Origin of the sequence: Rothia sp. HMSC071B01 (assembly GCF_001808945.1) — a bacterium.
GTDB lineage: Bacteria > Actinomycetota > Actinomycetes > Actinomycetales > Micrococcaceae > Rothia.
The window spans coordinates 45182-102852 of record NZ_KV795073.1; the positions used below are offsets into that span (position 1 = coordinate 45182).

General features: G+C 59.1%; 56 protein-coding genes. 11 read left to right on the top strand and 45 right to left on the bottom strand.

Annotated elements, in window-relative coordinates; genetic code table 11:
• Together HMPREF2527_RS05130 and HMPREF2527_RS05135 are read left to right on the top strand one after the other, a co-directional pair.
• On the top strand, positions 1–1463 hold a 1463-nt coding region (locus HMPREF2527_RS05130; RefSeq protein ID WP_070506882.1), incomplete at its 5' end, for a glycoside hydrolase family 13 protein.
• A 125-nt stretch (positions 1464–1588) separates the two neighbouring features.
• Entirely contained in the window at positions 1589–3394 is a 1806-nt protein-coding gene (locus HMPREF2527_RS05135; RefSeq protein WP_070506883.1) for a glycoside hydrolase family 13 protein, read from the top strand.
• A 146-nt stretch (positions 3395–3540) separates the two neighbouring features.
• Here the strand turns inward: HMPREF2527_RS05135 and HMPREF2527_RS05140 are convergent, their stop codons facing one another.
• Complete coding sequence (locus HMPREF2527_RS05140) at positions 3541–4515, bottom strand: AEC family transporter (protein WP_070506885.1); 975 nt, start codon at positions 4513–4515, stop codon at positions 3541–3543.
• 285 nt (positions 4516–4800) lie between these two features.
• Here HMPREF2527_RS05140 and HMPREF2527_RS09685 point away from each other — a divergent pair, with 285 nt between their 5' ends.
• Positions 4801–5289 (top strand): hypothetical protein, encoded by a 489-nt coding sequence (locus HMPREF2527_RS09685; protein ID WP_141744451.1) that lies wholly within the window; start codon positions 4801–4803, stop codon positions 5287–5289.
• 240 nt (positions 5290–5529) lie between these two features.
• Here the strand turns inward: HMPREF2527_RS09685 and guaA are convergent, their stop codons facing one another.
• From guaA to groES, 5 genes are all read right to left on the bottom strand, one after another.
• Positions 5530–7122 carry a glutamine-hydrolyzing GMP synthase gene (gene guaA, locus HMPREF2527_RS05145; protein ID WP_012903093.1) on the bottom strand — a complete coding sequence of 531 codons (1593 nt, stop codon included), beginning with the start codon at positions 7120–7122 and terminating at the stop codon, positions 5530–5532.
• A gap of 219 nt (positions 7123–7341) precedes the next feature.
• Positions 7342–8472, bottom strand: coding sequence for a GuaB3 family IMP dehydrogenase-related protein (locus HMPREF2527_RS05150; RefSeq protein WP_049363234.1), 1131 nt, complete (start codon positions 8470–8472; stop codon positions 7342–7344).
• Between the two features lie 146 nt (positions 8473–8618).
• Positions 8619–10136 (bottom strand): IMP dehydrogenase, encoded by a 1518-nt coding sequence (guaB, locus tag HMPREF2527_RS05155; protein WP_049363231.1) that lies wholly within the window; start codon positions 10134–10136, stop codon positions 8619–8621.
• Between the two features lie 310 nt (positions 10137–10446).
• Positions 10447–12033: a chaperonin GroEL gene (gene groL / locus HMPREF2527_RS05160; protein WP_049363229.1), complete on the bottom strand. Its 1587-nt coding sequence runs from the start codon at positions 12031–12033 to the stop codon at positions 10447–10449.
• A 105-nt stretch (positions 12034–12138) separates the two neighbouring features.
• Positions 12139–12426: a co-chaperone GroES gene (gene groES, locus HMPREF2527_RS05165; protein WP_005505066.1), complete on the bottom strand. Its 288-nt coding sequence runs from the start codon at positions 12424–12426 to the stop codon at positions 12139–12141.
• 226 nt (positions 12427–12652) lie between these two features.
• Here groES and HMPREF2527_RS05170 point away from each other — a divergent pair, with 226 nt between their 5' ends.
• Positions 12653–14137 (top strand): class I SAM-dependent methyltransferase, encoded by a 1485-nt coding sequence (locus tag HMPREF2527_RS05170; RefSeq protein WP_371326304.1) that lies wholly within the window; start codon positions 12653–12655, stop codon positions 14135–14137.
• Positions 14138–14456: 319 nt separating this feature from the next.
• Complete coding sequence (locus HMPREF2527_RS05175; RefSeq protein ID WP_070506886.1) at positions 14457–15605, top strand: glutamate--cysteine ligase; 1149 nt, start codon at positions 14457–14459, stop codon at positions 15603–15605.
• A gap of 169 nt (positions 15606–15774) precedes the next feature.
• Here the strand turns inward: HMPREF2527_RS05175 and tsaD are convergent, their stop codons facing one another.
• The 5 genes from tsaD to alr form a co-directional block, all read right to left on the bottom strand.
• Complete coding sequence (gene tsaD / locus HMPREF2527_RS05180; protein WP_049346426.1) at positions 15775–16875, bottom strand: tRNA (adenosine(37)-N6)-threonylcarbamoyltransferase complex transferase subunit TsaD; 1101 nt, start codon at positions 16873–16875, stop codon at positions 15775–15777.
• A gap of 144 nt (positions 16876–17019) precedes the next feature.
• Positions 17020–17529, bottom strand: a complete 510-nt coding sequence (gene rimI / locus HMPREF2527_RS05185) for a ribosomal protein S18-alanine N-acetyltransferase (RefSeq protein WP_049341807.1) — start codon at positions 17527–17529, stop codon at positions 17020–17022.
• Entirely contained in the window at positions 17530–18357 is an 828-nt protein-coding gene (tsaB, locus tag HMPREF2527_RS05190) for a tRNA (adenosine(37)-N6)-threonylcarbamoyltransferase complex dimerization subunit type 1 TsaB (RefSeq protein ID WP_049341806.1), read from the bottom strand.
• Positions 18358–18380: 23 nt separating this feature from the next.
• Positions 18381–18980 (bottom strand): tRNA (adenosine(37)-N6)-threonylcarbamoyltransferase complex ATPase subunit type 1 TsaE, encoded by a 600-nt coding sequence (gene tsaE, locus HMPREF2527_RS05195; RefSeq protein WP_049358743.1) that lies wholly within the window; start codon positions 18978–18980, stop codon positions 18381–18383.
• Positions 18980–20293 (bottom strand): alanine racemase, encoded by a 1314-nt coding sequence (alr, locus tag HMPREF2527_RS05200; protein WP_070506887.1) that lies wholly within the window; start codon positions 20291–20293, stop codon positions 18980–18982. Before alr ends, tsaE begins: the two co-directional genes overlap by 1 nt.
• Before the next feature lie 138 nt (positions 20294–20431).
• Between alr and HMPREF2527_RS05205 the strand changes: the two genes are divergently transcribed.
• The 3 genes from HMPREF2527_RS05205 to HMPREF2527_RS05215 all read left to right on the top strand — a co-directional run bounded on the left by HMPREF2527_RS05205 (position 20432) and on the right by HMPREF2527_RS05215 (position 24496).
• Entirely contained in the window at positions 20432–21694 is a 1263-nt protein-coding gene (locus HMPREF2527_RS05205) for a glycosyltransferase (protein WP_070506890.1), read from the top strand.
• Between the two features lie 28 nt (positions 21695–21722).
• On the top strand, positions 21723–22505 hold the full coding sequence (locus HMPREF2527_RS05210; protein WP_070506892.1) for a phosphatase: 783 nt from the start codon (positions 21723–21725) through the stop codon (positions 22503–22505).
• A gap of 509 nt (positions 22506–23014) precedes the next feature.
• Positions 23015–24496 carry a sugar transferase gene (locus HMPREF2527_RS05215; protein WP_044150222.1) on the top strand — a complete coding sequence of 494 codons (1482 nt, stop codon included), beginning with the start codon at positions 23015–23017 and terminating at the stop codon, positions 24494–24496.
• A 223-nt stretch (positions 24497–24719) separates the two neighbouring features.
• Here HMPREF2527_RS05215 and HMPREF2527_RS05220 read toward each other — a convergent pair whose 3' ends face one another.
• The 3 genes from HMPREF2527_RS05220 to glmS all read right to left on the bottom strand — a co-directional run bounded on the left by HMPREF2527_RS05220 (position 24720) and on the right by glmS (position 28981).
• Complete coding sequence (locus HMPREF2527_RS05220) at positions 24720–26306, bottom strand: bifunctional ADP-dependent NAD(P)H-hydrate dehydratase/NAD(P)H-hydrate epimerase (RefSeq protein WP_070506895.1); 1587 nt, start codon at positions 26304–26306, stop codon at positions 24720–24722.
• Positions 26307–26391: 85 nt separating this feature from the next.
• Positions 26392–26832: a holo-ACP synthase gene (locus HMPREF2527_RS05225; RefSeq protein ID WP_044150219.1), complete on the bottom strand. Its 441-nt coding sequence runs from the start codon at positions 26830–26832 to the stop codon at positions 26392–26394.
• Positions 26833–27097: 265 nt separating this feature from the next.
• The gene (gene glmS / locus HMPREF2527_RS05230) at positions 27098–28981 is read right to left on the bottom strand and encodes a glutamine--fructose-6-phosphate transaminase (isomerizing) (RefSeq protein ID WP_070506897.1); all 1884 of its coding nucleotides are present in this window, start codon (positions 28979–28981) and stop codon (positions 27098–27100) included.
• Between the two features lie 184 nt (positions 28982–29165).
• Between glmS and coaA the strand changes: the two genes are divergently transcribed.
• From coaA to mscL, 3 genes are all read left to right on the top strand, one after another.
• On the top strand, positions 29166–30122 hold the full coding sequence (gene coaA, locus HMPREF2527_RS05235; RefSeq protein ID WP_070506900.1) for a type I pantothenate kinase: 957 nt from the start codon (positions 29166–29168) through the stop codon (positions 30120–30122).
• Positions 30123–30283: 161 nt separating this feature from the next.
• Positions 30284–31192: a M15 family metallopeptidase gene (locus HMPREF2527_RS05240; RefSeq protein ID WP_070506902.1), complete on the top strand. Its 909-nt coding sequence runs from the start codon at positions 30284–30286 to the stop codon at positions 31190–31192.
• A 292-nt stretch (positions 31193–31484) separates the two neighbouring features.
• The gene (mscL, locus tag HMPREF2527_RS05245; RefSeq protein WP_070506904.1) at positions 31485–31865 is read left to right on the top strand and encodes a large conductance mechanosensitive channel protein MscL; all 381 of its coding nucleotides are present in this window, start codon (positions 31485–31487) and stop codon (positions 31863–31865) included.
• Between the two features lie 163 nt (positions 31866–32028).
• On the opposite strand, the gene glmM is transcribed toward mscL, so the two are convergent.
• From glmM to rplV, 31 genes are all read right to left on the bottom strand, one after another.
• The gene (gene glmM, locus HMPREF2527_RS05250) at positions 32029–33387 is read right to left on the bottom strand and encodes a phosphoglucosamine mutase (RefSeq protein WP_070506905.1); all 1359 of its coding nucleotides are present in this window, start codon (positions 33385–33387) and stop codon (positions 32029–32031) included.
• 242 nt (positions 33388–33629) lie between these two features.
• Complete coding sequence (gene ppk2 / locus HMPREF2527_RS05255) at positions 33630–34697, bottom strand: polyphosphate kinase 2 (RefSeq protein WP_049346444.1); 1068 nt, start codon at positions 34695–34697, stop codon at positions 33630–33632.
• 180 nt (positions 34698–34877) lie between these two features.
• On the bottom strand, positions 34878–35369 hold the full coding sequence (gene rpsI, locus HMPREF2527_RS05260; RefSeq protein WP_005505036.1) for a 30S ribosomal protein S9: 492 nt from the start codon (positions 35367–35369) through the stop codon (positions 34878–34880).
• 32 nt (positions 35370–35401) lie between these two features.
• The gene (gene rplM, locus HMPREF2527_RS05265) at positions 35402–35845 is read right to left on the bottom strand and encodes a 50S ribosomal protein L13 (RefSeq protein WP_005505035.1); all 444 of its coding nucleotides are present in this window, start codon (positions 35843–35845) and stop codon (positions 35402–35404) included.
• Positions 35846–36210: 365 nt separating this feature from the next.
• Positions 36211–37176: a tRNA pseudouridine(38-40) synthase TruA gene (truA, locus tag HMPREF2527_RS05270; protein WP_049341781.1), complete on the bottom strand. Its 966-nt coding sequence runs from the start codon at positions 37174–37176 to the stop codon at positions 36211–36213.
• Positions 37177–37349: 173 nt separating this feature from the next.
• Positions 37350–38003 (bottom strand): 50S ribosomal protein L17, encoded by a 654-nt coding sequence (rplQ, locus tag HMPREF2527_RS05275; protein WP_012903064.1) that lies wholly within the window; start codon positions 38001–38003, stop codon positions 37350–37352.
• 105 nt (positions 38004–38108) lie between these two features.
• Positions 38109–39101, bottom strand: a complete 993-nt coding sequence (locus HMPREF2527_RS05280) for a DNA-directed RNA polymerase subunit alpha (protein ID WP_070506908.1) — start codon at positions 39099–39101, stop codon at positions 38109–38111.
• A gap of 139 nt (positions 39102–39240) precedes the next feature.
• Positions 39241–39648 carry a 30S ribosomal protein S11 gene (rpsK, locus tag HMPREF2527_RS05285; protein ID WP_005505028.1) on the bottom strand — a complete coding sequence of 136 codons (408 nt, stop codon included), beginning with the start codon at positions 39646–39648 and terminating at the stop codon, positions 39241–39243.
• 68 nt (positions 39649–39716) lie between these two features.
• Entirely contained in the window at positions 39717–40085 is a 369-nt protein-coding gene (rpsM, locus tag HMPREF2527_RS05290; RefSeq protein ID WP_005505026.1) for a 30S ribosomal protein S13, read from the bottom strand.
• Between the two features lie 180 nt (positions 40086–40265).
• Positions 40266–40379, bottom strand: a complete 114-nt coding sequence (rpmJ, locus tag HMPREF2527_RS05295; RefSeq protein ID WP_004005257.1) for a 50S ribosomal protein L36 — start codon at positions 40377–40379, stop codon at positions 40266–40268.
• A 124-nt stretch (positions 40380–40503) separates the two neighbouring features.
• Positions 40504–40725, bottom strand: a complete 222-nt coding sequence (infA, locus tag HMPREF2527_RS05300) for a translation initiation factor IF-1 (RefSeq protein ID WP_005505018.1) — start codon at positions 40723–40725, stop codon at positions 40504–40506.
• Between the two features lie 286 nt (positions 40726–41011).
• On the bottom strand, positions 41012–42226 hold the full coding sequence (gene rlmN / locus HMPREF2527_RS05305) for a dual-specificity RNA methyltransferase RlmN (protein ID WP_044150213.1): 1215 nt from the start codon (positions 42224–42226) through the stop codon (positions 41012–41014).
• A 124-nt stretch (positions 42227–42350) separates the two neighbouring features.
• Positions 42351–43190, bottom strand: coding sequence for a type I methionyl aminopeptidase (map, locus tag HMPREF2527_RS05310; protein WP_049341779.1), 840 nt, complete (start codon positions 43188–43190; stop codon positions 42351–42353).
• A gap of 120 nt (positions 43191–43310) precedes the next feature.
• A complete protein-coding gene (locus HMPREF2527_RS05315) occupies positions 43311–43874 on the bottom strand; it encodes an adenylate kinase (protein ID WP_005505015.1) in 564 nt (187 codons plus the stop codon).
• Entirely contained in the window at positions 43871–45178 is a 1308-nt protein-coding gene (secY, locus tag HMPREF2527_RS05320) for a preprotein translocase subunit SecY (protein WP_012903060.1), read from the bottom strand. The genes HMPREF2527_RS05315 and secY overlap by 4 nt, the downstream gene beginning before the upstream one ends.
• A 280-nt stretch (positions 45179–45458) precedes the next feature.
• Positions 45459–45905: a 50S ribosomal protein L15 gene (gene rplO, locus HMPREF2527_RS05325; RefSeq protein ID WP_005505008.1), complete on the bottom strand. Its 447-nt coding sequence runs from the start codon at positions 45903–45905 to the stop codon at positions 45459–45461.
• 2 nt (positions 45906–45907) lie between these two features.
• Positions 45908–46114 carry a 50S ribosomal protein L30 gene (gene rpmD / locus HMPREF2527_RS05330; RefSeq protein ID WP_004005265.1) on the bottom strand — a complete coding sequence of 69 codons (207 nt, stop codon included), beginning with the start codon at positions 46112–46114 and terminating at the stop codon, positions 45908–45910.
• Between the two features lie 2 nt (positions 46115–46116).
• Positions 46117–46761, bottom strand: a complete 645-nt coding sequence (rpsE, locus tag HMPREF2527_RS05335) for a 30S ribosomal protein S5 (RefSeq protein WP_171840195.1) — start codon at positions 46759–46761, stop codon at positions 46117–46119.
• 29 nt (positions 46762–46790) lie between these two features.
• Positions 46791–47150, bottom strand: coding sequence for a 50S ribosomal protein L18 (gene rplR / locus HMPREF2527_RS05340; protein ID WP_005505006.1), 360 nt, complete (start codon positions 47148–47150; stop codon positions 46791–46793).
• A gap of 2 nt (positions 47151–47152) precedes the next feature.
• Positions 47153–47689 (bottom strand): 50S ribosomal protein L6, encoded by a 537-nt coding sequence (gene rplF, locus HMPREF2527_RS05345; RefSeq protein ID WP_005505004.1) that lies wholly within the window; start codon positions 47687–47689, stop codon positions 47153–47155.
• Positions 47690–47716: 27 nt separating this feature from the next.
• Complete coding sequence (gene rpsH, locus HMPREF2527_RS05350; protein ID WP_005505003.1) at positions 47717–48115, bottom strand: 30S ribosomal protein S8; 399 nt, start codon at positions 48113–48115, stop codon at positions 47717–47719.
• 73 nt (positions 48116–48188) lie between these two features.
• Positions 48189–48749, bottom strand: a complete 561-nt coding sequence (gene rplE / locus HMPREF2527_RS05355; protein WP_005505001.1) for a 50S ribosomal protein L5 — start codon at positions 48747–48749, stop codon at positions 48189–48191.
• Positions 48749–49084: a 50S ribosomal protein L24 gene (gene rplX / locus HMPREF2527_RS05360; protein WP_070506909.1), complete on the bottom strand. Its 336-nt coding sequence runs from the start codon at positions 49082–49084 to the stop codon at positions 48749–48751. The genes rplE and rplX overlap by 1 nt, the downstream gene beginning before the upstream one ends.
• A gap of 3 nt (positions 49085–49087) precedes the next feature.
• Complete coding sequence (gene rplN, locus HMPREF2527_RS05365; RefSeq protein WP_005504986.1) at positions 49088–49459, bottom strand: 50S ribosomal protein L14; 372 nt, start codon at positions 49457–49459, stop codon at positions 49088–49090.
• Between the two features lie 681 nt (positions 49460–50140).
• Entirely contained in the window at positions 50141–51331 is a 1191-nt protein-coding gene (locus HMPREF2527_RS05370; RefSeq protein WP_012903056.1) for a YncE family protein, read from the bottom strand.
• Positions 51332–52281: 950 nt separating this feature from the next.
• Positions 52282–55038 carry a Vgb family protein gene (locus HMPREF2527_RS05375; RefSeq protein ID WP_070506912.1) on the bottom strand — a complete coding sequence of 919 codons (2757 nt, stop codon included), beginning with the start codon at positions 55036–55038 and terminating at the stop codon, positions 52282–52284.
• A gap of 489 nt (positions 55039–55527) precedes the next feature.
• Complete coding sequence (rpsQ, locus tag HMPREF2527_RS05380) at positions 55528–55800, bottom strand: 30S ribosomal protein S17 (RefSeq protein ID WP_012903053.1); 273 nt, start codon at positions 55798–55800, stop codon at positions 55528–55530.
• Positions 55797–56036: a 50S ribosomal protein L29 gene (gene rpmC / locus HMPREF2527_RS05385; protein WP_005504969.1), complete on the bottom strand. Its 240-nt coding sequence runs from the start codon at positions 56034–56036 to the stop codon at positions 55797–55799. Before rpmC ends, rpsQ begins: the two co-directional genes overlap by 4 nt.
• Before the next feature lie 5 nt (positions 56037–56041).
• On the bottom strand, positions 56042–56461 hold the full coding sequence (rplP, locus tag HMPREF2527_RS05390) for a 50S ribosomal protein L16 (protein WP_005504968.1): 420 nt from the start codon (positions 56459–56461) through the stop codon (positions 56042–56044).
• The gene (gene rpsC, locus HMPREF2527_RS05395; protein WP_005504966.1) at positions 56462–57259 is read right to left on the bottom strand and encodes a 30S ribosomal protein S3; all 798 of its coding nucleotides are present in this window, start codon (positions 57257–57259) and stop codon (positions 56462–56464) included. It lies immediately after the preceding gene.
• A complete protein-coding gene (rplV, locus tag HMPREF2527_RS05400; protein ID WP_005504964.1) occupies positions 57260–57625 on the bottom strand; it encodes a 50S ribosomal protein L22 in 366 nt (121 codons plus the stop codon). It lies immediately after the preceding gene.
• Between the last annotated feature and the right edge of the window lie 46 nt (positions 57626–57671).

Sequence of the window (57671 nt, forward strand, 5' to 3'; positions counted from 1 at the left end):
CCTCCAAGGACAACCCCTACCGCGACTACTACATCTGGCGCGACCCCAAGGGCTTCGACGAGGACGGCAAGCCGATTCCGCCGAACAACTGGATTTCCTGCTTCAGCCCCTCCGTGTGGGAATGGGACGAGGCGACCGGCCAGTTCTACCTGCACTACTTCTCCGTCAAGCAGCCCGACCTGAACTGGGAGAACCCGAAGGTCCGCGAAGAGGTCTACGACATCATGCGCTTCTGGCTGGACAAGGGCGTGGACGGCTTCCGCATGGACGTCATCAACCTAATTTCTAAGGACCTCTCCTTCCCCGAGGACCCGGCAGTCCTCGCTGGCGGCCTCGACAACTCCCTGGCTGTCGCAGCGAACGGCCCGCGCGTGCACGAATTCCTGCAGGAGATGAACCGCGAGGTCCTGAGCAAGTACCCGGTCATGACCGTGGGCGAAACCCCCTGCGTGACCGTGGACGACGCCGCACTCTACACCGGTTTCGACCGCAACGAGCTGCAGATGGTCTTCCAGTTCGAGCACATGGACGTAGACGCCTCCGAAGGTGGCGTGACCGGCAAGTGGTCCGACCGCCGCTTCAACCTGGTTGACCTCAAGAAGGTCCTCACCCACTGGCAGGAGGGCCTGCACGGCCGCGGCTGGAACTCCCTGTACTGGAACAACCACGACCAGCCGCGCACCGTCTCCCGCTTCGGTAACGACTCCCCCGAGTACCGCACCGTCAGCGCCAAGATGCTCGGCACCGTGCTACACCTGATGCAGGGCACCCCCTACATCTACCAGGGTGAAGAGCTGGGCATGACCAACGTCTTCTTCGACGATGTGAAGGACTATAACGACCTGGAGATTCACGACTCCTGGCGCAAGTACGTTGAGGAGTCGGGCCGCGTTTCCGCTGAGGACATGCTGCGCTACATCAGCGCCTCCGGCCGCGATAACGCCCGCACCCCCATGCAGTGGAACGCCGGCGAGAACGCAGGTTTCACCACCGGCACCCCGTGGCTGAAGCTGAACCCGCGTTACACCGAGATTAATGCGGAGTCCGAGCTGGCTAACCCGGATTCGGTGTTCTACCACTACCGCGACCTGATTAGCCTGCGCCGCGAGCACCCAATCGTCCTGACCGGCGAGTACCGCCTGCTGGATGAAGAGGACGACCAGGTCTACGCCTACCTGCGCGTGAACTCTGACGAGGACGCCGCCGCAACCGGCGAGCGCGCCCTGTTGGTCGTCGCCAACTTCACCGATGACACCGTTCAGCTGAACTACGCGGGCGGCAACCTGGATTCGGTGGTGCTAACCAACTCGCAGGCGCTCTCCCCGACTGAGCTGAAGGCAATCGAGAACGCCCCGAAGCTGATTAGCTCGAACTATCGCGATGAGAACCGCGAGTTCACCGACGAGGGCACCCTGTTGCGCCCCTACGAGGCGAAGGTGTACCTCTTCGGTAACGCCAAGTAGTCGTACCCCACTCATACTGTGCGAAGGGGGACCAGCTACAGACATTCCGGTCCCCCTCGCCCTATACTTCAATCACAGACACCTTTTTCCTCTTCGGCGTAACCCGCCGGTACAGAAAGGCAATTATGAGCAACTCCGAGGCATACGAGGTTCCCTCCTACGAGGGCCGCCAGTGGTGGAAGGAAGCCGTGGTGTACCAGGTGTACCCCCGCTCCTTCAACGACGCAAACGGCGACGGCATCGGCGATCTGAAGGGTATCACCGAGAAGCTGCCCTACCTGGCTAAGCTGGGCATCAACGTCATCTGGCTCTCCCCCGTGTTCGATTCGCCGAACGTGGATAACGGCTACGACATCTCTGACTACTTCGCCATCATGAGTGACTTCGGCACCATGGAAGACTTCGACGAGATGCTTGAGACCGCCCACAAGCACGGCATCAAGATCCTGATGGACTTGGTCGCAAACCACACCTCCGATGAACACCCCTGGTTCAAGGAATCTCGCTCCTCCAAGGACAACCCCTACCGCGACTACTACATTTGGAAGGACCCGAAGGGCTTCGACGAGGACGGCAACCCGATTCCTCCGAACAACTGGGCATCCGAGTTCGGCGGCCCGGCGTGGGAGTGGGACGAGGCGACCGGCCAGTTCTACCTGCACATCTTCTTCAAGGAACAGCCCGACCTGAACTGGGAGAACGAGAAGGTTCGCGAGGACCTGTACTCCATGGTCCGCTGGTGGCTGGACAAGGGCGTTGACGGCTTCCGCCTGGACGCTATCAACATCATCTCCAAGCCCGAGGGCTACCCGGATGACCCCTCCACCGACTACGAGAAGCACACCTCCTCGAGTCCTTTCGTCATTACGAACGGCACCATGGTGCACCCGTGGATGAAGGAGCTCACCCGCGAGACCTTCAGCCGCTACGACGTGATGACCGTGGGCGAGACCAGCGCAACCAGCCCCGAGGACGCTAAGCTGTGGGCTGGCTACCACACCGGTGAGCTGAACATGATCTTCCACTTCGATCACATGGGCGTGGATAACGACCCGAACGGCAAGCTGGGCGGTAAGTGGTCCTACGCGCCGTACAAGCTGACCGAGCTCAAGCGCATCCTGAACGACTGGCAGACCACCCTTGAGGGTAACGCCTGGGGTTCGCTGTACTGGAACAACCACGACCAGCCGCGCGTTGTCTCCCGTTTCGGTAACGATTCGGATGAGTTCCGAACCCTGTCCGCTAAGCAGCTGGCGACCACCCTGCACTTCATGCAGGGCACCCCGTACATTTACCAGGGTGAAGAAATCGGCATGACCAACGTGAAGTTCGATTCGATTGAGGACTACCGCGATGGTGACTCGATCCGTTTCTACGAGGACATGCACGTTGACCACAAGCGTCTGAGCCACGAAGAGGCGATGCAGGCGATTTACATTAAGGGCCGCGATAACGCTCGTACCCCGGTTCAGTGGGATGCCTCCGCTAACGGTGGTTTCAGCCCCGAGGGTGTGACCCCGTGGATTGCTGTGAACCCGAACTACCCGGCGATTAACGCTGAGGCTGTTCTGGCTGATGAGGATTCGATCTTCTACCACTACCAGCAGCTGGTGGCTCTGCGCCGCGGCAAGCTGAAGGACCTGATGGTTTACGCATCCTTCGCTCCGGTGGATTCGGTTCAGGTTCCGCACAACGAGGACGAGGCTGTGTACGCGTACACCCGTACCGGTGGTGCGGATGGCAGCCCCGCGAACGAGTCTTTGCTGGTTGTTTCGAACTTCACCGCTGAGGAGCAGGAGCGCGACTTTGCTGTGCTTTCTGAGACTCGTGAGGCTGGTGCTCGTGTTGAGCTGGTGAGCTCGAACTACAAGGACGACGCGGGTTCGACCCTGCGCCCCTACGAGGCGAAGGTGTACCACATCGTTCGCTAAGCGCTGTAGCTCGTTGAGTGCTACCGCGTGCCGATAAGGTGATAGACAGCAGAAGGAGGGTGAGGCTTATGCCCCGCCCTCCTTTTGTGTTGTCTCCTGTGTTCTCCCGGCGTGCTTTCTTGGCTCTGCTTAGCTGGCGGCTCTACTTAGCTGGCGAAGACGAACTGCAGAATCGGCACGGCGAGCGCAATCATTCCCACGCTGACGACCGCCCCGGCGGCAATGACGGGGGCTGCGGTGCCTTCGTGCCGGTAGTGGGTTTCTAAGATGACGATGTTCGCGGCTGGCGGCAGGACCGCAAGGATGAAGAGCACCTGCGGATGCGCGAGCAGCTGGTCGAAGTGCACGCCCGCCGTATCGTGTGCCCAGCGGGCAAGCGCCAGCACGCCGACGCTGTAGACGCTCACGAGCCCGGCGCGTAGGAGAGCCCATCCGGCGGCGCGGGTCAGGTCTGTGCGGTGCAGTTTGGCGGCGCCGAGCCACATACCCAGCACGATCATTCCGATAAAGCTGAAAACCCAGGTGAGCACCCGGTAGAAACCCGCCCCGTACTGGCTCAGGATGGGCCCGGCGGGCAGGCAGAGCAGTCCCACCACCACGGCGATAACGGGCGGGCTGGTACGCAGACCCCGCAGTACCGTGCGGAGGGTTCCGCCACGGCTCCTAGCGGCTCGTGCATCCGGTGCGTTGCCCTCCCCTACCCCGGCCTCTGTCTTGGAACCACCGCGTAGCAGCGAGGTGCCCAGGATATTGCCCATGATGGAGTTGCCGATATACGCGCCAATGTACACGCGCACGGCTTCCTCGCCCCAGAATCCGGCAACCACAGGGATGCCGAAGAGTCCCGCGTTCAGGTAGACGAAGGCGAGCTTCTGCACGGGGTCGCCGGTGATGCGCCCGGCACAGAGCACGCCGAGGAGCATCAACACCATGGTGGAGGCGGCGACAAAGAACAGTTCGGGACGGCTGGTTGCGACAGTGTAGATGATGACGGCGGGAATGATCCAGCGGGTCAGCAGGGTTGAGGCGTCTTCTTTGAGGCGGGTGCTCCAGCGATCGGGTAGCAGTAGCGCGAGCCCCAGACCTAGACCTAGGTAGATGAGTGGGAGGATGATTCCCATGCTCGTTCCTTTCGCTGTAGCTCTGCTGTTTTTGCCGCGTTAGGGCGTGTCTAATAACCCTACCCTGAACCTTCAGGTTGAGGTTGATTATTTTTTCTCTGTGGTTTTCGGATTTTTCGCGTCATATTGCATCATATTCCGCCAAACCCTCGTTTTTTATGCGGTTCGCTTCTAATCTTGAAATATAGAAAGGATATATTTTCAGCGTATTCTTTCAATCTATCGCCGACACTCATTTCTTACGAGATTAGGAACTAGGCTGTTCCTTCTCCCGTGAGGCTAAATATGCAGGAGCCCGCAATGCAGCAGCCGTATCTTTCGTCCCCTCCCGAATCTGGAGGCGTCCCGCAGCGTCCGGCGCAGGTTCCCAGTCAGCATGCTGATGCCCATATTCCGTGGCGTTCTTCTTCGGCTCCCTCAACCCCTAATACTTCGAGCATGGTGGTTGAGGCTACCGTAGCTTCTGCCGCGCCCATAGCGCCTGTGAGCGGCCCCGAGCGTACGTTTAGGGTCCCGCACCCGGTGCTGAGTGCTATCTCGTGGCTGATTGCGGCTGCGAGCGCTGCATGGCTTGTCATTCTGGCTGTTTCGTTGACGATGATTGTGGCGTCGGGTCTGAGCCATGATTCTGAGTTTGTGATGCTGACCTATGGTGTGTACATGGCGTGCGCGTTTGGCTTCTGCTGTTTTGGTACGTTTTTTGCTTTGCATTTTGGGTTGGGGTCGAGCGCTCATTGGCGTGATTCGATTCGTCACCCGCATCACCCACACTAAAAAGGTTTATATCTGGGTGTAGTTTTTCGGCATGTTTTTTCGGGTATTTTCGGAATGCATTTCTTTTATTTAGACCCCGCGTTTAAAAAATAAATGAGGATTTTTTAATACGCCCCAAAACCCTTCTCCCCTTTTCTACACGACTTAATGCAAGGAGCCACCTGGCGCATCCACAAACGGATGCACCGGGCGGCTCCTTCACAGGCTCCCAGCTACAAAGCTAGGTAGCCCAAAGCGGGATTACTCCCACTCAATGGTTCCCGGGGGCTTGGAGGTAACGTCCAGCACCACTCGGTTAACGTCCTTGACCTCGTTGGTAATACGGTTCGAGATCTTAGCCAGCAGGTCGTACGGCAGGCGCGACCAGTCAGCGGTCATTGCGTCTTCCGAAGAGACCGGGCGCAGAACAATCGGGTGGCCGTAAGTACGGCCGTCACCCTGAACGCCCACGGAACGAACGCCAGCCAGCAGAACCACGGGGCACTGCCAGATGTGCTCATCCTGACCTGCTGCGGTCAGCTCTTCACGCACGATAGCGTCAGCGGCACGCAGGGTCTCCAGGTTCTCGCGATTAACCTCGCCGACAATGCGGATGCCCAGGCCGGGGCCGGGGAACGGCTGACGTGCCACGATCTTCTCGGGAACGCCGAGCTCACGACCGATAGCGCGAACCTCGTCCTTGAACAGGGTGCGCAGCGGCTCAACCAGTTCGAAGGTCAGGTCGTCGGGGAGGCCGCCCACGTTGTGGTGGCTCTTAATGTTTGCGGTGCCGTCGCCACCGCCGGACTCGACAACGTCCGGGTACAGGGTGCCCTGGACCAGGAACTTGATGTCTGCGCCCTCTTCGCCCGCTTCGGCAATCAGCTTGCGCTGTGCCTCTTCGAAGGAGCGGATGAACTCGCGGCCGATAGCCTTACGCTTCGCCTCGGGCTCGGTGACGCCCTCGAGAGCGGAGAGGAAACGCTCCGACTCGTCGATGGTGATGACCTTGATACCCATGGAGGCTGCGTAGTCCTGCTCGACCTGTTCACGCTCGCCCTCACGGAGCAGACCGTGGTCAATGAAGAAGCAGGTGAGCTGGTCACCAACAGCCTTGTGCACGAGTGCTGCTGCCACGGAGGAGTCAACGCCGCCGGAGAGCGCGCAGATGACGCGGTCGCTACCGACCTGCTCGCGAATCTTAGCAACCTGCTCTTCGATGATGTTGTTGGTGGACCAGGTGGGCTTCAGACCTGCCACATTGTAGAGGAAGTTCTCCAGGGCGACCTGGCCGTAGTCGGAGTGCTTCACCTCGGGGTGCCACTGCACGCCGCCGAGCTTGCGGGACTCATCCACGAATGCTGCCACGGATGCGCCGGGGGTCGTTGCCAGCACCTCGAAGCCTTCGGGGGCTTCGGTCACGGAGTCACCGTGAGACATCCACACGTTCTGGGTGGTGGGGGTGCCGGTCAGGAAGGAGGAGTTCTCAGCGCAGATCACAGCGTCGGTTGCGCCGTATTCGCGCAGACCGGTCTGGGCGACGGTGCCGCCGAGGGTCTGGGCCATGACCTGGAAGCCGTAGCAGATACCGAAGATCGGCACGCCAGCTTCAAACAGGGCCTTGTCACCCTTGGGGGCGCCATCGGCGTAGACCGAGGAGGGGCCACCGGAGAGCACGATGGCTGCCGGGTTCTTGGCGAGCATCTTCTCAGTGCTCATGGAGTGGGGGACGATTTCGGAGTAGATGCCGGCCTCACGCACGCGACGAGCAATGAGCTGTGCGTACTGTGCACCGTAATCTACCACCAGGACGGGACGCTCTTCGAGCTGGTCCAGGTTCACAGAGTTGGTCACGAAAATTACCTCAACGTGTTGGTACTAATCCGCGCACTTGCGCGGGGATATATCTATTTTACGCTATCGCTGTACGCCGCCGACGGCACGTAGCCACTCCCCCATCCCGGGGTTCCGCTACATGCCCTAACGGGAGTAGAGCGTGCGTATAGAAAGCACCGCCCGGCGACCGGCAGACCAAAACCTGCCAACCGCCAAGCGGTGATTCATAAAGCTACATTAGCCGCGGTACGAGGGAACCACGGTCAGGTCAGCCTTCTGGAACTTCTTCAGGTCCAGGTAGCCGCAGTTAGCCATTGCGCGCTTGAGCGCACCGACAATGTTGCTGGTGCCGTTCACGTGGTGCGAAGGACCGTACAGGACCTCCTCCAGGGAGCCTACAACACCGAGCGGGGTGCGCACGCCGCGCGGGAAGTCCAGCGAGTGCGCCTCGTTGCCCCAGTACCAGCCCTGGCCGGGAGCCTCGGATGCGCGAGCCAGCGGAGCGCCCAGCATGACAGCGTCAGCGCCCAGTGCGAGCGCCTTCACCATGTCGCCGGAGCGGCCCAGGGAGCCGTCAGCGATCACGTGCACGTAACGGCCGCCGGACTCATCCAGGTAGTCCGAACGTGCTGCAGCCACGTCAGCGATAGCGGTTGCCATCGGTGCAGAAATGCCCAGGCCCTGACGGGTGGTCTGTGCAGAACCGCCACCGAAGCCCACCAGCACACCGGCTGCGCCGGTACGCATCAGGTGCTTAGCCTGCGAGTAGCCAGCCACGCCACCAACGATGACCGGAACGTCGAGCTCGTAGATGAACTTCTTCAGGTTCAGCGGCTCGTGCGAGGTCGAAATGTGCTCAGCGGAGACGGATGCGCCGCGGATGACGAACAGCTCAACGCCAGCCTTCACCACGGTCTCGTAGTGCTCCTGGGTGTTCTGCGGGCTCAGGGAGCCGGCAACAACCACGCCGGAGTCACGAATCTCTTCCAGGCGTGCAGTAATCAGTTCCGGCTTGATCGGCTCGGAGTAAATCTGCTGCATGCGGGTGGTGGCGGAGGCGGGGTCCGCCTCGGGCAGCTCAACAATCTCGTCGAGCAGCGGCTGCGGGTCCTCGTAGCGGGTCCACAGGCCCTCAAGGTTCAGCACGCCCAGGCCACCCAGCTTGCCCAGGGCAATAGCGGTCGCCGGGGACATGACCGAGTCCATGGGCGCACCAATGATGGGGGTGTCGAACTTGAAGGCGTCAATCTGCCAGGAGGTATCGACATCGCGGCGGTCGCGGGTACGGCGGGTGGGAATGAGCGCCACATCGTCCAGGGAGTAGGTGGGGCGGGCGTTCTTGGAGAGGCCAATCTGAATTTCAGACATGGGGTGAATCCTTTCGAATTCGGTTTGAGGGGTGCCGCTGGGCGTTATTCGCGCCGATGCCCGCCCCGATACCCGAGCGGGTATGGGGCGGGCTCAACGGCGCATGGCGTGCACGCCATGCGGGGAATCATCGTTGGTGATGCGTATTAGGCGCGGTAGTTCGGTGCCTCAACGGTCATCATGATGTCGTGCGGGTGCGATTCCTTCAGACCTGCGGGGGTGATGCGCACGAACTGACCCTTGTACTTGAGCTCCTCGATGGTGCGGGAACCGACGTAGAACATGGTCTGGCGCAGGCCACCTTCGAGCTGGTGAATCACTGCGGAGAGCGGGCCGCGGAAGGGAACCTGACCCTCAATACCCTCGGGAATCAGCTTCTCTTCGCTGGAGACGTCAGCCTGGAAGTAGCGGTCCTTGGAGAAGGACTTGTGGCGGCCGCGGGTCTGCATTGCGCCGAGCGAACCCATGCCGCGGTATGCCTTGTACTGCTTACCGTTCATGAAGATCAGCTCACCGGGAGACTCGGTGGTACCAGCCAGCAGGGAGCCGAGCATCACGGAGTCAGCGCCGGCAACCAGTGCCTTGCCGATCTCGCCGGAGTGCTGCATACCGCCGTCAGCGATCAGCGGCACACCTGCCGGGATTGCTGCCTTAGCGGACTCGTTGATAGCGGTCACCTGGGGAACACCAACACCGGCGATAATGCGGGTGGTGCAGATGGAGCCGGGGCCAACGCCGACCTTCACGCCGTCAGCGCCGGCGTCGATGATTGCCTGTGCACCCAGGCGGGTTGCAGCCTGGCCACCGATGACGTCCACGTGTGCTGCGGCGGGGTCCTTCTTCAGGCGGGCAATCATGTCGAGCACGCCCTGGGAGTGGCCGTTTGCGGTGTCCACGAACAGTGCGTCGACGCCTGCCTCAACCAGGGTCATTGCGCGCTCGTAGCCGTCGCCGAAGAAGCCGATAGCAGCGCCGGCACGCAGGCGGCCGTCCTCGTCCTTGGTGGCCTTGGGGTACTGCTCAGTCTTGACGAAGTCCTTCAGGGTAATCAGACCGGCGAGCTTGCCTGCGTCGTCGACCAGGGGCAGACGCTCAATCTTGTTGTGGGACAGCAGCGCGAATGCTTCGTCCTTGGTGACGCTGGGGTGCGCGGTGACCAGCGGCATGGGGGTCATGATGTCGCGGACGCGAATGCCCTCGTAGTCGGAGCGGGAGATGTAACGGATATCGCGGTTGGTGATGATACCTTCCAGCACGCCCTCTTCACTGACGACGGGCAGACCGGAGACCCTGTAGTAGCCACAGACCTCGTCGTATTCGGCGATGGTTGCGTCAGCACCAATGGTGACGGGGTTGATAATCATGCCGGACTCGGAGCGCTTGACGCGGTCCACGTGTGCAGCCTGGTCCTCGATGGAGAGGTTGCGGTGGATAACGCCCATACCGCCCAGACGTGCCATAGCAATTGCCATAGCGGAGTCGGTCACGGTGTCCATTGCGGCGGAGATGATGGGGGTGTTCAGGGTGATGCGCTTGGACAGGCGGGTGGAAGTATCCGCATCGGAGGGGATAACGTCAGTGTTGCCGGGCAGCAACAGCACGTCATCGTAGGTCAGGCCGGTGAAGCCGAAGGGATCCTCGGACAGAGCGGTGGGAATGGTCATTGTCTACCTTTCGGATGCTGGCTTCATCGGTGAGAAGCTCAGCCTATACGTTGCATATGTCAAGATGCGGTACGAACCCGTCTGCTCGCACCCCACAAGGTGGTTTGAGCGCAAACGGGAACAGCTTACCTTCTATAGTAAACCGCTAAAGATTTCTTTGCTGAGAAGCACTCATAGTAAGCGTCCCTCAGCGGGAGGCTGTCGGCAGGTTCTAGCGCCCTTCGAACGCGAGCGCGCCCGAGCCTACCGACAGCGAGTGCCCGGTACCGGCCTCCATGATGGAGGGGGCGGCACCAGGCACACACACTATTTAGTCTTCTTCAGTTTCTTCGGGCTTCTCAACCACCAGGGTCTCGGTGGTCAGCACCAGAGCCGCGATGGAGGAGGCGTTCTGCAGGGCCGAACGGGTCACCTTCACCGGGTCAATCACGCCGGCTTCGATGAGGTCCACGTACTCGCCGGTCTTGGCGTTGTAGCCATGACCCACGGGCAGCTCGGAGACCTTGGAGACGATGACGTAGCCGTCTTCGCCAGCGTTCTCAGCGATCCAGCGCAGCGGCTGAACCAGGGCTCGGCGAACGATCTGTACACCCACGTTTGCGTCGTGGTTGCCCAGGTCCATGCCGTCCAGTGCCTTCAGCGCGTGAACCAGTGCGGAACCGCCACCGGAGACGATGCCCTCTTCCAGAGCGGCACGGGTGGAGGACACAGCGTCCTCGATGCGGTGCTTGCGTTCCTTCGCCTCAACCTCAGTTGCGGCACCAACCTTGATGACGCCCACGCCGCCGGCAAGCTTGGCCAGGCGCTCCTTGAGCTTCTCGCGGTCCCATTCGGAATCCACGCGCTCAATTTCGCGGCGCAGCTGCTGCACGCGATCCTCAATTGCCTCGGGGTCACCGCCGCCGTCCACGATGGTGGTGTGGGACTTGGTGACGGTCACGCGGCGTGCCGAGCCCAGGTGCTCCAGGGTGACCTGCGGCAGGTCAATGCCGAGCTCGCCGGTCACGACGGTGCCGCCGGTCAGAATTGCCAGGTCCTGCATGATTGCCTTACGGCGGTCACCGAAACCGGGAGCCTTCAGAGCGACCACGTTGATGGTGCCGCGCAGCTTGTTCACGACCAGTGCAGAGAGCGCCTCACCGTCAACGTCTTCTGCGATGATGGTCAGCGGCTTCTTCGCCTGAACGATCTTCTCGAGCACGGGCATGATTTCTGCGATGGTGGAAATCTTGCCCTGGTAGAGCAGCACGAGGCTGTTCTCCAGCACTGCTTCGCCGCGCTCAGCGTCGGTGACGAAGGAGGGCGAGAGGTAGCCCTTGTCGAACTGCATACCTTCGGTGATGTCCAGCTCAATTTCGGTGGAGGAGCCGTCTTCGATGGTGATGACGCCGTCCTGGCCGACCTTCTCGAAGGCGCGAGCCAGCAGCTCACCAATCTGCTCGGACTGGGCGGAGATAGCGGCAACGTGCGCCACCTCGGGGCCCTGCACGGGGCGTGCGTTCTCGAGCAGGCGTGCGGAGACAGCCTCCACAGCAGCCTCAATGCCGCGCTTGACGTCGGCGGGTGCCGCGCCGCTGGTGACATTGCGCAGGCCCTCGTTGACCAGTGCCTGTGCAAGCACGGTTGCGGTGGTGGTACCGTCACCGGCTACGTCGTTGGTCTTGGTGGCGACTTCCTTCGCCAGCTGGGCGCCCAGGTTCTCGTACGGGTCGTCCAGTTCAATTTCGCGGGCAATGGACACGCCGTCATTGGTGATGACGGGTGCGCCCCACTGCTTGTCGAGCACAACGTTGCGCCCGCGCGGACCGAGGGTTACCTTGACCGCGTTTGCCAGCTTATCGACGCCAGCCTGCAGGGACTTGCGGGCGGCATCGTTGAATTCAAGCTGCTTAGCCATGTGTTCGCTACTCCTAGTGCGTCACAGAAAGGAAAATTTGAGGGGCAGATGATAGCTCATGCGCCGTACCGGATGAGCGGTACGGCGCATGAGCATCTGAAAGTATTAGTCGACGATTGCCAGAACGTCGCGTGCGGAGAGAATCAGGTACTCTTCGCCCTGGTACTTGACCTCGGTGCCACCGTAGCGGGAGAACACGACAACGTCGCCTTCCTTGATGTCTACGGGGATGCGGTTGCCCTTCTCATCCACGCGGCCCGGACCAACGGCGACAACGCGTGCTTCCTGCGGCTTTTCCTTCGCAGTTTCGGGGATAACCAGACCGGATGCGGTGGTCTGCTCAGCCTGTTCGATCTTGATAACGACGCGGTCTTCCAGCGGCTTGATAGCCATAATCGGTTCCTCCGGGTTGTGGATTTACGTTTGATGCGAGACAGCGGCGCAGTGGCGCGCCCGATGACTGTCTCGAGTGCTACCTCAACTCTAGTTTCACCTGTGCTTTCGGTCAAGAAAAGCGCCCCTCTGCCGGGGTGTTTCACCGCAAGGCGAACGCTGAGCAAAAAGCTGGGCAAATCGGGCTCCCCACCTACCAAAACCGGCACCCCGTAAAATGAGGAGCATGCCTACATCCCCTTTTACTCCCGCCGCTGAGCTTCCGTTCAGCGCCGAAGCGCTCGCGGCAGCCGACGAGCTCTACCCGCTGGGCTCGGATACGCTCAGCGCCGTTACCTCTTTGCGTTCGCGCGGTTTCAGCCCCGAGGAGTCTGCACAGATTATTTCGCTGGCGCAGGCTCGTACCCGTGCGCGCGCCAAGTTCGGCGAGCGCGCCCGCACGCTCATGCTGACTCAGGAGGCTGCGGAGCAGGCGACCCGCCCGGTGATTGCGCATTATCGCGCTCAGCGTCTGCGCCCTGTTGCCGGCACGGTGGCTGATTTGGGGTGCGGTATCGCCTCGGATTCTGCCGTATATGCGGCGGATCGCGGTGCCGTGGTTGCGGTGGAGTTGGACCCGCTGACCGCTTCTTTTGCGGCGAAGAACCTTGAGTTCTGCCCGCAGGCGCGCGTGTATTCGGGGGATGTGACCGATTATGTGCACGGTGAACTTCTGGACGCTTCCGGTGAGCCGGTGGGCATTGTGTGGATGGACCCGGCACGCCGCGAGTTGCGCGGTGCGAAGAAGGCTCAGACGGAGCGTCTTTTTGATCCGGAGGCGTTCTCTCCCCCGTTCTCGTTCGTGCTGAATCTGGCGCGCACTGGCGTGCCGATGGGCGTGAAGTTGGGCCCCGGTTTTCCGCATGAGGGCATCCCCTCACCCGAAGATATTGCGTCGGAGGCGAACCCCAACCCGCGCGTTGAGGCGGAGTGGATCCAGTCGGAGGGTTCCCTCGCCGAGTTGGTGCTCTGGTTTAACGCGCTGGCTCAGGAGGGGGTGGCTCGCACGGCGACCTCTGTGCATGAAACCCCTGCGCGCGAGATGCCTGCGGAAGAGGCTACCCCCAACGAAGGCTCCACCGAAGGATCCACCGGAGGCACCGCCGAAACCTGCGCCCTACTGCCTCCCTACGAGGCGGTGAACTTCCGCAGCCCCTTGACGGCGGAAGAGGCACAGCAGAGCGTTGACGTTCCGGTGTCCCTACCTCAGCCCGGTGATTACCTGCTGGAGCCTGCCCCGGCGATTGTGCGCTCGCACCTGGTCGCTGAGTTTGCGCAGAGTATTGGCGCGCACCTGCTGGATGAGCACCTGGCGTACCTGTGTTCTGCCGAGCCGGTGGCGCATCCGCTGGTTGCCTGCTACGAGGTGCTGGAGGAGATTCCCCTGCAGGAGAAGCAGCTGAAGCATTGGGTGCGTGAGCAGGGCTTTACGGCGCTGACTATTAAGAAGCGTGGCGTGGATATTGTTCCGGAGCAGTTGCGGGCGCGACTACTGGGTTCTGCGGGTTCTAAGCCTTCCAAGAAGAAACAGAAAAAGAACGCTAATTCTTCTTCGGGTACTCAGGAGTCCTCGTACCGTCCGGCAACGCTGGTCTTTACCCGCATCGGTTCGGGTAGGGATTCACGACGCGTCGGCTGGCACGTGCGCCCGCTCCAACCTCGCCAGCCCTAACTAACCAGCCTTGACTACTCAACCCTGGCTACCCAACCCTGACTGCCCAGCCCCGAGGACAGGTTACCGTTCATGACGATTCATTACGGTACCGTTCCGGATTCTGCACTCGACAGGGCACTGGGAACCGCAAGACCGTACACTAGATACGGTGCCGGATAAAGATACTATGCCTGGTCAAAGATACGCGGCCTAGTAGAGGCACTCCCCCAAGGAGCCGGCTCCCACCGGCTAGCGCACAGCCGGGCAGAGCCCACCGATAATAACTTCCATAGTCGGCACCATGCACGACCCTATTTCCAGACGCAGGAAAGGCAATATGATCGACTTTGCTACCTCCCCGCAGTCCACTCTCGGCGTGGAATGGGAGATTGCGCTCATCGACCGTGAAAGCGGCGCACTGACCCAGCGCGCCAGCGAGGTGCTATCCATCCTGCGCGAGCGCCACCCCGAACTGCTTGAGCCCGCCTCCGACCGGGCGCATGTGACCGGCGAATTCCTGGAGAACACCGTCGAGGTGGTGACGGGCATCTGCCGCACCGTCGCTGAGGCGTGCCGTCAGCTGCAGGATTTGGCGGATACCCTGCGCGACATCACCGATGAGCTCGGCATTGAGTTCTACCCCGCCGGTACCCACCCCTTCTCCCACTGGGCTGACCAGCCGGTCGTGGCGAAGGAACGCTACCAGCGTGTGGTCGAGCGCGCCCAGTATTGGGGCCGCCACATGGTCATTTACGGTGTGCACGTGCACGTGGGCATTGACTCCCGCGATAAGGTCCTGCCGCTCATTGACGCGCTGACCAACTACGGCCCGCACCTGCTGGCACTTTCGTGCTCCTCCCCCTACTGGGACGGAATCGACACCGGGTACGCTTCGCACCGCACCCAGCTCTACCAGCAGCTGCCCACGAACGGTCTGCCCTTCCACTTTGACACCTGGGAGCAGTACAGCGAGTACCTGGAGTCACTCGTGGCAACCGACGTGATCAACGACCCGAGCGAGGACCGTTGGGATGTTCGCCCGGTTCCGCGTTACGGCACCATTGAGATGCGCTATTGCGATGGCCTCGCCTCCCTGCCGGATGTTGCGGCAATCGTGGCGTTCACGCAGTGCCTGGTAGAGTACTTCTCCCGCCAGATTGAGGCGGGTGAAAGCATTGAGGTGCTCGCCCCCTGGCACGCTCAGGAGAATAAGTGGCGCGTTGCCCGCTACGGCCTGGATGCTAAGATCGTGGTCTCTAACGAGCCGGTGCAGCGTACCCTGCGTGAGGATTTTGAGCTACTTCTGCCCAAGCTGGAGCCGGTAGCACGCGACCTTGACTGCGAGGTAGAGCTGGCGCAGGTACGCCGCATCCTCGCCGAGGGTACGGGTGCGGATCGTCAGCGTGCGGTCTTTGCGAAGACCGGCTCTCTGCGTGAGGTAGCGCTGGATGTTGCCGCGCAGTCTCGTGCGCGAGCGCTGCGTTAGGGCCGCTACCCCGCCCCCCCGTAACTAAAGTTTGAATACAGAAAATGCCTCGGCGCAGTCCTTTGTGAGACTGTGCCGAGGCATTTCTATGAGCATTTTCGAGGCGAGCCGCATCAACGGGCTCGCGCTAGTGACCCCTGTAGAGGCAGCCTGCTTAGAGGCAGACCGTTTAGAAGCAGACTGTGGTTACCGGCAGCGAGGAATCCGTCGTGAAGTCCACACCCGAGGGCTCACGACCGGCGGCGACCAGGCGGGCACCCAGCGCCGCAACCATCGCGCCGTTATCGGTGCACAGGGTGAACTTCGGGATAATCAGGCGCACCCCCTCGGAGGCGCATCGGGCGGCAAGCAGCTCACGCAGGCGCGAGTTAGCCGCCACGCCACCGCCAAGCAGCAGGGTCTTCATGCCCTGCTCGCGGCAGGCAAGCATCGCTTTCTTGGTGATGACGTCCACGACCGCTTCTTGGAAGGACGCGGCAATATCGGCAATTGGAACCTCTTCACCGGCTGCTTCAAAGCTTTCAATCACACGCGCCACGGCGGTCTTCAGGCCGGAGAAGGAGAAATCGTAGCGGTGCGCACCGGGCTCCTCGGCGGTGCCCATGAACTTGCGGTTCGACAGGCCGCGCGGGAACACGAAGGCGTTGCGGTTACCCTCGGCGGCGGCGCGGTCAATCGCGGGGCCGCCCGGGTAGTCCAGGCCGAGCAGTCGGGCGACCTTGTCGTAGGCCTCGCCTGCGGCATCGTCAAGGGTCGCGCCGAGCAGGCGCACATCGGAGGTAATGTCTCGCACCTGCAGGATTTCGGTGTGACCGCCAGAGACCAGCAGTGCACCCAGACCACCGGAACCGGCATTCGCCAGCAGGTCGGAGCCGTCTTCGGTGCCGTTATCCTCGAGCAGGCCAACGCCAACGTGGGCGACCAGGTGGTTAATGCCGTAGAGGGGCTTGCCAGTGGCGATGGCGAGCGCCTTCGCCGCGGAAACACCCACCATGAGGGCACCGGCCAGACCGGGACCCGCGGTCACGGCGATGGCGTCCACCTCGTCGAGGGTGATGTCCGCTTCGGCGAGTGCCGCCTTGAGGGCGGGAATCATCGCATCCAGGTGGGCGCGAGAGGCGATTTCGGGGATCACGCCGCCAAAGCGTACGTGCTCCTCCATCGAGGAGGAAATGGTGTTGCTCAGCAGCTGCGCGCCGCGCACAATGCCGATTCCGGTCTCGTCGCAGGAGGATTCAATGCCCAACACGAGGGGTTCGCGAGTGCTCATAGTCTATCTTTCTGTTGCGCTGTCTGCGCGTAGTGCTTCTAGTTGCAGTGAGGTAAGGATGCCGTGGTGTAGGGATACCGCGTCGTAGAGGGCGGTGGAAGCTTGCCCCTAGTGCGGGGATTGCCGTTTAGCTCCACGGACTATTTAGAACGTGCATTCCATAATGATGGCGTCGGTTCCGTCATCGTAGTAGCCGCGGCGTACGTGAATCGCACGGTAGCCGTTGCGTTCGTAGAGGCGCTGGGCGCGCGGGTTGTCGGCACGCACCTCCAGCAGGATACGCTCGGCTCCCTGCTCGCGGGCGCGCTCGTGCATCTGCTCGAGCATGGCGCGACCGAAGCCGTGACCCTCGTACTCGGGGAGCACGCCGATGGTCTGAACGTCGGCGGTGTCGGCTACGACCATGGTTCCGCAGTAGCCGATGGCGCGCCAGCTGCCCTCGTTATCTTCCGAACCTTCTGCAGGCAGTTCGAGCATGTAGTAGGTTCGGGTCGGGTGGGTCAGCTCTTCGAGGAACATGTCGATGTGCCAGGCGTCGGCGGGGAACAGTGTGGTTTCCATGCGGTGCATGGTCTGCACGTCGGCAAGTTCGGCAATGCGCAGGCGGGCACCCTGTGCTAGGTCGTCTCGCACGATATTTTCGGTAGCGCTCATTTAGTTCTCCTTCTGCGCGGCAGTCTGTGCAGCTGCCTGTGCGCCCTGCTTCTGCTGGCGGGCGAGCATTGCGGCGGGGACCTTTGCGTCCGAGTCGCGCAGGTACTGGGCGGAGGTGTCCTCGCTCAGGTTCTCTACGCCCAGGCGTGCCGCGGCGGCAACCAGGTACTCGGCGTGGGGGTGAACCTGACGGGCAGAATCGACGATGGTCCAGCCGTGCTCTTCGAGGGCCTCGGAGTACAGGCCGGCGCCGTAGCCGTAGGCGTAGGAGGGATCCCCACCGGGCAGAATTTCGGAGGCGGGGCATACGTTCGGTCCGTCCACCAGGCTGTAGCCTTCGGCGTTCACGCGGTAGCGGGCGGAGTAGACTTCGCGGCGGCGCGCATCGGAGAGTACGAGCAGCTCAGCATCTTCGATAAGATCAGCAGAAGCGAACGCTCGTTCTACGTTCTCTTCCTCGGCAACTGCGCCTGCTTCCCCGGCAGCCGCACCGGATACAGCGCGCTCAGCCAGGGCGGTCAAGCTCATCATGCCGTACACCGGCACCGACCAGGCAAAACCCAGAGCGCGCGCAGTAACGATACCGGCACGCAGACCCGTAAAAGGTCCCGGACCGGTACCGGTCAGAATCGCATCCAAGTCTTCGCCGCGCACGCCAGCGTCCTGCAGGGCAGCCCGCGCGTAGGGTCCCATCACCTCGGCATGGGAGCGGGTATCTTCGCTCTCGTAGCGGGCGAGGATTTCGAAGGACGCACCGGCTTCGGAGCCGTGCACACGGGCGAGCGCCACAGATGCGGTGGCGGATGAATCAAGGGCAAGTACTAGCACCCTATCATTCTAACGCGCGGGCTCTAGGCGCTCTGCAGGGCCTCTTTCAGAGCGTCGAAAGCGTGCTCCCAGCGGGGGCCGAAGGCGCGCACCCGCAGCAGGCGAGGTTCGGGGGTGTCCGCGTCCTCGTCACTTTCGTCTTCGTCGTCCCAGCTGAACTCTTCGGCACCCGAGTAGGCAAAGCGCGCATCCGCACCAGTCAGACGGGTGAAGTCCAGCTCCAGGCGGGAATCGCTCAGATGCTCAGCCTTATCGCGGCCCCACTCGATGACGGTCACCGAGCGCGGCAGGGAGAACTCCAGGTCCAGGTCGTCGAGCTCTTCGGCACTGGAGAGGCGGTAGGCGTCCACGTGCACCAGGTCGGGGCCGCCGGGGCGGGGGCCGTCCGGCAGGTTTGGGTGCACGCGCGAGAGCACGAAGGTCGGTGAGATAACACCTTCGCGCACGCCCAGGCCTTCGCCCAGGGAGCGGGTGAACGTGGTCTTGCCCGCGCCGAGCTCGCCCGAGAGGAGTAGTACGTCCCCGGCGTTCAGGTGCTGCGCCAGGGTGAGCGCCAGGCGGCGCGTATGGTCGGGGCCGGTCACGTCCAGGTCGAGGGCGGCAGAAATGTATTCAGCGCTCATTAGCCCTCCTGTTCCTCGCCGGTGCCCCACAGCTCGTTCAGCTCAGCTTCAACCCAGGAGCCGCCGACGTAGAGGCGCTCCACACGGGGAGAAATACGGGTCACGATTTCGTAGTTAATGGTCTGCGCCGCTTCAGCCCACTCCTCTACGGGCGGGTTCTCGCCAGCGCCAAAAAGGATGGCGGGCGCGCCCAGGTACCCCAGGGCGGGATCGCTCAGGCCGGGTTCGCCCAGGTCAACGACCATCTGGTCCATGGCGACGCGGCCAACCACGCGGTAGGTCGTACCCTCCGCGTTATTAGGCACGGAGCCGTTCTCCACGTTCTGCGCGCCCGGGTAGATGCGCACCGGCGCGTTCTCCGCAATGCGCGGCACACCGTCAGCGTAGCCGAGCGGCACAAGCGCCAGGGTGGTTGCCTTGGGAGTGTGGTAGCGCAGACCGTAGGAAACACCCTGACCTGCAGGAACTTCCTTCACGGCGGCAATGTAGCTGCCCACCGTCATGACGGGCTTCAACCCCAGGTCTTCAGCGGTCACCTCCGGCAGCGGGGAAAGACCGTACAGCGCGAGGCCGCAACGCACGCCGTCACCGAGCAGACGCTCCTCAGTGTCCCAGCCCTCCAGCGAGGCGGTCAGGGTCGCCGGGGAGTTCGCCAAATGCACGATCTTCGGGGCCAGGCCAGCCTCACGAGCCTGAGCCACAAAAGTATCCAAAGTATCGACCTGCTGCGCAGTCTCGGCGCGGGTCGGCTCATCCGCAACCGCCAGGTGGCTAAAAATACCCTCAACCGTAATCAGACCGGCATCCTCCAGGGAAGCGGCGCGAGCCACCAGCGCAGGCCAATCCGCCGCGGTGGCACCGTTACGGCCCAGACCGGTATCAGCCTTCAGATGCACGATAGCGCGCTCGCCGGTGCATTCAGCGGCGGCGGCAACCGCCTCCAGGTCCCAACCGGAAACACCCAGACGAATCTTCTCCTGCAGTGCAGCCTCAAAATCGGTGGAGGGGGTGTGCAGCCACGCCATGAGCGGCGCATCAATACCGTCAGCACGCAGTTCCAGCGCCTCGTTCACGTGCACCACACCCAGCAGGTCAGCGCCGGCTGCAATAGCCGAACGTGCCACCGGGTACGCGCCGTGACCGTACGCATCCGCCTTAATCACTGCAATGAGCACGCGGTCGCCAATGAGTTCCTTGAGTCGGCGCACATTATATTCCAGCGCGTCAAGATCAATCGTGGCGCTACGTTCCACCTGGCCGGGAGCGCAGGGCGGGCAGTAAAGCGGTTCGGCAGGCTGCTGAGGGTGAGTCATGGTCCTTCGTTTCTGACGGGCGGGTACTACAGGCTGTACTTGAGCAGCCTCTCTTCTACTAAATTCTAGACCTCCCGCTGTGCGAAAGTCCTGTCGCGCTACACTAGGTCAGGTACCCCTTTAGAGAGGAAAGCATCGATGAGCACTCTGCCGCCGGTTCGGACGGTTCACGTGTATTCCATGCACACCGACCCTTTTGCGCAGCCCGGTAGCGGAGATGCAGGCGGCATGAACGTCTATATTGCCCGGTCGGTGCATGCCATGCTGGAACTGGATCCGGAGCTGCGGGTTGAGGTTTTCACCCTGGATCGCGGTGAGGCGCTTCCGACCGATTCGCCGTTCCGTCAGCCTCCTCAGCCCGGCGAGCGCCTTGTGCGCCACAGTCTTGATCTGCCCTCCGCCCGTGGTCTTTCGAAGAACGAGCTGGCTGCGGTCACCGATGATTTTGCGCAGGCGTGCGTCGAGCAGGCACTGTACACCCCGGATATTATTCACGCCCACTATTGGCTGTCGGGTCAGGCTGCGGCTCGTGCATCCGACCTGTGGTCGGCTCAGGGCGTTGGCTTCCCGGTTCCTGTTCTTTTTACTCCGCATACGACGGCTGCTGCCAAGGATGCGCGCCGCGGCGAAGGTGAGGCGCCCGAACCCGAGGAGCGCTATGCCGCCGAGCGCCTGATGAGTAGCTCCGCGAGCCGGGTGATTGTGAATACTCCCCTGGAGGCGCAGCAGATGGGCGAGTATTACGGTACGGACGCGCAGAAGCTTGCCACTATCCCGCCGGGTGTTGACACCTCGATTTTCCATACGATTCCTGGCGTGCATCCGCTCAATGACACCTCTGAGACTCGTTGCCGCATTGTTTTTGCCGGTAGGCCTCAGCCGTTGAAGGGCCCGCATCTGCTGGTGGAGGCACTCGCGCTGCTCCCCGATGATTTGCAGGTGGACGTAGATATTATTGGTCGTTCCGATTCGGATTATGAGCGCCGCCTGTTGCAGCGTGCAGCTGAGCTGGGTGTGGCGGATCGGGTGCATTTGAAGGACCCGGTTCCGGCGTCTGAGTTGGCGAATATTTTCCGTGCCGCCGATATTGTGGCGTCCCCGTCCTCATCTGAGACGTTCGGTTTGGTGGCGCTGGAGGCGCAGGCATGCGGCGCGGCGGTGCTCGCTACGGATGCTGACGGTCTGCGCTATGCGGTGGAGAACCACCGTACGGGTCTGCTGGTGGCGCCTCGTACTCCGCAGCGTTGGGCTGCGGCTATTGAGCGTCTGGTGCGTGCCCCGTATCTGCGTCATTCGTTGGGTGCGAACGCCGCTGCGCGTGCCCGCACGATGGGTTGGGAGCAGACGGCGCGTAAGACCCTGGAAGCTTATGCCGAGGTACGTGAGGGTATCTCGCAGTAATGTATTTTTCACGTTGTGAGGAGTTTTAATGTCTTTCTCGATGAGCCGCAATGAGTTCGCCGCGTACCTGGATTCTGTGCGTATTACCGGCGAGGTGGCAACCGCCCGAGAGAATAACCTGGACCACATTCAGGGTTTCCTGGATGGTAATGAGCACCTTGAGTTTGGTGTGCAGTGGACCCGTGAGTGGGATTACGATTCGGTGTTTGAGGTGATGGTCCGCCGCGCGGGTCTGAACCCGGACCGTTCGCATACTCACGGCCAGGACACTATTGGTGCTGAGCAGTGCATCAGCGCGCTGGAGGAGTACGCCCGTATCTTCGGTGAGGCGGTGCGTGCGGGTTCTCGTATTCTGTTTGCGACCGGTCACCCGGCGGGTTTGTTCCCCATGTACGCGGTGATGGCTGCGGCGGCGAAGGCTGCTGGTGCTGAGGTTCTTCAGATTGAGGAGGGCGAGCGTTTCCTGGACGGCGACGTCCGCCAGATTATGGATGTCGTGATGTTTGAGCAGTACGGCAACCTGCAGCATACGCATTTCCCCGGCCCGATGCGCATCGCTTTGGATCAGCTGGAGGCGCGTGGCGTGACCCCGGACCTGGTGGTTTCGGATCACGGTATGGGTGGTTATGCGGCGTCTACTCGTAAGCTGCTGACGATTGGCATTGCGGATTGTAATGATCCGGGTCTGTTTGTTGCGGCTGAGCAGGGAGATTTGCCGGTGTGCGTGCCGATGGACGATAACGTTCCGCCGCGCCGTTATGAGCCGATGATTGATTTCATTTTGGATCGTGCGGGGCTTGAGCGTCCTTAATGTCCCTTTTACGCCGTGTGCGTAGGGTTTGTTATTGAGCCTCCGGGGTTTGTCTTTTTATATGCCGGTTATTGTTTTTCTGCAGGTGCGTGAAACATACCGGTAGTTTTGGGAGTTTCTTAGCTCCACTAGGCATTCTTCCCGGAGGCTCTTATTCTCTTCTTTTTCTGTGATTGATTTCATCACACCGGAGCGACTTTGCCTCTTCATTCTTCGAGACGGAAGACCCCCGACCCCGTAGAATAGTTTACGGAACACGTTTATGCGCTCTGTGGGCTCATATAACGCTCCACTAGGCGTCTTACCAGCGCCTTTGCCGTAGTCTCTGCCATTATTTTCACTCAGTAAGATTAAGGGTTCACTCATTCATCAGGACAAAGACTAGGACACGATTCCCTATTCACCGATAATTAGGGGTAAATGTGCCTATTCGCCGCTCTCAGTCCACGACACAGGACAAATTTCCGGGGAAGATTACACCGTTGAAAGTACAAGATCGTCTTAAAAAAATGTGGGGTTCAGACTTCGTCGTCAAGCGAAGCTGGCATCCCAAGGTTCAGCGTGCCCTTTACTTTGGCGATTTTCTCGCCATTGCTATTGCGGTTGTCGCTGCGCATCTGATTCGTTTCGGGTGGGAGAATGCTGACCTGCCCTATGTGAACGTTTGGCCTATTAACGCCCTGGATGGCCGTATTCCCGCTATTGATTACATCTTCCTGGGCGTTGGTATGGTTGTCGGCTGGTGGTTTATCCTCCAGGTGAACGGCTCCCGCAGCCTGCGCATCATGGGGTTCGGCACTGAGGAGTACCGCCTCATTACTCGCGGTACTACTTACTTTTTCTGCCTGCTGATTATTGTGGCGTTCTTCCTTAAGGTTGACGTCACCCGTATGTACCTGCTGATTGCTTACCCGCTGGGTCTGTTCCTTCTGCTCGTTGAGCGTTGGCTGATTCGTCAGGGTCTGGTGCGTTCGCGTACTCGCGGTCGTGCGTTGACTCGCGTCATGATTATTTCTGATGTGACGACCGGTCAGCACCTGTACAAGAACCTGAAGGATGTGGTTGCTTCCGGCCTGTCCCCCGCTGCGTTCTACCTGCCCGGTTTCACCCCGGGTACTACTGTTGCTGGCGCTCCGATTCCGGTCCTTGGTTACAGCACTTCTCCGGCTGACATTATGGAGGCCATCCGCGAGAACGATATTCACATGGTCGCGGTTACGAATGGTCACCACTTGAGCCCGGATCAGGTTCGTCTGCTGGGTTGGAAGCTTGCTGATGCGCATATTTCGCTGATTATGGCTCCTGCGACGACCGATATTGCTGGTCCGCGTATGCACATGCAGCCGCTGAATGGTCTGCCGCTGGTGCACGTGTCGACGCCGCGTATTACCGGTCTGTCGGCGTTCTTCAAGCGCGCTGTGGATGTTGTGTCTTCGGGTCTGGGTTTGATTCTGCTGTCTCCGCTGTTCCTGGTGGTGGCGCTGCTGGTCAAGCGTGATGGCGGTCCGGTCTTCTTCCTGCAGAACCGTGTGGGTCTGAACGGTGAAATGTTCAAGATGGTGAAGTTCCGTTCGATGCGTACTGACGCCGAAGAGGTTAAGAAGCGCCTCCTGGAGCAGAACGAGGGTAATGGTGTGCTCTTCAAGATGAAGGACGACCCGCGTATTACCCCCATCGGCAAGTTCATCCGTAAGTACTCGATTGATGAGTTGCCTCAGCTGTGGAACGTGTTCATTGGCGATATGTCGCTGGTGGGTCCGCGTCCTCCGCTGGTTGAGGAAGTTGAGCAGTACGAGGACATTGCGTACCGCCGTCTGCTGGTGAAGCCCGGTATTACCGGTCTGTGGCAGGTTTCTGGCCGTAGTGACCTTTCTTGGGAAGAGTCGGTTCGTCTGGATCTCTACTATGTTGAGAACTGGTCGCTTACCGGTGACCTCATTATTCTTCTGCGTACTGTCCGTGCGGTTTTCGCTAAGGAAGGCGCGTACTAAGAAGAGTTGGGGGTCTCTCGCTGGTATGTATGCCGTTTTTGAAGATGCTGTTCCGGCACAGGCAGCTTGGCATCATCCATTGATATAAACGCACAGAAGGGGCGTGAATCCATTTCCGGTGGATTCACGCCCCTTCTTTGTGTCTTCTGCCTAGTTCTTTGAGAGACGCTCAGGGGTCGCCTGAGGGCGTTAGCTTGGAGGCGGCGTACTGGGCGCCTCTGCCCTATTCGGCGATGAGTCGCGCAATGACTTCGGGGAGCATATCCGCGACGCGGGTTGCCGGGGCGGGACCCAGCAGCGCGTCCTTGACGCTTCCGGTGGTGCTGGCGCGTGCGGCTTCACCGTGCAGGTAGACTGCGAGCGCACCGATGGAGGCGTAGGTGCAGTCTTCCAGGGTTTCTCCGCGGGCTTCGAAGGCGGCTACGGTCTGGGCGAGCAGGGCGCCGTAGATGCCGGTGAGGGTGTCTCCGCTGCCTGCGGTGGCGAGCCAGGGGCTTCCTCCGGCAACGCTGTAGGTGGCGCCGTTGGGTGCCGCAATGAGCGTGTAGCCGCCCTTGAGCATGACGGTCGCGCCGGAGAGTTCGGAGGCGGCGCGCACCCAGCGGAAGGGTTCTGCGTCGATATCCTTGCGGCTGGGTACGATGGCGTCGCCCAGGTGCTTCTTCCAAGTTTCGGGGGCGAGCTCGTGCACGATACGCAGGAAGCGTTCGAGCTCTGCGGCGTGCGGGGTGAGGATTTTGTGGGAGCCGAGGTGCTTACCGGTTGCCAGGTATTCTGCCGCCAGGTCGCAGGCGCCCGCGTCGAGGATGGCGGGTTCGGGCGAGTGGAGCAGGTAGCGGTTCTTGTCCAGCGAGTCGTGGCTGGATCCGGAGCCGCCGGCCCAGACGGTGACCCTCTGCAGGGCGGGGGCGCCACTGAAGTAGACGGTTTCGGGGTTGTGGGCAATCATGAGCTGGCGTAGCTCGTGGGAGTTGGCACCGAAGCGAACCATACCAACGCCGGTGTTGAGGGCAGCACGCACACTCATGAGGGCTGCGCCGGGGTATTCGAGGCTTCCAGTGAGCATGCCGAGTACGCCGCGAGTGTACTTGTGGGAGTGCTCGTCGGGGATTTCGATGAGTTCGCGGTAGTCTTCGCGGTCGAGAACACGCAGGGCGGGCTTGTGGGCGTCGAGGGCTTCGGGCACGCCCAGGTCGTAGAGTTTGATGTCTCCGGAGTGGACGCTGTGGCTGGTGCCTGCCGGCAGCTTGTGACCGATGAAGGTGACGGTGCGGTCGGCACGCAGGGAGGGTTCGTGCACGGTTCCGCGGTTGTTGTCGACTCCGGAGGGGGTGTCGACGGCGAGGACTGCGCCGAGCTTACCGTCGAGCTGCGCGGCGCGGAGTACGCCAAGGTATTCACCGGCGCTACCGCGTACGGCGCCGCTGGAGCCGGTACCCAGGATGCCGTCGATGGTCAGGTCGTAGCCGGCAAGCTGCTCGTGGGTGTGTTCGGGGTCGAGCACGCGGGTGCCTTCGCCGCCTTCGCGGGCGATGAGTTCGAGGTTCTTTTCGCTGGAGTCGAAGATGACTGCATCAACGCGGTGACCCTTGGCGCTAAGGCGGGCGCCGGCGTAGATGGTGTCTGCGCCGTTGTTGCCCGGACCGATGAGCAACAGGATTTTGGCGTTGTCCTTGCCGCGGAGCAGGTCCTGTGCTTCGGCTGCGACGGCGTCTGCGGCGCGTTGCATGAGGTAGCCGTCGTAGTCGGCGGCTTCGATGTAGGGCTTTTCTGCTTCGCGTACCTGGGAAGCAGTGTAGATGAGCTTCATTGCTGTCTCCTTGGGTGGCACCGTGCGGGCCTTAGGGGTCACCGGGTGTGGTGTTGATGTGGCTCTGCGTTAATCGTCGGTGGCGTTAGTTTTCGTCGGTGTCGTCGCCGGCGATGACGCTGAGTCGGTAGCTTTCGGGGTTGAACTTTTGCAGGTGCGCCAGTTCTGCATCGCTGAGGTATTCGGCGGTTGCGATGGCGATGGCGATGGGTTCATCGTGGGTCAGCGAGAGGTGGATGCGGTTGATGCCGAGTTCTTTAGCACGGCGGGCGATGGTGCCCTGAATGATGAGGTAGGGTTGGCCGCTTTCGGCGGTGGCGACTTCGCAGTCTTGCCAGTTGAGTCCGGCGGGTGCTCCGAGTACTTTTGCGACGGCTTCTTTGGCGGCAAATCGTACGGCTTGGGAGCGTACATTCCGGGTACGTTCGTTGGGGGTGAAGACGCGGCGGACGAAGGCTGGTGTTTCGGTGACGATTCGTTCGAATCGTTCGATGTTGACGGTATCTACGCCGATTCCCATGATCATGAGCTTCACCTTCTGGGCTAGGGGTGGTGCCGCGTCCTGTTTGCGGTTTCTCTTGTTTTAAGTCTAGCGAGATTCGTTTCTTTTAGATGGGATAGCGGCAAATATGACGCATAGTTGATATCTGTTTCACAGCGTCTATTTTTGTTGGGTCATCCACGAATAACCACCAGGTTAAACGACAAGGGCGGTGGTCAAGTTCTCTAAGAACTCAACCACCGCCCTTGTCGTTATCGCTGAGGCGATTTCCGAGGATTACTCCAGAGGATTACTCCACGGTCACGGACTTTGCGAGGTTACGCGGCTGGTCAACGTCCAGGCCCTTAGCTTCTGCCAGTGCGCATGCGAAGATCTGCAGGGGCACAGTTGCCAGCAGGGGCTGCAGCAGCGAGGGGCATGCCGGGACGGTGATGAGGCGGTCTGCGTAGGGCTTGACGGCCTCGTCGCCTTCCTCGGCGATGACGATGGTGAAGGCGCCGCGAGCGCGCACTTCCTGGATGTTGGAGACGACCTTGCCGTGCAGGGAGTCGCGACCGTTTGCGGAGGGAACCACTACGATGACCGGCTGGCCTTCATCGATCAGTGCGATGGGGCCGTGCTTGAGCTCGCCTGCTGCGAAGCCTTCAGCGTGGATGTAGGTGATTTCCTTGAGCTTGAGTGCGCCTTCCATTGCGACGGGGAAGCCCACGTGGCGGCCAAGGAAGATCACGGAGGAGGCATCCTTCATTTCGACGCCCAGTTCCTTGACCTGGGTGTCGTTGTCGAGGACCTTCTGGATCTTTGCGGGCATGTTCTGCAGCTCGGCAAGGATCGAAGCAATTTCGTCCTTGTACTTGTTGCCGCGCAGCTGTGCCAGGTACAGGCCAAGCAGGTATGCTGCGGTGATCTGTGCCAGGAATGCCTTGGTGGATGCCACTGCGATTTCGGGGCCTGCGTGGGTGTACAGCGCAGCGTCGGATTCGCGGGGCAGGGTCGAGCCGTGGGTGTTGCAGATGGAGATAACCTTTGCACCCTGTTCGCGTGCGTGGCGCACTGCCATCAGGGTGTCCATGGTTTCGCCGGACTGCGAGAGTGCCACGATGAGGGTCTTCTCGTTCACGATGGGGTCGCGGTAGCGGAACTCATGTGCGAGCTCAACCTCGGTGGGGATGCGGCACCAGTGCTCGATGGCGTAGCGTGCCACCTGGCCTGCGTATGCTGCGGTACCACATGCGACGACGATGATCTTGTCGATGGTGCGCAGCACCGAGTCGTCAATGTTCAGTTCGTCGAGGGTGAGGTTGCCGTTTTCGTCGAGGCGGCCCATGAGGGTCTGCTCAACTGCGGTGGGCTGCTCGTGGATTTCCTTCTCCATGAAGGAGTTGAAGCCGCCCTTTTCAGCTGCTGCGGCGTCCCATTCGATGTGGAAGGGCTTGCCCTCTGCGGGGTTGCCTTCGAAGTCGATGATGGAGTAGTCGCTGCCGGTGATGGTCACGATCTGGTCCTGACCCATTTCGACGGCTTCCTTGGTGTAGTCAATGAACGCGGAGACGTCAGAGCCGAGGAAGTTCTCGTTCTCGCCCAGGCCGATGACCAGCGGGGAGTTGCGGCGGGTTGCCACAACGCGGTCCGGGTGGTCGGCGTGGATAGCCAGGATGGTAAATGCACCTTCGAGGCGGTTGGATGCGACGCGTACTGCCTCGGTGAGGTCACCGGTACCGAGCTTGTTGTAGATGCTTGCGATGGTTGCTGCAGCTACCTCGGTGTCGGTCTGAGATGCGAACTCTACGCCTTCGGCGAGCAGTTCGGCACGCAGTTCTGCGAAGTTTTCGATAATACCGTTGTGTACGACGGCGAGGCGGCCGTTGTCGACAACGTGGGGGTGAGCGTTGTTGTCGGTGGGTCCACCGTGGGTAGCCCAACGGGTGTGACCGATACCAATCTGGGAGTCCGGCAGGGGGTTTTCCTTAACCTCGTTTTCGAGGTTCAGGAGCTTGCCTGCCTTCTTACGGAATACGATGCCGTCGGGGCACACGAGTGCCACGCCAGCAGAGTCATAGCCGCGGTATTCCTGGCGGCGCAGACCTTCGAGGACCACATCGTATGCGTTGTGGTCAAACTTGTTACCGTCCGGAGCAGTGTCCAGACCTACATATCCTACGATTCCACACATGCTATAAGTTTATCCCACAAGTATCCAGATATGCGCACGGTGAAATACCGTTATACGTCACGTTTATTGTGGCTTTCCTGGCTTTTTCAGGTTTTACCCTTTTCTTTCCATACATTTATTTCTTCAGACATACCGTGAGAGTAGATATTTTCCCCACGGGCTGAAAGTTCGTACACTTAGATAAATGAGCACCGCACCGTATTTTTCTGGCGATGACCGCTTCATGCATCTTGACCGTTCCCGTTGGTCGCACCTAGCCGATGAGATTTCTGTTCCCCTCAGTGCTGAGGAAATTGAGTCTCTTCGAGGCCTGGGTGAAACTGTCGACCTTGAGGAGGTGCAGCGTATTTATCTGCCGGTTTCTCGTCTTCTTAACCTGTATGTGACTGCTGCTTCTTCGTTGAACCATATGACGAATGATTTTCTGCATGTGTCTCAGCGCCGCGTCCCGTTCATTATTGGTGTGGCGGGTTCTGTTGCTGTGGGTAAGTCGACGACGGCACGTATTTTGCAGGCTCTTTTGAGCCGTTGGCCTTCGACTCCGAAGGTTCAGTTGGTGACGACGGATGGTTTCTTGTACCCGAACGCGGAGCTTCAGCGTCGCGGCATTATGCACCGTAAGGGTTTCCCGGAGTCTTATGATCGCCGCACCCTGTTGAATTTTGTGTCGCAGGTGAAGTCCGGTGCTGAGCGTGTGGTGGCGCCGAAGTATTCGCACCTGTATTACGACATCATGCCGGATGAGCATATTGAGGTCACGGCACCGGATGTGCTGATTCTTGAGGGTTTGAATGTTTTGGCGCCTTCTCAGGCTGAGGGGCCGGAGACTTCTGATCTGACGCTGAGTGATTTCTTTGATTTCTCTATTTATGTGGATGCCCGCACTGAAGATATTGAGCGCTGGTATGTGAATCGTTTCTTGACTCTGCGTTCTTCGGCTTTTGCGAATCCGGAGTCGTATTTCAAGCGTTATGCGGAGCTGAGCGATGAGCAGGCGGTTGAGGTTGCGACCGGCATTTGGAAGAGCGTGAATGAGCCGAATCTGTTGCAGAATGTTTTGCCGACTCGTGCTCGTGCGCATTTGATTCTGCAGAAGGGCGCCGAGCATACCGTGGAGCAGGTTCTTCTGCGTAAGAACTAGAGGTTCTTTAGGTTTTTATCGTTCGTGTGCGGCTTTTAGTTGCCTGTGTAGCGCGTTTGTGGTGCATTCTAGTAGAAGGCGCCGGAGGCTCCACTCCCTCACGGGGTGGGTTTAGGCTTCCGGTGCTTTTGTATGCACCTACGCCATGATGAGGAGTTATTGTGAAGTCCCTGCACCGTACGTCTACCGCTCAGGAGTCTTTTGATAGTTCTGCGGTGAATCGCCGTACTCTTTTGGGTGCCGCTTTGGGAGTTGGTGGCACGGCGCTATTGGCAGCTTGCGGTTCGCAGGGTCAGGGTGCGTCTTCTTCATCTTCTGCAGCGAGTGCTTCTGAGTCTGCGGCGGCTTCGGCGGCTTCTTCTAGCGCCTCTTCCCCTGCGGCAGCCTCTTCTGCCGCGCCCTCCCCTGTTGCTTCTGCTACCAGTGCTTCTGCAAGTGCTTCGGCTTCTGCGAGCGTGTCTTCTTCCCCGTTGGCGCTTGCTCAGCCTAGTGTTGAGTCTCAGCCGGACTCGTTGCGTTGCCTCGTAAATAAGATGCGCCCCTTTGAGCAACAGGACTGGGAGCCGAGTGACCTGGTGGAGTTCTACGGTCATCAATTGCGTGCTGAGGCGGCTAAGGCGGCGGACACGATGATTGATGCGGCGGCGACCGATGGCGTGACCCTGCTTGTTTCTAGCGCGTATCGTTCGTATGCGGTGCAGCAGCAGACCTATCAGTATTGGGTTTCGGTGAACGGTCAGCAGGTGGCGGATCAGTTGTCGGCTCGTCCCGGCTATTCGGAGCATCAGACGGGTTTGGCGATTGATTTTGCTTCTCCTGAGGGTTGCCGCCTGGAGGAGTGTTACCGCGATACGCTGGCTGGTCAGTGGTTGGCGAAGAATGCTCCGCGTTACGGATATATTTTGCGTTTCCCTGATGGTCGTCAGTCGGTGACCGGTTATCGTTTTGAGCCGTGGCATTACCGTTATGTGGGTGTGCAGATTGCTCAGGAGTATGTGTCTTCGGGTGCGAAGACTTTTGAGGAGTTTATCGGTACGGGTGCGGCACCCGACTATGCAAGTGCGAACTAGGCTCTGAGCTAAGTTTTTGGCTTTGTCCGGTGCGTCGAGTGGTGATGCGTGTCGTATTTCTGGCTTCCATGTCGGAATTAAATAGGCACAGTAGATGCATATTTTTTCGCGTACAAGTCCTGTAAATCCGCGGTTTTTCGCAGGTTTTAGAGAGTTTTAGTCAGCTTCATGTGACCTAGACCTTAAGTATTGAGTGCCATAGAACCACTGTGAAGAAAAACACATACTTTACAGTGAAAATTTTCTCAGAATATGGCATTTTGAACACCCGAAAGGCGCTATTCTATATCTCATGCTTAAGGGTTTTAAAGATTTTCTGATCCGCGGTAACGTCATCGACCTCGCAGTTGGTCTGATCATGGGTACCGCCTTCACCGCTGTGGTGACCGCACTTGTCCAGGCCGTCCTGATGCCGGCTATCTCCATGCTGGTTGGCTCCCCCAACTTCGATGAGTTCCTGGTCTTCGGCCAGATCAAGGTTGGCGTGTTCCTGACCGCTGTTGTCAACTTCGTCCTGATTGCAGCTGCTGTGTACTTCGCAGTTGTTATCCCCACTCAGAAGCTGACTGAACTCGCACTGGCTAAGAAGAAGGCTGAAGACGAGGCTGTTGAAAAGGAAGAGACCGAGCTTGACCTCCTGAAGGAGATCCGCGACGCTCTGGCAAAGAAGTAATTTCTCTGCTCTCTACCACTAAGTTTCAAACCCCCGTATCCCCTGTGGATGCGGGGGTTTTCCGCATCCTCTTTCCCCTGCGCCCAATCAAGATAACGAAGAAGGGCTGGGAAGATGTTACCTTCCCAGCCCTTTCTCGATCCTCCGCTAAGGAAGAATACGTTTAGAGTGCCAGTTCCTTAGCCACAACGTCAGCCAGCTGCTGAGCAACCTCATCAGCCTGCTCCTGAGTTGCAGCTTCAACCATCACACGCACCAGAGGCTCGGTGCCGGATGCACGCAGTAGCACGCGGCCGCTCTCACCCAGTACGCCCTCAGCCTCGCTCACAGCGGTAGCGAGCGCCTCATTGGTCTTCACAGCCGCACGGTCAACACCCTTGACATTGATCAGACGCTGCGGGGTGGGCTGCATACGCGATGCCAGCTCCGAGAGGGTCTGACCGCTACGAGCCACCTCTGCAGCCAGCTGGATGCCGGTCAGAACGCCGTCACCGGTGGTTGCGTAGTCGCTCATGATGACGTGGCCGGACTGCTCGCCGCCAAGGTTGTAGCCGTGCTCGCGCATAGACTCGAGGACGTAGCGGTCACCCACAGCGGTACGGCCCAGGGTAATACCGTGCTCGCGCAGGTACAGTTCCAGGCCCAGGCTGCTCATTACGGTTGCGACGAGGGTGTCCTTTGCGAGCTTACCTTCGCGCTTAGCGGCAACAGCCAGGATAGCCATGATCTGGTCGCCATCTACCAGGTTGCCCTTTTCGTCAACTGCCTGGCAACGGTCGGAGTCACCGTCGTGGGCGATACCGAGGTCCGCGCCGTGCTCAACGACAGCTGCCTGCAGCTTCTCGGGGTGGGTGGAGCCCACACCGTCGTTGATGTTGGTGCCGTTGGGCTCTACAGCCAGTGCGATGACCTCTGCACCCAGTGCCTCGAAGGTTGCCGGGGACGCCGCGTAGGCTGCACCGTTTGCACAGTCCAGAACAATCTTCATGCCTGCGAGGGGCTTGCCATCGGGCAGGGTGGAGACCAGGTGCTTCACGTAAGCCTCGGTACCGTTCTCCAGGGGCTTGACGGTACCCACAGCACCACCGGTCGGGTAGCGGAAGGACTTCTCGCGGTAAACGCGCTCAATAGCGTCCTCAACGGAGTCTTCCAGCTTCTGGCCGCCACGAGCCAGGAACTTAATACCGTTGTCCGCTGCAGGGTTGTGCGATGCAGAAATCATCACGCCGAAGTCAGCACCGGTGTGTGCCACCAGGTAAGCTGCTGCGGGGGTGGGGACAATGCCGGCATCCAGCACGTCAACACCTGCGCTAGCGAAGCCAGCCTTCATCGCAGAGACAATAAAGTCTGCAGAGGATCGGGAGTCATTTGCAATCACGGCACGGGGGCGTACGCCCTCTTCTACCGTGTCAAAGCCCAGAACAATAGAAGCCGCCTGCGCGAGCTCCATAGCCAGGGCGGGAGTAATTACATCGTTTGCCAGACCGCGTACGCCGTCGGTTCCAAAAAGTCGTTCAGTCACCCTTTTATTTTACGTTGTGCGTAACTCTGCTTAGGCGCATACACCGTATTTTCTTCAGAATCAGAAAGTGATTTTCAGCGGCTACATATCTGCTTCATAGCTAATGTTTCTGTAGACGCGCAAAGGTGCCTGCTCTCAGTTCCCAGAGAGGGAAAAGAGAGGCAGACACCTTCACAGGGCAAGCTGTTTAGCGGTTATACCGCCGCAAGGTTGAGTTGTTACTCTCCCTTATCTCTCAACGCTTACTTGACGACGGGGAAGCCGTCGGGGGAGTCACCGGACTCGTCCTCGAAGACGTGTGATGCGGAGCGAACGATCAGCGAGTCGAGCTCGCCCACGACTGCCTCATCCTTGGAGGGGTAGTCGAACTGGGAGAGCACGTAACGCATTGCTTCCAGACGTGCGCGCTTCTTGTCGTTGGACTTGATAACGGTCCAGGGAGCGTCACCGGTGTGGGTGTAGAAGAACATTGCTTCCTTTGCCGCGGTGTAGTCGTCCCACTTATCCAGGGATGCCAGGTCGGTGGGGGAAAGCTTCCACTGGCGAACCGGGTCGGTACGGCGGGAGGTGAAGCGTGCGAGCTGCTCTTCGCGGGTGACGGAGAACCAGAACTTGATGATGTGGATACCGGAGTTCACCAGCATGCGCTCCAGGTCCGGAACTTCGCGCATGAACTCGAAGTACTGTGCCTGGGTGCAGTAGCCCATAACGCGCTCAACGCCGGCACGGTTGTACCAGGAGCGGTCCATCAGGACGATTTCGCCGCCGGAGGGCAGGTGCTTGATGTAACGCTGGAAGTACCACTGGGTCTGCTCGATATCGGTCGGCTTCTCCAGTGCCACAACGCGAGCGCCACGGGGGTTCAGGTGCTCGGTGAAGCGCTTGATGGAGCCACCCTTACCTGCTGCGTCACGGCCTTCGAAGATGATGAGGATCTTCTGACCGGTGGACTTAGCCCAGAGCTGCAACTTCAGCAGCTCAATCTGCAGGGCACGCTTTTCCTTCTCGTATGCCTTACGGCTGAGCTTGGTGTCGTAGGGGTAACCCTTCTTCCATGCCTGCGAGGTTTCGTCGTCCTTCTTGTCCTTGCCGAGGGCGCGGGTGAGGGAAGCCATTTCGTCCAGCTCTGCCGAGTAGTCTTCGACAACGGAGGTGCGGCGTGCCTGGGGCTTCAGGGCTTCCTTGATGGCTTGTTTCTTCTCAGAACCGGTGTGTGCGTGTGCGCCTCCAGCGGCGTGCTGGTGGGCTTCAGTCTGAGGAGCCTCCACTGCCTTCTCTTCGGGCTGGGTGGAGGGATTCTGCTCTGCCATGAGTACTCTTTTCTTCCTGTCTGCTTTGACTCTTTAACTCTACCGGTGTGCTCTTCGATGAACAAACGTAACAGTTATATGCACCCTATAACCTTGTAACGCTCACGGTGAGTAGATACGCAAAACGCCCCGACTCTCCCGAAGGAGAAGCGGGGCGTAACGCTTCGTGAAAACCAGCGATTAACGCTTGGAGAACTGCGAAGCCTTGCGTGCCTTCTTAAGACCAGCCTTCTTACGCTCGATGACGCGTGCGTCACGGGTCAGGTAACCAGCCTTCTTCAGTGCGGGGCGGTTGTTCTCGCGGTCAATCTCGTTCAGTGCACGAGCGATACCCAGGCGCAGAGCACCTGCCTGACCGGAGGGGCCACCACCGTTGATGCGTGCGATGACGTCGTATGCGCCCTCGAGCTCCAGGAGCTTGAAGGGCTGGTTGACGTCCTGCTGGTGCAGCTTGTTGGGGAAGTAGTCTTCCAGGCTACGACCGTTGATGGTCCAGTTGCCGGAACCGGGCACAACGCGAACGCGTGCGACTGCTTCCTTGCGGCGACCAACTGCTGCGCCTGCAACGGTCAGTGCCGGACGTGCTGCCTTAGCCGCTGCGGGGGCAGCGGACTCCGAGGTGTAGCTGGTCAGCTCTTCCTCGACTACGATCTGCTCTTCGTTCTGAGCCACGATTTCTCCTATTGTTTCTTCGTAGGCCCGAATTACTGGGCGACCTGGTTGAATTCGTAGGTCTTGGGCTGCTGTGCCGCGTGCGGGTGCTCGGGGCCAGCGTAGACCTTCAGCTTCTTGAGCTGCTGTGCAGCGAGCTTGTTCTTGGGCAGCATGCCCTTGACAGCCTTCTCAACCGCGCGAACGGGGTTGGTCTCAAGCAGCTCTGCGTAGTTCACGGACTTCAGACCGCCGGGGTAACCCGAGTGGCGGTATGCACGCTTCTGCTCGAGCTTTGCACCGGTCAGGGCGACCTTCTCAGCGTTCACGATGATAACGAAGTCACCGGTGTCAACGTGGGGAGCAAAAGTCGGCTTGTGCTTACCGCGCAGCAGGATAGCGGTCTGGCTTGCGAGGCGGCCGAGAACAACGTCGGTGGCGTCAATGACGTGCCACTGGCGCTCGACTTCGCCGGGCTTGGGAGTATAAGTGCGCAAAATATTGGCCTTTGTCTCGAAATGTACATACGGCGCTTAGTTGGGTATCGCGCCTTTTACTTACGTGCATGACGAACACCCGGGTGAGGACCGAGCTGCCGCCCGTTCTGCCCGTACTCTATACCGCCTTAACGTCCTGCAACTAGACAGCGATTTAGAGCGCGCTCGGGTAGAACACGCACAACATATCAAGACTATACAGGACGTCGAGTGCTTAATCCACCGCCAAAGCCTTAAAAATAGGGCTTTTTTGTCTTAAACACATTTTTAAATTCCATCCGTGTAATTCACCCTCGACGATTGCGCTCCTCCGTTGAGCCCCTCATCACTTCCGGCGTGTGACGGCGCTCAATATACACAGGGCGTTAAGCACTCTGTGCCTCGTGGTCTTCGCGCTTTGCTCGAGCACGCTCCGCCTGCACACCGTAGAGCTCCGATGCAGGGTAGTAAATCTCAGCCAGGGCGAGCGCATGCGGAGGTGCCAAAGTCAGCGAAGCCTCGCGTCCCGGGTTCTCAATCCGTTCACGCAGCCAGGCGGCGTCTCGCTTACCCGTACCGTAGAGCACCAGCGCACCCACGAGCGAACGCACCATGTGATGGCAGAAGGCGTCAGCCACCACGCGCACCTCAATCAGCCCGTTTTCAGTGCGGGTAAAGCTGAGTTCCCGCAGTTCGCGAATCGTAGTCGCCCCTTCGCGCGGCTTGCAGAAGGAGAGGAAATCGCGCAGGCCGAGTAGCTGCTGTGCCGATTCGTTCAGATCAGCACAATCCAGGTGCTCGGGTACCGCCCAGGTGTAGGTACGGTGAAGGGGGTTAAGACCGTCCGCTGCACCATCTGCGATGCGGTAAACATAGCGGCGGCCGGTAGCTGAGAAGCGCGCATCAAAATCGAACGGCACTTCGCTCACGCGATGAATCTGAATAGCGCCCTGCAAAATGCCGCGAACGTTCTTCGGAAGGTTGAGTTGTTCTTCCGCATCGTAAAGGCAGCGTTGCAGAGCCCCGGTGAGGCGGCGCCCCAGGGCAGCCGTCGGGTCATCTTCCCCCGTTCGCCCCTGCAGGCGAGTCCAGTCCTCATCACTCAGATCGCAGTGCAAGGTTTGGGCTTCTGCGTGGACTCCCGCATCCGTTCGACCCGCAACCACCACACGGTGAGGCGCCCGCAGAATCAGCTCGAGGGCGTTCTCGATAACTCCCTGCACGGTGACCAGGTTCGGCTGGGCTGCCCACCCGCTGAAAAGAGAACCGTCGTAAGCACAATCAATTCGCACGCGGTGCGTAGCGGTGAAGGGCTGCTCTTCGTAATTCTCTAAAGAAGTAGCGTTATGCATTGGTGTGCCTTTCAGCGGTAAAGGACGATTGAAGACTACGGGCCGGCTCTTGGATAGCGAATGCGCAAAGAACCGTGTCCTCTTAAGTATGCAGATACGCCAATCCGCCGCCCACAATAGTGGACGGCGGATTGACATATTTTAGGCTTAGCCTAAATCAGCTGGGATCCGTATTACTCGGAAACCTTCTGTGCTGCTGCGCCACCTGCGGGGGCGTAACCTGCAGCCTCTGCCGACTCAGCGGAGTCGAACCAGATTTCAGCCTTGGTGCTGGTGTACCAGCGGGAACCGGGCACGTGGTACTTCATGGAATCGGCGTTACCCTTAACCTCGAAGCCCTCGGGAGCCTCGCCGGACTCCAGGGGTGCGTGGGAACCTGCGGGCAGGCCCTCAGCTGCTTCAGCCTTGGGAGCCTCAGCTGCCTTCTCAGCAACCTTGGTTGCCTCAGCAACTGCACCCTGGGTTGCAACGGGCTCCATGACGAGCTCGATGACTGCCATGGGAGCGTTGTCACCCTTGCGGTTACCGATCTTGATGATGCGGGTGTAACCACCGGGGCGCTCTGCCATTGCCGGAGCAATAACGGTGAAGAGCTCGTGCACAACGGACTTGTCGGTGATGGAACGCAGCACGCGACGGCGAGCAGCCAGGTCGCCCTTCTTACCGAAGGTGATGAAGCGCTCTGCCACCGGACGCAGGCGCTTTGCCTTGGTCAGGGTGGTGGTGATGCGCTTGTGCTGGAACAGCTGCGCCGACAGGTTGTTGAGCATGTGGCGCTCGTGGGTCGGGGAACCGCCGAGGCGGGGACCCTTAGTGGGAGTAGGCATAGTTAAATCTCCATAGTTGCGTTCCCTAACGCCCCAGCAGCGGAGCCTCTTAGGGAATCAAGTTTGACTGATCCCGGTGGAACCGGGTGAACTATTCGGTCGAAATTATTCGCCGGAACCGTCTTCGTCATCAAGCGGGCGTGCAGCAGGCTCGAAACCGGGAGGGGAGTCCTTCAAAGCCAGGCCGAGCTCGATGAGCTTTGCCTTGACCTCGTCAATGGACTTAGCACCGAAGTTACGGATATCCATCAGGTCAGCTTCACTGCGGGTCACGAGCTCACCCACGGTGTGGATGCCCTCGCGCTTGAGGCAGTTGTAGGAGCGGACGGACATGTTCAGGTCCTCGATCGGCAGTGCCAAATCAGCGGCCATGGACTCGTCGGCGGGCGACGGGCCAACTTCGATACCCTCAGCTGCAATGTTCATCTCACGTGCCAGGCCGAAGAGCTCGACCAGGGTGCTGCCTGCAGAAGCAACGGCGTCACGCGGTGCGATGGCTTCCTTGGTTTCGACGTCCAGGGTCAGGCTGTCGAAGTCGGTGCGCTGCTCAACACGGGTCGCGTTCACGCTGAAGGTAACCTTCAGAACCGGGGAGTAGATGGAGTCAACCGGGATACGGCCAATCTCGCCATCGCCGACCTTGTTCTGAGCTGCAGTCACGTAGCCGCGACCGCGCTCGATAACCAGCTCAGCGTTGAAGTTTGCCGAGGCGTTCAGGGTTGCCAGGTGCAGTTCCGGGTTGTGGATCTCCACGCCAGCGGGAACCTCGATGTCGCCTGCGGTCAGTTCACCTTCGCCCTGCTTGCGCAGGTAGGCCACGACGGGCTCGTCGTTCTCAGAAGAGATGGAGAGCTTCTTGATGTTCAAGATGATCTCAGTGACGTCCTCGGTCACGCCGGGAACGGTGCTGAACTCGTGCAGTACGCCATCAATGCGGACGCTGGTAACAGCGGCGCCGGGGATGGAGGACAGCAGAGTACGGCGGAGGGAGTTACCCATGGTGTAGCCGAAACCGGGCTCCAGAGGCTCGATAGTGAAGCGCGAGCGGTTGGGCGCTACGACCTCTTCAGTCAGAGTGGGGCGCTGTGCAATAAGCACTTTGTTTCCTTTCGGTGAGCTCCGCTATATGAGCCCACAGGTTGGGGAAAACATATCTTAGGAAGCAGACGGGTGTCTGTACTCTCCGGGTACAGCTCCGTGCGGAGTGTACCCGTCGAGGGATTAGGTCGAGACCTAATTAGACGCGGCGGCGCTTCGGGGGACGGCAACCGTTGTGTGCAACGGGGGTAACGTCCTGGATCGAACCGACCTCGAGGCCTGCAGCCTGCAGGGAGCGGATTGCGGTTTCGCGACCGGAACCGGGGCCCTTGACGAACACGTCAACCTTGCGGACGCCGTGCTCCTTGGCGCGGTTTGCAGCAGCCTCAGCAGCCAGCTGTGCGGCGTAGGGGGTGGACTTACGGGAGCCCTTGAAGCCCATGTCGCCAGCGGAGGACCAGGAGATCACTGCACCGGTGGGATCGGTGATGGAGACGATGGTGTTGTTGAAGGTCGACTTGATGTGAGCCTGACCAGCAACGATGTTCTTGCTAACCTTGCGGCGGTTGGTCTTACGAGCTGCCGCAGCGCGAGTCTTGGGAGGCATTTTTGATTCTCCTACAAAGGTTTTCTAATACGTTGGTCGGATAGAGATATCCAACAGAGCAACGTTGCTTACTTCTTCTTACCTGCGACGGTACGCTTCGGACCCTTGCGGGTACGTGCGTTAGTCTTGGTGCGCTGACCGTGAACCGGCAGGCCGCGGCGGTGGCGCAGGCCCTGGTAGGAACCGATTTCAACCTTACGGCGGATGTCAGCTGCAACCTCGCGGCGAAGATCACCTTCAACCTTGTAGTTGCCTTCGATGAAGTCACGAAGTGCCACGAGCTCCTGGTCGGTCAGGTCCTTGACGCGGGTGTCAGGGTTGACGCCGGTAGCAGCGAGGGTTTCGTGTGCACGGGTCTTGCCCACGCCGTAGATGTAAGTGAGAGCAACTTCCACGCGCTTTTCGCGGGGAATATCAACTCCAGCGAGACGTGCCATACTGGCTTCTCCTTGTTGTTTTCCAGAGGTCTATAGCATCACTGCCCGAGTTATTCTGGCTCGGTCCCCGGCCTCTGAGTCCGGAGGTATCCGAAGGCGCCTCTTGGGGCGTTGCTTCGGAGCGGTGCCTATGACAATTCCACCCTCTTATAGGGCGGCTATGAAGTCAGCTGCTAGGGATTAGCCCTGGCGCTGCTTGTGGCGCGGGTTTTCGCAGATCACCATGACCACACCGTGACGGCGGATCACCTTGCACTTATCGCAGATCGGCTTAACGCTCGGCTTGACCTTCATCGCATTCCTTTTGATTGCAACTTGATTACTGGCGAGATAAGAGGTTCCCTCACTTACGTTGGGGAACTGCGTTATCCCTTTGAACACGATTTAAACGCCGCCAGAGGCGACGTTTATCTCGGGTTTACTTGTAACGGTAGACGATACGACCTCGGGAAAGGTCGTAGGGGCTCAGTTCCACTACTACTCGGTCCTCAGGCAGGATGCGAATGTAGTGCTGACGCATCTTGCCCGAGATGTGTGCGAGAACCTTGTGGCCGTTATCCAGCTCAACACGGAACATCGCGTTGGGCAGAGCTTCAACCACAGAGCCTTCAATCTCGATGACGCCGTCTTTCTTAGCCATATCCTCCGCTAACGTCGGTGCCCGTCGCAGGTGCGGCGGGCAAATGTATCTTCTGTTTGTGAGCTCACCGCGGTGAGGTGCTGGGGCGTTTTAAGGCGCACTTAACACTGGCACAAACAACCAACTGTTAACTCTACGGCAAAGACCCTGGAAAAACAACCGTGATTTTTATGACATCAGGCACTTAAGGTTTAAAAGGAAGAAGCCCCTCCCCCACGCTCCAGAAAGCCTTGAGGATTTCCATCCGCAGGAAAGGGGCACCGCTTATCGGTCAAAGCTCAGCTACTTAGTCTTCCTTAGCGGCAAGCTGACCGCATGCACCATCAATATCTGAGCCTCGAGTATCACGAATAGTCGTCGGAATACCATGTGCACGCAGACGCTCCACAAAGTTCTGCTCAACGCCCTTACGGGATGCCGTCCACTTCGAACCCGGGGTCGGGTTCAGCGGAATCGGGTTCACGTGCACCCAGCCACGGCCGCGCTGAGCCAGCTTCTTACCGAGCAGATCCGCACGCCAGCCCTGATCGTTAATATCTCGAATCAGTGCATACTCAATGGAAACGCGGCGGCCGGTCGTACGGTAGTAGTCGTATGCAGCGTCCAGAGTCTCGTCGACCTTCCAACGCTGGTTAATCGGGATGAGCTCATCACGTAGCTCATCATCCGGAGCGTGCAGAGACAGCGCCAAAGTAATGGGCAGCTTCTCCAGCTCAAACTTACGAATACCCGGCACCAGGCCCACGGTCGACATGGTCAGACCGCGAGCAGAAATACCGAGGCCCTCGGGCGAAGGGTCAATCAGGCGGTGCACAGCACCCATGGTTGCCTTGTAGTTAGCAAGCGCCTCGCCCATACCCATGAAGACAATATTGGAAACACGCAGCGGACGAGTATCCTCAGAACCGCCTTCTGCTTCTTCCAGGCCCTTCATCTGCTTCAGGTAGCGGGCACCGGCAACGACCTGCTCCACAATTTCCGCGGTGGACAGGTTGCGAGTCAAACCCTGCTGACCGGTCGCACAGAAGGGGCAGTTCATACCGCAGCCAGCCTGCGAAGAGATGCACATGGTCACGCGGTTGTCATAACGCATGATGACAGACTCAATGAGCGCACCATCAAAGAGGCGGTGCACAACCTTCAGGGTGTCGCCACCGTCAGCCTCGAGGGTACGGACCGGGGTCAGAAGCTGAGGCATCGCCTGTGCAACCATCTGCTCGCGGTCCTTAGCCGGCAGGTCAGTCATCTCAGCGGGGTCAGTGACCAGACGCTCAAAATAGTGCTTGGACAGCTGGGATGCACGGAACGACTGGTAGCCAAGTTCCTTCAGAAATTCACGGCGGCCAGCCATGTCGAAGTCAGCGATATGCTTGGGCGGCTTCGCACGGCGCGGTGCTTTCAGGGCAATCTGGCCGGGTGCGGGGCGAACGTTCGAGATTTCAACCGGCACCTTGGTCGCAGCGGGTGCGGTTGCCTCGCCGCTATTGAGAGTTTCGCTCATGGAGCTTCTTCCTTGTGATGTGGATGCTTTCGGATGCGCTATCACGCACCGGACCGGATTCGCCGGTTTCTTCGGGTGGAGGTGGGGCAGCTAAAGGTGGATACCCCTCCCCTAGTGGTGGGACTTAGGCGGGGATCGGAACCGGGGTTACGCCAAAGCGAGCAAGTTCGCTTGCACCACCGTCTTCTGCAGTCAGGACCCAGATACCTTCGCTATGCACAGCAACGGAGTGCTCCCACTGGCAGGCATCGGAGCCGTCAACGGTTACAACGGTCCAGTCGTCGGAGAGCACCTTGGTCTCGATGGAACCAGTCACAAGCATCGGCTCAATAGCGAAAGCCATGCCGGGCTTGATCTTCGGCCCCATGTCACGCACTGCGTAGTTCAGTACGTCCGGTGCCATATGCATCTGGGAACCGATGCCGTGGCCCACGTAGTCTTCAATAATGCCGTACTTATCGCCGTATTCTTCGGTCACATATGCTTCGATGGCAAGGCCGATTTCGCCGACCTTCTTTGCGGTTGCCAGAGCGGCGATGCCGTGCCACATTGCCTCGCGAGTGACGGCGGAGAGCTCTGCGCGTGCTTCGCTCACATTGTCACCGACCAGCACAGTACGTGCCGAGTCGCCGTGCCACTGGCGGTTGGTTGCGGGGTCGATAACGTATGCGCCACCGTCGATAGAAAGGATGTCGCCGTCCTTGAGCACGTAGTCGCCGGGGATGCCGTGAACGACCTCATGGTTGACGGAGGTGCATACGGTTGCCGGGTAGTCGTAGTAGCCGTAGAAGTTGGAGGTGCCACCCAGTTCCAGCATGGTGCGTTCAAAAGCGGCGTTCACCTCTGCGGTGGTTGCGCCGGGGCGAGCTGCCGCCACTGCCGCATCGAGCGCGCGGCTGGTGATGACGCCTGCACGAGCCATCTGCTGAAGCTGTGCATTGGTTTTGATTTCGACTCGTGCCATTCTGGCTCCTTAGGTATAGGGGGCGGTGCGCCCAAGCTTAGAACTCTACAGACAGCACTGTACCCCCGCAAGTCTTTGTGATGCATCATGCACCTCAAATTGCGGGGGTACAGCAGAAGATTACTTCAGAGCGTCGAGGATGCGCTCGGTGACTTCAGCAATCTCGCCGAGGCCGTTAACTTCCTTGACGATGCCGCGTTCGCGGTAGATTGCGATCAGCGGTGCGGTCTCTTCTTCGTAGACCTTCAGGCGGTGACGAATGACCTCTTCGTTGTCATCGGTACGACCCTGCTCTGCTGCGCGGTTGAGCAGACGCTCAACGAGTTCGTCGTTGTCTGCAACCAGCAGGAGAACTCGATCGATCTTCTCACCCTTGGCTTCGAGGATGGAGTCTAGCTCGTGCACCTGGGAGGTGTTGCGGGGGTAGCCGTCGAGCAGGAAGCCGTTGACGACGTCGCTTTCCTCCAGACGTGCGCGCACCATGTTGTTGGTGACAGAGTCGGGAACCAGGTTGCCGGAGTCGATGTACGACTTCGCTTCCTTGCCCAGCTCGGTCTCTTCCTTGATGTTCTTACGGAAGATATCACCGGTGGAAATCGCGGGAATCTTCAGCGCTTCAGCGATCTTGACGGCCTGGGTGCCCTTACCTGCACCGGGAGGGCCGACGATGAGCAGACGGTTCATCGGAGCAGTCCTTCGTAGTTTCGTTGTTGGAGCTGAGCGTTGATCTGCTTGAGAGTATCAAGACCAACACCCACCACGATCAGCAGCGAGGCGCCGCCGAACGGGAAATTCTGGTTTGCGTTGAATAGGATAAGCGCTACCAGGGGAATCATGGAAATTACACCCAGGTAAAGTGCGCCAGGCAACGTAATTCGGTTGAGTACGTAGCTGAGGTAACGCGCGGTGGGCTTACCCGCACGGATGCCGGGAATGAAGCCACCGTACTTCTTCATATTGTCCGCTACTTCTACCGGGTCGAAGGTGACCGCCACGTAGAAGTACGCGAAGCCAATAATCATGAAGAAGTAGAGAGCAATGTACAGCGGGTGATCGCCGCGCACCAGGTATGCGTTAATCCAGTTGACCCAGTCCGGCGGGGTGGAGCCGTCGGTGGGGGTGTTGAACTGGGCAATCAGGCCGGGCAGGGTCAGCAGGGAGGACGCGAAGATCAGCGGGATCACGCCGGCCATGTTGACCTTCAGCGGGATGTAGGTGCTGGTGCCGCCAATGGTGCGTCGACCAATCATGCGCTTTGCATACTGCACGGGGATACGGCGAACGGACTGTTCCACGTAGACCACGGCAAGCATGACCAGCAGGCCAATACCGCAGACAGCCGCGAAGATACCCCAACCGTGGGTGCGCTGGATGGAGCCCAGAGCGCTCGGGAAGGAGGAAGCGATGGAGGTGAAGATCAGCAGGGACATACCGTTGCCGACGCCACGCTCGGTAATCTGCTCACCCATCCACATGATGACGGTGGTACCTGCACACAGGGTGACGATAATCAGCAGGATGTGCAGTACGTCGTCCTGGGGGATGATGCCCGGGCAGTTACCCAGCAGAACGCCAGAGCGTGCCATCGAGACGATGGTGGTTGCATTCAGCAGAGCAAGAGCGATGGTCAGGTAGCGGGTGTACTGGGTGAGCTTTGCCTGACCCTGCGCGCCCTCATCGTGCAGCTCCTGGAATCGCGGGATGACCACGCGTAGCAGCTGGATGATAATGGACGCGGTAATGTACGGCATCACGCCGAGGGCAAAGATCGAAAGCTGCAGCAGTGCGCCACCACTGAAGAGGTTGACGATATCGTAGACGCCACCGCTTGTAACATTGGCGTTCAGACACTGCTGTACATTTCCGTAGGAAACGCCTGGCGCGGGGATGAAAGTGCCCACGCGGTACAGCACAATCATTGCCAGGGTAAACAGCAGCTTACGCCGCAAATCGGCGGTCTTGACGACTCGCCCGAATGCGCTCAGCACATGTCCTCCTGTAAGTCTATGGGGCGCCCATCCCTCTCAAAGAGTTTTAGGGCGCAGTAAACACATCTTCCAGTCTATCGTGTTTGGAGCGGGTAACGATAACTCCCTAGCAGATTATGTAGCTTTTATATTCTCTTAGCGTGATTTTTGAACGCCAAATGTGGCGCACACCAAGCGTTCAAATATACGAATACAGGAATATATCCCGTTGTGAGTCTTTCCGAGCAGCAAAAAGCCCCCGCCGTACAGTGTACGGACGGGGGCTTTCTCGTCTTGAAGACTACTTAACGGTTACAGAACCGCCAGCGGCCTCGATCTTCTCAATAGCGGAAGCCGATGCCTTGTCAACAACAACGTTCACCTTGACGGAGATTTCGCCGTTGCCCAGAACCTTCACGAGCTCGTTCTTGCGAACGGCACCCTTAGCAACCAGTGCCTCGACGGTGACGTCGCCACCGTTGGGGAACAGTTCCTGGATGCGGTCCAGGTTAACAACCTGGTACTCGGTGCGGAAGGGGTTCTTGAAGCCGCGCAGCTTCGGCAGGCGCATGTGCAGCGGCAGCTGGCCGCCTTCGAAGCCTGCACGAACCTGGTAACGTGCCTTGGTACCCTTGGTACCGCGACCTGCGGTCTTACCCTTGGAGCCTTCACCGCGGCCAACGCGGGTCTTTGCCTTGTGGGCACCCGGTGCCGGGCGCAGATCGTGAATCTTGATAGCTTCTGCCATCTTTACTTGACCTCCTCAACCTTCACCAGGTGAGCAACGGTGTTAACCATGCCAACGGTGACGGGGTCAGCAGTGCGGACTACCTTGTTGCCGGGGCGCTTGAGGCCCAGGGAACGCAGGGTGTCGCGCATGTTCTGCTTCTGACCAACATAGGACTTGACCTGGGTGATTTCCAGCTTTGCGTCGCTGGGCTGAATACGCTTGGCCATTACTACGCACCTGCCTTTTCAGACTTGGTGTTGCGCAGGTAGCTGGGGATAACCTCATCGGTGGGCAGGCCACGGCGGGCTGCCACTGCCAGGGGCTCCTCGAGCTCCTTGAGTGCTGCAACAGTTGCGTGAACGATGTTGATCTGGTTGGAGGAACCGAGCGACTTGGACAGCACGTCGTGAATGCCTGCGCACTCGAGTACTGCACGCACGGGGCCACCTGCGATAACACCGGTACCAGCGGTTGCCGGGCGGAGCATCACAACGCCTGCAGCTGCCTCACCCTGCACACGGTGCGGGATGGTGCGGCCTTCGATGCGGGGAACGCGGAAGAAGTTCTTCTTTGCTTCCTCGACACCCTTGGAGATTGCTGCGGGAACTTCCTTAGCCTTACCGTAGCCAACGCCGACCAGGCCGTTACCGTCACCAACGACGACCAGTGCGGTGAAGCTGAAGCGACGACCACCCTTGACGACCTTGGAAACGCGGTTGATGGTCACAACGCGCTCGATGTACTTGTCCTTCTCCTCCTCGCGAGCGCGGTTGTTACGGCGCTCACCACGGCCACGACGCTCGCCGCGGTTGTTGCGGCGCTCCTCGCGCTGGTTGGAGGTCTCAGCGGTTTCAGCTACTACTGCTTCGCTCACCTGAGTTTCCTTTACGTTCTGCTCGCTCATTAGAGTGCAAGACCTCCCTCGCGTGCACCGTCAGCAACGGCTGCAACACGGCCGTGGTACTTGTTACCACCGCGGTCGAACACGACTGCCTCAACACCAGCTGCCTTGGCGCGCTCTGCTACGAGCTCACCAACGCGCTTTGCCTTAGCGGTCTTGTCCAGGTCAGCTGCACGCAGCTCTGCTTCCATGGTGGAAGCGGATGCCAGGGTTACGCCCTTGACATCGTCGATAACCTGAACGAACATGTGACGGGTCGAACGGGTGACGCACAGGCGCGGACGCGCAGCGGTACCCGAAACGTACTTGCGGATGCGAGCGTGACGACGTGCACGCTGCGCTGCCTTCGACTTGATAGCCATGTTTACTTACCAGCCTTTCCGACCTTGCGGCGGATGTGCTCACCTGCGTAGCGAACACCCTTACCCTTGTAGGGATCGGGCTTACGCAGACCACGAATGTTTGCTGCAACCTGACCAACGAGCTGCTTGTCGATACCCGACACGGTCAGCTTGTTAGCACCCTCCACTGCGAAGGTAATACCCTCGGGAGCGGTGATGTTGATCGGGTGGGAGTAGCCCAGAGCGAACTCCAGGTCGTTACCCTTCGGGGTCACACGGTAACCGGTACCAACGATTTCCAGCTTCTTTTCGTAGCCGGAGGTAACGCCGATAATCAGGTTCTGAATCAGGGTACGAGTCAGACCGTGCAGCGAGCGAGACAGGCGCTCGTCGTTCGGACGAGATACAACGATCTCGTTTTCGTTCAGAGCCACGGTGATGGGGGAAGCTACCTTGTGGGAGAGCTCGCCCTTCGGGCCCTTAACGGTAACCAGGTTGCCATCGACCTTAACCTCAACGCCGGCGGGAACCGAGATGGGGAGACGTCCAATACGTGACATTATTCTCTTCCTTTCTCTTCTAACCGACTACCAGATGTAAGCGATGACTTCGCCGCCCACGCCCTTCTTCGCAGCCTGCTTGTCAGTGAGCAGACCCGAAGAGGTGGACAGGATTGCGATGCCGAGGCCACCCAGAACCTGGGGCAGGTTGGTGGACTTTGCGTAGGTACGCAGGCCCGGCTTGGAAATACGACGCACGCCAGCGATGGAACGCTCGCGGGACGGACCGTACTTGAGGACGAGGGTCAGGGTCTTGCCGACCTTTGCATCCTCAACCTTCACGTCGGCGATGTAGCCCTCAGCCTTCAGGATCTCAGCAATGCGAGCCTTCAGCTTGGAGTAGGGCATGGATACGGTGTCGTGGTATGCGGAGTTTGCGTTACGCAAACGGGTCAGCATATCTGCGACCGGATCAGTCATAGTCATTGTGGGCTTTAGCCCTTCCTCGTTGTGGTTTCCCTACCCCGCGGTAACGGGGTCTGGACCTACAACGTAGTCGTTAGTTGGTCTTGAACGGGAAGCCCAGTGCCTTCAGGATTGCACGGCCTTCTTCGTCGGTCTTCGCGGAGGTCACCACGGTGATGTCCATACCACGCACGCGGTCGATCGAGTCCTGATCGATTTCGTGGAACATGGACTGCTCGGTCAGACCGAAGGTGTAGTTACCATTACCGTCGAACTGGCGGTCCGAGAGGCCGCGGAAGTCGCGGATTCGGGGCAGTGCCAGGGTGACGAGGCGGTCCAGGAATTCCCACATGCGGTCGCCACGCAGGGTGACGTGTGCGCCGATGGGCATACCTTCGCGCAGCTTGAACTGTGCGATGGACTTCTTAGCGCGGGTAACAATCGGCTTCTGACCGGTGATTGCGGTGAGATCGCGGATTGCGCCGTCCATGAGCTTTGCGTCGCGAGCTGCCTCGCCAACACCCATGTTTACGACGACCTTAACGATCTTCGGGGTCTGCATGACGTTCTCGTACTTGAACTCTTCCTGCAGAGCGGGAACGACGACCTCAGCGTACTTGGTCTTGAAGCGGGGGGTGATCTTGGTTTCGGTCATTAGATGTCCTTACCCGAACGCTTAGCAACGCGCACGCGAACGGTGCGCTCCTTGCCGTCACGCTCTACAGTCTCGAGGCGGAAACCAACACGGGTCGGCTTCTTGGTCTCGGGGTCAACAATCGCAACGTTAGAAACGTGGATCGGTGCCTCAACCTTCTGAATGCCGCCTGCTGCGCCGGTCAGGGGGTTAGCCTTGGTGTGCTTGGTGACGACCTTGACGCCCTCAACAATCATGCGGTTTTCCTTGGGGAGAACCTTCAGAACCTTGCCCTGCTTGCCCTTATCTGCACCGGAAATAACCTGAACCAGGTCGCCGGACTTGATCTTAGCCATGAATTAGAGCACCTCCGGAGCCAGCGAAACGATCTTCATGAACTTCTTGTCGCGAAGCTCACGACCCACGGGGCCGAAGATACGGGTACCACGGGGATCACCATCAGTGTTCTTCAGGATCACTGCGGAGTTCTCGTCGAACTTGATGTAGGAGCCGTCGGGACGACGGGTTTCCTTCTTGGTGCGGACGACGACTGCCTTGACAACGTCACCCTTCTTTACGGTACCGCCGGGGATTGCATCCTTGACGGTTGCGACAATGATGTCGCCAATGCCTGCGTAGCGACGCGAGGAACCACCGAGAACACGGATGGTCAGGATTTCCTTCGCACCAGTGTTGTCGGCGACCTTCAGTCGCGACTCCTGCTGAATCATATTTCTCCTGTCGTCTCGCCGGTTCCGACTCGCTTTAGGCGCGAGCCAGCCTTGCGGAACATTTTTACGGGATTGGTTGACGCCCCGGGCCCCAACTCTATGGAAGGGGTTAGCGGAAACGCCTGGGGCAAACCCATGCCAGAAGCATTTGGACCCGCGTGAAGCGGGCGTATCCCACCCGTAAATAGCGGCATTATGCACTGGCACGAGAAGCCCGTGGTTGTGCGGCTATTTGGATACAGCCACACAGTCTTAACACTGTACAGGAAGCAGGTATGTAGCGCAAGAGTTTGCCGACTATGATTTCAGTCTCCTCCACCCTATCTCTGGGGATAGCCGGGCTTAGAGAGCAAAAACCCCATACCCCACATCACCATCGATTGAGAAGGCCCCTTATTTGACACTTAAAGCAGGAGGCCCCTTCGTGTAGTTCCTGACGCATAAGAAACTGAAGGGGCCTCGAGAAATCTATCAAACAATGTGTCAAACAAAGAAGATAGATATTAATATTTTACTACGCTTTAATGTCCCTCCACGACAGACTTGCCGCAGTACTGGCAAGAGACCACCCCGGTCCTACTCCCCACCTCTCAGACATACGCACAGTGCTAGAGCGCGGCTAGAGCGCGGCACGCACTACGTTGATATATCAGCTGCTCTCAGTCGCTCTTCACTCATCAGCTAGGGCATATATACTTTCGCGATACCGTCACGAACGATAGGGCGAGGAGGTTCTCCCGGTCGAGTCTCTTCTGCAGCCTCGTAGTATTCGCCAGAGTTTGCATCCAGCACGTAGGGAACCTCAGCTGCGGGGTAGTCTCCTGCTTTATCGACAGCAATAACACTCCCGTCCTTCAACAGGACCTGGTGGTTAATGCGGGTGGGAGCCACCTGCACGGTGTCAATAATGGCTCGATTGAGCGTATTAATGACGGTAACAGTTCCGCCACCAGCAACTGCCGCCTCCCCCTTGCCACCGAAATCAGCAACATAGAGCAGGTGACGTTCTGCATCGAGCAAGATATCGGTGGGCATCTTTCCGAACGGAAGATAAGCGAGGTGCTCACCCTCAAAGCTCAGAACATACAGACCGCCATTCTTACCCTCGCGCCCTTGCGCAGAGACATATAGTTCACCGCGCGTCGAATCAATCTCCACACCGTGAACACCGACTGGAGTATTGGCGTCTTCCCCGCCAATTACGGGCAGCTTGCGTGCAAGCTCCCAGGTATTCATATCCACAACCCAGATTTCATCTCGCATAATATTCGGGATGTACAGGAGGCTACGGCTTTCGTCCGCTACGGGTCCTAGTAGCATGGCAGGGCCTTCCCCTTGAAGGGGGCTAACCCTACGTTCCCCCTCTGCGGTGGGTGCAGAAATCACCTGGTAGCCGCCCATTCCGGTAACGAGTACGGCACCGTTGGGTGCGACGTATAGCTCACGCGGAGTCAGCATCTCTACTTCTAGAACGAGAGAATCCCATACGCGCGATAGGTCCTTTTGGGAGTATGCGGTAACCGAGTTTGTGCGGGTTCCTCCGGTCCAGAGAAGCCCCCGTTCATTGTCTGCGGCTAACCCATAGGCAGCTTGAACCTGGAAGAGGTTTGCTAGTTCGGGGTTATTTTCCGGGATAACGGGCAGAGTAGCCGTCTGCTCAATCTGCAGGGTATCCGCGTTTATGCGAGCAATTGTGGCGCAGAGAGTGCCGTGGGTCTTTGTGTGGTTATAGCTTCCACTTACAAAAAGAACGTTCTCTTCAGGGTTGTATGCCACTTGATACTGGCCAGCAAGTCCCGCGGAACGATCCACGGAAAAACGCTTAGCATCCGGCACGTTCTTCTGCTCTTCTCCTGCGACAGGGGGAACCATAAGTATCTCCAGAGTTGTGTAGTTTGGAGGCTAGCTCACCTTATATTTTGCGGGCTTAGCATCCGGAGCTTTCTGCTGTATATCTTACGCTTTGCCCACCATTTTGAGGCTTTTCTAGTGCAGTCCATGCACTACGAAATTCATCCTCAAGAGGTCCTATATTGGCATCCGGAGCTGTTCTCCCCTCCGGCTCTGAGCGGGGCAAATTTACCCCATGAAAGCTTTACAATCTAAACATAATTAGCATAAAAGACATATATCTAGAACTATCGGCATCTTCTAGAACTAAAAGACTTATATCGAGTCGACCAGAGCCATAGATTTTGTAATATTTCTTCACCTCTGACCCCCTCAAAACAGCGTTCTGAAAAAATCTGCTTAAAAATTTAGAAATTAAGGGTTGTTTTTTCAAAAATCAAGTTTTTTAGCAAAAATCGCGATTCAAGGTGCGAAAATCAGCGAGATGTACCATAATAGAAGAGACGCATGCGTCAAACAAGAGGTTCGGTCCTTATCGGACAGATTTCTTGGGTCCCTTTTTCCTCGCTAATCCGTTTGTCTAGGGACCGAACCTCGCTTTGACACTAAACCCGCACTTCGGTGCGGGTTTTCTTCGTATTTGAGGCGTTAGAATCCCGCACTTCATTCTTCAGGCTGTTAACTCGTCAAATAAGGGCGGGCGAGCGCAGAGGGTGCGCTTCACCCTTCCTCCGCTTCTCTTCCGCTCTCCCCCGCTACTACTTCTGATCCTGGTCTAGGCCTTCCGCTCGAATACAGACGTATAGGCAAAACGATAGGGGCGGTACCCATCGGTTCGATGGGTACCGCCCCTTTCAGCGCCTATCGGCAGTTTCAGAGAGTCAAGCGGGTTCTTGAATATCTAGCAGATCCCGCTCTACCTCTTTCGCTACCGCCAAGCGGTAGTATCGTGGGCTGCCGTGGGGTACGGGCTATGCCTTGCGGCGACGTGCTACCAGCACGGTTGCGCCAACGACCAGGGCAAGAACGCCGATTCCTGCAGCAACGACGACGCCCGAAGCACCGGTGTTAGCCAGCGAAGACTTCGAGGAGCTCGAAGCGGTGGAGCCGTTGTTGGAAGAGGTGACGTTCTGCGACGAAGAGCCGGAGGTCTTCGGTGCAGTGCTGTCCTTCTTCTGAGCATCAGACTTCAAAGAATCCGCGGGAGCCTTGGACTGATCCTTAGCGTTTTCCTTTACCTGTTCCTTGGAGTCTGCCGGTGCGGAAGGCGCCTCAGAGGGGTTAGTTACAGGTGCATTAGCCGATTCGGATGCCTTCGGTGCAGGTGCCTGGTTGTCAACGCTGAAGGTGTATTCTGCAGCCACACCACCGCGCACGTTATCGTTCTCGGTCAGGGAACCGGAGAGCAGGTAGATAGCAACGCTATCGCCGGTCTTCAGTTCTTCAGTCAGGTTAGAGTTTGCCACGGTGGGGCGGTCGATGGTTGCGGTGAAGTTACCGTTTTCGTCCGCCTTGATGTATGCCCAGATGCCTGCGCTATTGCCTTCAACGCCTGCGAGCTTAGGCTCTACCTTCGCAGAAATAGCGCCCTTGTTCAGCTTGACGGCGATAACGGAGCCCTTACCGTCCAGAGTCTTGAAGCCTTCACCGCGGAAGGTCAGCTTCTGGCCGTCCCAAGTCTTGGGGAAGTAGACCTTAGCGCCGTCCTTGTACTCGTGCACAACCTCATTGGAATTTGCGCTTTCGGAGGGTGCCGGGGTGCTCGGCTCGGGCTTAGCAGACTCGCTCGGAGCCGGAGTAGTCGGCTCAGGCTTAGCAGACTCGCTCGGAGCCGGAGTGGTCGGCTCAGGCTTAGCAGACTCGCTCGGAGCCGGAGTGGGCTGTTCGCTATCCGGCAGGCTCAGCTTAGTGCCGGCAGGGTAAGTGGTAGTCACGCCAGAAGGAGTAGCAGCGACCTGGGTGGTTTCTGCCGGTGCGCAGGTCTCAGCGGTGTCTGCCTTCTTCTCTGCAACAGTTGCGGAGAGCGCTTCACCACCGCGAGGAGTGTCACCTTCAACAATGGAGCCGGAGAGCAGGAAGACCGATACCTTATCGCCGCTCTTCAGATTTTCCGTCAGGTTGGAGTTCTCGGTGGTCGGGTACGGCAGTTCAGCGGTGAAGTTACCGTTTTCATCTGCCTGGATGTACGCCCAAACACCTGCGCTGTTGCCCTCAACGCCGTTGAACTTCGGCTCTTCCTTCGCGGAGATACGACCCTTGTTCAGCTTAACGGCGAGCACGGAGCCCTTCGAACCGTCCTGAGTCTTGAAACCTTCACCACGCAGCTTCAGGGTTTCACCGGTGGTCCAGTCCTTCACTGCGTAGAGCTTAGCGCCGTCGGCATAGGTCTTCACCAGCTCTTCAGAAGCAGTCTGCACTGCCGGCTTCGCGGCAGTTTCAACGGTGGTGTTGATCTTCACCATGACGCCGGGGGTAATCGGGGAATCTGCGTTGTCCTTGCCCTTAGGCTCGGTGCTAGAGGTGCGGTATTCACCGGTGGTCTTATCGATGGTGTAGTCGGTTTCGATAGCGGAAGCGCCTTCGACGCTACGTGCTACAGCGTATACGCTACCGTCTGCAGTGACCAGAACATCATTCGCACCGCTAGTTGCGCCGGTGGACACCTGAGACACAACGGTGCCGGTGCGTGCGTCAACAACGCCGACGTTGCCGGTACCGTAATCGGTCACGTACAGCAGGTCACGGGCTTCGTCGGAGGCAAGGGCGAGAGCCTGAGAGCCGAAAGGAATGGTCTTCTTGTAGGCGCCGGTTTCCAGGTCGTAGACGGTGATACCAGAGTTAGTGCCCTTACGGTCACCCTGGGAGCTGACGTAGATTTCCTTCAGAGACTTGTCGATGGTGACGTCAGAGGCGTTCAGGTCGGCTTCAGCATTGTCCTTGTGCAGCTGAATAGTCTTCTCAACCTCGTAGCTCTTGGTGTCGATTACCTTCACGGTGCCGGCACTCAAGGAGGGTACGTAGAGCTTGCCATCAGCGGAGTCCACGTGCATGTTCATTGCGATGTCAGATTCGCCCTTGGCGTCGGTGAATTCAATCTTCTTGACCAGGGCGTGCTGGGTGGTGTCGAAGACGCTAATGCCGCCGGAGCCAGATACAAAGACCTTGCCGCTGGAGGGATCGATGCGTACCTCGCGCGGGTGGTTGACCTCGCCTTCTGCGCTGCTCCAGATAATCTTGTTGGTCGCGGGATCGAAGACAGATACCTTGTTGACGCGGGTCTGGGTCACCCATACGTATCCGGTTGCTTCGTCGTAGGCAATACCGTAGGGAGATTCAATCTGCTTACCGGTCGGTGCGGTAGCGCCACGTGCGGTGAAGTCGGTGGTCGGGAACTGGTAGACAGTGGAGAGGCTCGGGGTGGATCCAACGTTCCAGGTGCCGACACCACCGGTCAGTACCGGCGGGCGGCCGGAGGAGAAGGAGGTGTAGAGGGAGGAGGTTGCTGCCGAGTATGCCAGCTGGTACTGGCCGGGCAGGCCCTGGTACTGGGTAGCGCTCACTGCAATGTGGCGGCATTCCTCAGCAGAGGTCTGGGAGTTTCCTCCGGGGACGGAAGCGGAGACGTTTGCCGCAAAGGTAGCGGGAACCGCAGCGAAAGAACCTGCGACAACGGAAAGTGCGCCAGCAATGGCGAGCAGCTTACGTGAGGGCTTGGGTGAAGAAGTCATGCTGATCCTCGATGATGTGTAGTGGTACTTCTCCAAAGGTCGTGCAACCTCCGGAAGATGCGTAGCTAAGCCCCTATGGATGAAGCAAGGCTAGACTAAGCAACTATAAAGTTGATAATAAGTGCCTCGTTAGGTTATTTTCAAGCAGCTATTATCAGCGCCCACGCTTCTCACGACTCTTTTAGCCACCGTCGCTATCCTCCCTAAAGCCCCGCATACACGCTCCACAAGGGGATTTCTTCCTCCAGCTCAAGCTACGTGGCTCTTTGATAGCGTTGTCCGGTAAAAGTAACCACTTTTCTGTATGACATCTTCAAAAGTTTTATGACAAATATTTATTCGGCATTTCATGACTTCTATCGTTGATTCTGTAGCTCACAGAACTTCCCGCTGAGTTCTCCCGAATAAAGGTTAAACGCAAAGGAGCCCTCTCCTACCTAAGTAGGAGAGGGCTCCTTTTATTGCTCTAGCAGAGAGTCATTAGAGGGCTTACTTAGCCTTCTCGATGATCTCCACGATACGCCAGCGCTTGGAAGCGGACAGCGGACGGGTCTCTGCAATCAGAACGAGGTCACCGATACCAGCAGTGTTCTGCTCGTCGTGTGCCTTGATCTTGGAGCTACGGCGAACGACCTTGCCGTACAGTGCGTGCTTCACGTGGTCCTCGACCTCGACGACAACGGTCTTGTCCATCTTGTCGGAGACAACGTAGCCGCGGCGGGTCTTGCGGTAGCCGCGCTCTTCGTTCTTTACTTCACTCACTTGGACTCACCTTCAGTTGCGGGACGAATACCGAGCTCGCGCTCACGCAGCACGGTGTAGATACGTGCGATGTCGCGCTTGATAGTGCGGCGACGACCTGCGTTAGCCTGACCGGTGACTTCCTGGAAGCGGATGTTGAAGAGTTCCTTCTTCGCTTCGCTCAGCTTTGCAGCCAGCTCTTCGTTGGAGAGCTCTGCGAGCTTATCGATGCTCAGGTCCTTGGATCCTACTGCCATCTCGCTTATTCACCACCTTCGCGGCGACGCACAACACGTGCCTTCATCGGGAGCTTGTGGATTGCCAGGCGCATTGCCTCGCGAGCCACTTCTTCGGACACACCGGAGAGTTCAAACATGACTCGACCCGGCTTGACATTTGCGACCCACCACTCGGGCGAACCCTTACCGGAACCCATACGGGTTTCAGCAGGCTTCTTGGTCAGCGGACGGTCGGGATAAATGTTGATCCAGACCTTACCGCCACGCTTGATGTGACGGGTCATTGCGATACGTGCAGCCTCAATCTGGCGGTTGGTCACGTATGCGGGCGACAGGGCCTGAATGCCCCACTCACCGAAGCTAACCTCGGTGCCGCCCTTTGCGAGACCACTACGCTTGGGGTGGTGCTGCTTGCGGTACTTTACTCGACGGGGAATAAGCATTTATGCCTCACCGTTCTCTGCAGTCTTGGCCTCGACCTTTGCCGAAGCGTTCTCGTTGCGGCGCTCGCGACGAGGACCACGGTTGCCCTGGCGGCGGCGGTCACCATCGCGGCGGTTGCCACGGCGGTTGTTTGCTGCCTGCTGAGCTGCCAGCTCCTTGTCGGTCAGGTCGCCCTTGTAGATCCAGACCTTCACGCCGATGCGACCGAAGGTGGTCTTAGCCTCGAAGAAGCCGTAGTCGATGTTCGCACGCAGGGTGTGCAGGGGCACACGGCCTTCGCGGTAGAACTCGGAACGGGACATTTCAGCGCCACCCAGACGGCCGGAGCACTGGATACGGATACCCTTTGCGCCTGCACGCTGTGCGGACTGGATTGCCTTCTTCATTGCACGTCGGAATGCAACACGCGATGCGAGCTGCTCTGCGATGCTCTGTGCAACCAGCTGAGCGGAGAGGTCGGGGTTAGCAACCTCGAGGATGTTCAGCTGAATCTGCTTGTTGGTGAGCTTCTCGAGCTCGCCGCGGATGCGGTCTGCTTCTGCGCCACGGCGGCCAATCACGATACCGGGACGAGCGGTGTGGATGTCCACACGCACGCGGTCACGGGTACGCTCAATCTCGACCTTTGCAACGCCTGCGCGATCCAGGTTCTTTGCCAGCAGCTCGCGGATCTTTACGTCCTCGCGGACGAAGTCAGCGTAACGCTCGCCGGGCTTGTTGGAATCAGCGAACCACTTGGAGACGTGGTCAGTGGTGATGCCCAGTCGGAAACCGTTCGGGTGAATTTTCTGACCCATTTAGCGGTCCTCCTCCTTCTCCGGGGTAGCAACTACCACGGTGATGTGGCTGGTGCGCTTGTTGATTCGGTATGCGCGACCCTGAGCGCGGGGCTGAATGCGCTTCATGGTCGGGCCCTCGTTCACGAATGCTTCGCTGATGAACAGCTCTTCCTCGCGGAAGGGCAGACCCTGCTGGGTTGCCTTCTGACGAGCGTTAGCTACTGCCGAAGCAACGATCTTGTATACCGGTTCCGAAGCTGCCTGGGGGGCGAACTTCAGAATCGCCAGAGCCTCTTCCGCCTGCTTACCACGGATCAGGTTGACGACACGGCGGGCCTTCATAGGCGTAACGCGAACGAAACGCGCTGATGCCTTGGCTTCCATTGCCTATCTCTCTTTCGTCTATTGCCGAAAGGGAAACGTTAGCTTA

Coding starts and splice junctions, on each gene's coding strand:
- rpsK (WP_005505028.1), bottom strand. CDS start 39,648: ATGCCTCCCAAGACTCGCGCTGCGGCAGCTCGTAAGACCAACCGCCGC.
- ppk2 (WP_049346444.1), bottom strand. CDS start 34,697: ATGGCAGAGCAGAATCCCTCCACCCAGCCCGAAGAGAAGGCAGTGGAG.
- tsaD (WP_049346426.1), bottom strand. CDS start 16,875: ATGAGCACTCGCGAACCCCTCGTGTTGGGCATTGAATCCTCCTGCGAC.
- HMPREF2527_RS05225 (WP_044150219.1), bottom strand. CDS start 26,832: ATGATCATGGGAATCGGCGTAGATACCGTCAACATCGAACGATTCGAA.
- groL (WP_049363229.1), bottom strand. CDS start 12,033: ATGGCTAAGCAGCTTGAATTCAACGATGCCGCCCGCAAGTCCCTGCAG.
- rplQ (WP_012903064.1), bottom strand. CDS start 38,003: ATGCCTACTCCCACTAAGGGTCCCCGCCTCGGCGGTTCCCCGACCCAC.
- rpmJ (WP_004005257.1), bottom strand. CDS start 40,379: ATGAAGGTCAAGCCGAGCGTTAAGCCGATCTGCGATAAGTGCAAGGTG.
- infA (WP_005505018.1), bottom strand. CDS start 40,725: ATGGCTAAGAAAGACGGCGTCATCGAGATTGAAGGCTCTGTGGTTGAA.
- rplF (WP_005505004.1), bottom strand. CDS start 47,689: ATGTCACGTATTGGACGTCTCCCCATCTCGGTTCCCGCCGGCGTTGAG.
- map (WP_049341779.1), bottom strand. CDS start 43,190: ATGGCACGAGTCGAAATCAAAACCAATGCACAGCTTCAGCAGATGGCT.
- tsaE (WP_049358743.1), bottom strand. CDS start 18,980: ATGAGCGCTGAATACATTTCTGCCGCCCTCGACCTGGACGTGACCGGC.
- rplN (WP_005504986.1), bottom strand. CDS start 49,459: ATGATTCAGCAGGAGTCGCGACTGAAGGTCGCCGACAACACTGGTGCG.
- rplE (WP_005505001.1), bottom strand. CDS start 48,749: ATGACCGAAACCAAGATCACCCCCCGCTTCAAGACCAAGTACGCTGAG.
- rplP (WP_005504968.1), bottom strand. CDS start 56,461: ATGCTTATTCCCCGTCGAGTAAAGTACCGCAAGCAGCACCACCCCAAG.
- HMPREF2527_RS05375 (WP_070506912.1), bottom strand. CDS start 55,038: ATGACTTCTTCACCCAAGCCCTCACGTAAGCTGCTCGCCATTGCTGGC.
- HMPREF2527_RS05205 (WP_070506890.1), top strand. CDS start 20,432: ATGAGCACTCTGCCGCCGGTTCGGACGGTTCACGTGTATTCCATGCAC.
- HMPREF2527_RS05215 (WP_044150222.1), top strand. CDS start 23,015: ATGTGGGGTTCAGACTTCGTCGTCAAGCGAAGCTGGCATCCCAAGGTT.
- rpsC (WP_005504966.1), bottom strand. CDS start 57,259: ATGGGTCAGAAAATTCACCCGAACGGTTTCCGACTGGGCATCACCACT.
- glmS (WP_070506897.1), bottom strand. CDS start 28,981: ATGTGTGGAATCGTAGGATATGTAGGTCTGGACACTGCTCCGGACGGT.
- rimI (WP_049341807.1), bottom strand. CDS start 17,529: ATGAGCGCTACCGAAAATATCGTGCGAGACGACCTAGCACAGGGTGCC.
- mscL (WP_070506904.1), top strand. CDS start 31,485: ATGCTTAAGGGTTTTAAAGATTTTCTGATCCGCGGTAACGTCATCGAC.
- rpsH (WP_005505003.1), bottom strand. CDS start 48,115: ATGACTATGACTGATCCGGTCGCAGATATGCTGACCCGTTTGCGTAAC.
- rplX (WP_070506909.1), bottom strand. CDS start 49,084: ATGGCTAAGATCAAGTCCGGCGACCTGGTTCAGGTTATTTCCGGTGCA.
- rpmC (WP_005504969.1), bottom strand. CDS start 56,036: ATGGCAGTAGGATCCAAGGACCTGAGCATCGATAAGCTCGCAGAGCTC.
- groES (WP_005505066.1), bottom strand. CDS start 12,426: ATGGCTATCAAGCCGCTGGAAGACCGCGTCGTTATCAAGATCGAACAG.
- HMPREF2527_RS09685 (WP_141744451.1), top strand. CDS start 4,801: ATGCAGGAGCCCGCAATGCAGCAGCCGTATCTTTCGTCCCCTCCCGAA.
- HMPREF2527_RS05135 (WP_070506883.1), top strand. CDS start 1,589: ATGAGCAACTCCGAGGCATACGAGGTTCCCTCCTACGAGGGCCGCCAG.
- HMPREF2527_RS05370 (WP_012903056.1), bottom strand. CDS start 51,331: ATGGTTCCCCCTGTCGCAGGAGAAGAGCAGAAGAACGTGCCGGATGCT.
- HMPREF2527_RS05220 (WP_070506895.1), bottom strand. CDS start 26,306: ATGAAGCTCATCTACACTGCTTCCCAGGTACGCGAAGCAGAAAAGCCC.
- HMPREF2527_RS05175 (WP_070506886.1), top strand. CDS start 14,457: ATGATCGACTTTGCTACCTCCCCGCAGTCCACTCTCGGCGTGGAATGG.
- truA (WP_049341781.1), bottom strand. CDS start 37,176: ATGCATAACGCTACTTCTTTAGAGAATTACGAAGAGCAGCCCTTCACC.
- rplO (WP_005505008.1), bottom strand. CDS start 45,905: ATGGCAGAAGCTATCAAGATTCACGATCTGCGCCCGGCACCGGGTGCC.
- rpsM (WP_005505026.1), bottom strand. CDS start 40,085: ATGGCACGTCTCGCTGGAGTTGATATTCCCCGCGAAAAGCGCGTGGAA.
- HMPREF2527_RS05170 (WP_371326304.1), top strand. CDS start 12,653: ATGCCTACATCCCCTTTTACTCCCGCCGCTGAGCTTCCGTTCAGCGCC.
- rplR (WP_005505006.1), bottom strand. CDS start 47,150: ATGGCTATCAAGTCGAAGGCAGCGCAGCGTGCACGTCGTCACGCTCGC.
- HMPREF2527_RS05140 (WP_070506885.1), bottom strand. CDS start 4,515: ATGGGAATCATCCTCCCACTCATCTACCTAGGTCTAGGTCTGGGGCTC.
- coaA (WP_070506900.1), top strand. CDS start 29,166: ATGAGCACCGCACCGTATTTTTCTGGCGATGACCGCTTCATGCATCTT.
- alr (WP_070506887.1), bottom strand. CDS start 20,293: ATGACTCACCCTCAGCAGCCTGCCGAACCGCTTTACTGCCCGCCCTGC.
- HMPREF2527_RS05150 (WP_049363234.1), bottom strand. CDS start 8,472: ATGTCTGAAATTCAGATTGGCCTCTCCAAGAACGCCCGCCCCACCTAC.
- rplV (WP_005504964.1), bottom strand. CDS start 57,625: ATGGAAGCCAAGGCATCAGCGCGTTTCGTTCGCGTTACGCCTATGAAG.
- guaB (WP_049363231.1), bottom strand. CDS start 10,136: ATGACCATTCCCACCGCTCTGTCCGAGGATCCCTTCGGCTTCACCGGC.
- rlmN (WP_044150213.1), bottom strand. CDS start 42,226: ATGAGCGAAACTCTCAATAGCGGCGAGGCAACCGCACCCGCTGCGACC.
- HMPREF2527_RS05210 (WP_070506892.1), top strand. CDS start 21,723: ATGTCTTTCTCGATGAGCCGCAATGAGTTCGCCGCGTACCTGGATTCT.
- HMPREF2527_RS05315 (WP_005505015.1), bottom strand. CDS start 43,874: ATGAACCGTCTGCTCATCGTCGGCCCTCCCGGTGCAGGTAAGGGCACC.
- rpmD (WP_004005265.1), bottom strand. CDS start 46,114: ATGGCCAAGCGTATTCAGCCCAGCGACGCAAAGCTGGAAATCACCCAG.